General features: G+C 68.2%; 43 protein-coding genes and 6 pseudogenes (2 of these 49 cut by a window edge). 22 read left to right on the plus strand and 27 right to left on the minus strand.

From position 1 onward, the window contains the following. From OG407_RS00230 to OG407_RS00240, 3 genes are all read right to left on the minus strand, one after another. Window positions 1–273: the 5' portion of a hypothetical protein gene (locus OG407_RS00230; protein ID WP_405853823.1), read on the minus strand. Its footprint begins 249 nt before the window's first position; the window shows 273 of its 522 coding nt (coding positions 1–273); the start codon lies at window positions 271–273; its stop codon lies beyond the left edge, outside the window. Further along, complete coding sequence (locus OG407_RS00235; protein ID WP_405853825.1) at window positions 270–1,691, minus strand: sensor histidine kinase; 1,422 nt, start codon at window positions 1,689–1,691, stop codon at window positions 270–272. The genes OG407_RS00230 and OG407_RS00235 overlap by 4 nt, the downstream gene beginning before the upstream one ends. A 104-nt stretch (window positions 1,692–1,795) precedes the next feature. Continuing rightward, window positions 1,796–2,488, minus strand: coding sequence for a response regulator (locus OG407_RS00240; protein WP_405853827.1), 693 nt, complete (start codon window positions 2,486–2,488; stop codon window positions 1,796–1,798). A 570-nt stretch (window positions 2,489–3,058) separates the two neighbouring features. Between OG407_RS00240 and OG407_RS00245 the strand changes: the two genes are divergently transcribed. Next, window positions 3,059–3,973: a DUF3152 domain-containing protein gene (locus OG407_RS00245; RefSeq protein WP_405853829.1), complete on the plus strand. Its 915-nt coding sequence runs from the start codon at window positions 3,059–3,061 to the stop codon at window positions 3,971–3,973. A 711-nt stretch (window positions 3,974–4,684) separates the two neighbouring features. On the opposite strand, the gene OG407_RS00250 is transcribed toward OG407_RS00245, so the two are convergent. From OG407_RS00250 to OG407_RS00260, 3 genes are all read right to left on the minus strand, one after another. Beyond that, window positions 4,685–5,152, minus strand: coding sequence for a hypothetical protein (locus OG407_RS00250; RefSeq protein ID WP_405853831.1), 468 nt, complete (start codon window positions 5,150–5,152; stop codon window positions 4,685–4,687). 447 nt (window positions 5,153–5,599) lie between these two features. After that, entirely contained in the window at window positions 5,600–6,214 is a 615-nt protein-coding gene (locus OG407_RS00255) for a DUF2867 domain-containing protein (RefSeq protein WP_405853833.1), read from the minus strand. A gap of 329 nt (window positions 6,215–6,543) precedes the next feature. Beyond that, a complete protein-coding gene (locus tag OG407_RS00260) occupies window positions 6,544–7,851 on the minus strand; it encodes an alpha/beta fold hydrolase (RefSeq protein ID WP_405853835.1) in 1,308 nt (435 codons plus the stop codon). 53 nt (window positions 7,852–7,904) lie between these two features. Here OG407_RS00260 and OG407_RS00265 point away from each other — a divergent pair, with 53 nt between their 5' ends. The 3 genes from OG407_RS00265 (at window position 7,905) to OG407_RS00275 (ending at window position 16,285) form a co-directional block, all read left to right on the plus strand. Further along, complete coding sequence (locus tag OG407_RS00265) at window positions 7,905–8,444, plus strand: helix-turn-helix domain-containing protein (protein WP_405853837.1); 540 nt, start codon at window positions 7,905–7,907, stop codon at window positions 8,442–8,444. 841 nt (window positions 8,445–9,285) lie between these two features. Further along, window positions 9,286–15,609 carry a DNRLRE domain-containing protein gene (locus OG407_RS00270; protein WP_405853839.1) on the plus strand — a complete coding sequence of 2,108 codons (6,324 nt, stop codon included), beginning with the start codon at window positions 9,286–9,288 and terminating at the stop codon, window positions 15,607–15,609. 133 nt (window positions 15,610–15,742) lie between these two features. Continuing rightward, on the plus strand, window positions 15,743–16,285 hold the full coding sequence (locus OG407_RS00275; RefSeq protein WP_405853840.1) for a hypothetical protein: 543 nt from the start codon (window positions 15,743–15,745) through the stop codon (window positions 16,283–16,285). A gap of 128 nt (window positions 16,286–16,413) precedes the next feature. Here OG407_RS00275 and OG407_RS00280 read toward each other — a convergent pair whose 3' ends face one another. The 4 genes and pseudogenes from OG407_RS00280 to OG407_RS00295 all read right to left on the minus strand — a co-directional run bounded on the left by OG407_RS00280 (window position 16,414) and on the right by OG407_RS00295 (window position 19,459). Beyond that, window positions 16,414–17,823 (minus strand): hypothetical protein, encoded by a 1,410-nt coding sequence (locus tag OG407_RS00280; protein ID WP_405853842.1) that lies wholly within the window; start codon window positions 17,821–17,823, stop codon window positions 16,414–16,416. Between the two features lie 111 nt (window positions 17,824–17,934). Beyond that, the gene (locus tag OG407_RS00285) at window positions 17,935–18,684 is read right to left on the minus strand and encodes a hypothetical protein (RefSeq protein WP_405853844.1); all 750 of its coding nucleotides are present in this window, start codon (window positions 18,682–18,684) and stop codon (window positions 17,935–17,937) included. Between the two features lie 7 nt (window positions 18,685–18,691). After that, a pseudogene (locus OG407_RS00290) lies at window positions 18,692–18,946 on the minus strand (helix-turn-helix domain-containing protein); the annotation flags it as partial. Between the two features lie 219 nt (window positions 18,947–19,165). Next, window positions 19,166–19,459 (minus strand): DUF3040 domain-containing protein, encoded by a 294-nt coding sequence (locus OG407_RS00295; RefSeq protein WP_405853846.1) that lies wholly within the window; start codon window positions 19,457–19,459, stop codon window positions 19,166–19,168. A gap of 222 nt (window positions 19,460–19,681) precedes the next feature. Between OG407_RS00295 and OG407_RS00300 the strand changes: the two genes are divergently transcribed. After that, window positions 19,682–21,550: a protein kinase domain-containing protein gene (locus tag OG407_RS00300; RefSeq protein WP_405853848.1), complete on the plus strand. Its 1,869-nt coding sequence runs from the start codon at window positions 19,682–19,684 to the stop codon at window positions 21,548–21,550. Between the two features lie 183 nt (window positions 21,551–21,733). On the opposite strand, the gene OG407_RS00305 is transcribed toward OG407_RS00300, so the two are convergent. The 4 genes and pseudogenes from OG407_RS00305 to OG407_RS00320 form a co-directional block, all read right to left on the minus strand. Beyond that, window positions 21,734–22,153 (minus strand): LuxR C-terminal-related transcriptional regulator, encoded by a 420-nt coding sequence (locus OG407_RS00305; RefSeq protein ID WP_405868213.1) that lies wholly within the window; start codon window positions 22,151–22,153, stop codon window positions 21,734–21,736. A gap of 879 nt (window positions 22,154–23,032) precedes the next feature. Next, window positions 23,033–25,453: a SpoIIE family protein phosphatase gene (locus OG407_RS00310; protein ID WP_405853850.1), complete on the minus strand. Its 2,421-nt coding sequence runs from the start codon at window positions 25,451–25,453 to the stop codon at window positions 23,033–23,035. Between the two features lie 636 nt (window positions 25,454–26,089). Continuing rightward, window positions 26,090–26,629: a hypothetical protein gene (locus OG407_RS00315; RefSeq protein ID WP_405853852.1), complete on the minus strand. Its 540-nt coding sequence runs from the start codon at window positions 26,627–26,629 to the stop codon at window positions 26,090–26,092. Window positions 26,630–26,744: 115 nt separating this feature from the next. Next, window positions 26,745–26,936, minus strand: a pseudogene (locus OG407_RS00320) (SAM-dependent methyltransferase); the annotation flags it as partial. Between the two features lie 208 nt (window positions 26,937–27,144). Between OG407_RS00320 and OG407_RS00325 the strand changes: the two are divergent. Continuing rightward, entirely contained in the window at window positions 27,145–27,573 is a 429-nt protein-coding gene (locus OG407_RS00325) for a hypothetical protein (protein WP_405853854.1), read from the plus strand. Between the two features lie 305 nt (window positions 27,574–27,878). Here OG407_RS00325 and OG407_RS00330 read toward each other — a convergent pair whose 3' ends face one another. Next, the gene (locus OG407_RS00330; RefSeq protein ID WP_405853856.1) at window positions 27,879–28,034 is read right to left on the minus strand and encodes a hypothetical protein; all 156 of its coding nucleotides are present in this window, start codon (window positions 28,032–28,034) and stop codon (window positions 27,879–27,881) included. A 142-nt stretch (window positions 28,035–28,176) separates the two neighbouring features. On the opposite strand from OG407_RS00330, the gene OG407_RS00335 reads away from it, so the two are divergent. From OG407_RS00335 to OG407_RS00350, 4 genes are all read left to right on the plus strand, one after another. Further along, entirely contained in the window at window positions 28,177–28,569 is a 393-nt protein-coding gene (locus OG407_RS00335) for a dihydrofolate reductase family protein (protein ID WP_405853858.1), read from the plus strand. Between the two features lie 446 nt (window positions 28,570–29,015). Beyond that, window positions 29,016–29,996, plus strand: coding sequence for an ArsR/SmtB family transcription factor (locus tag OG407_RS00340; RefSeq protein WP_405853860.1), 981 nt, complete (start codon window positions 29,016–29,018; stop codon window positions 29,994–29,996). A gap of 332 nt (window positions 29,997–30,328) precedes the next feature. Then, window positions 30,329–30,796, plus strand: coding sequence for a peptidase inhibitor family I36 protein (locus OG407_RS00345; protein ID WP_405853862.1), 468 nt, complete (start codon window positions 30,329–30,331; stop codon window positions 30,794–30,796). A gap of 39 nt (window positions 30,797–30,835) precedes the next feature. Then, window positions 30,836–31,789 carry a hypothetical protein gene (locus OG407_RS00350; protein ID WP_405853864.1) on the plus strand — a complete coding sequence of 318 codons (954 nt, stop codon included), beginning with the start codon at window positions 30,836–30,838 and terminating at the stop codon, window positions 31,787–31,789. Between the two features lie 1,208 nt (window positions 31,790–32,997). Here OG407_RS00350 and OG407_RS00355 read toward each other — a convergent pair. The 5 genes and pseudogenes from OG407_RS00355 to OG407_RS00375 all read right to left on the minus strand — a co-directional run bounded on the left by OG407_RS00355 (window position 32,998) and on the right by OG407_RS00375 (window position 38,500). Then, window positions 32,998–33,274: pseudogene (locus OG407_RS00355) on the minus strand (hypothetical protein). Between the two features lie 82 nt (window positions 33,275–33,356). Beyond that, complete coding sequence (locus OG407_RS00360) at window positions 33,357–35,336, minus strand: hypothetical protein (protein WP_405853866.1); 1,980 nt, start codon at window positions 35,334–35,336, stop codon at window positions 33,357–33,359. 198 nt (window positions 35,337–35,534) lie between these two features. Next, window positions 35,535–35,669, minus strand: a pseudogene (locus OG407_RS00365) (transposase); the annotation flags it as partial. 282 nt (window positions 35,670–35,951) lie between these two features. Next, window positions 35,952–37,385, minus strand: coding sequence for a C4-dicarboxylate transporter DctA (gene dctA / locus OG407_RS00370; RefSeq protein WP_405853868.1), 1,434 nt, complete (start codon window positions 37,383–37,385; stop codon window positions 35,952–35,954). Further along, a complete protein-coding gene (locus tag OG407_RS00375) occupies window positions 37,382–38,500 on the minus strand; it encodes a PrpF domain-containing protein (protein WP_405853870.1) in 1,119 nt (372 codons plus the stop codon). The genes dctA and OG407_RS00375 overlap by 4 nt, the downstream gene beginning before the upstream one ends. A gap of 132 nt (window positions 38,501–38,632) precedes the next feature. Here OG407_RS00375 and OG407_RS00380 point away from each other — a divergent pair, with 132 nt between their 5' ends. Continuing rightward, window positions 38,633–39,541 (plus strand): LysR substrate-binding domain-containing protein, encoded by a 909-nt coding sequence (locus OG407_RS00380; protein ID WP_405853872.1) that lies wholly within the window; start codon window positions 38,633–38,635, stop codon window positions 39,539–39,541. A gap of 383 nt (window positions 39,542–39,924) precedes the next feature. Then, window positions 39,925–41,685, plus strand: a complete 1,761-nt coding sequence (locus OG407_RS00385; protein WP_405853874.1) for a PE-PGRS family protein — start codon at window positions 39,925–39,927, stop codon at window positions 41,683–41,685. A 364-nt stretch (window positions 41,686–42,049) separates the two neighbouring features. On the opposite strand, the pseudogene OG407_RS00390 reads toward OG407_RS00385, so the two are convergent. Continuing rightward, window positions 42,050–43,179: pseudogene (locus OG407_RS00390) on the minus strand (RNA-guided endonuclease InsQ/TnpB family protein). A gap of 35 nt (window positions 43,180–43,214) precedes the next feature. Between OG407_RS00390 and tnpA the strand changes: the two are divergent. Beyond that, the gene (gene tnpA / locus OG407_RS00395) at window positions 43,215–43,613 is read left to right on the plus strand and encodes an IS200/IS605 family transposase (protein WP_405868215.1); all 399 of its coding nucleotides are present in this window, start codon (window positions 43,215–43,217) and stop codon (window positions 43,611–43,613) included. 530 nt (window positions 43,614–44,143) lie between these two features. On the opposite strand, the gene OG407_RS00400 is transcribed toward tnpA, so the two are convergent. Continuing rightward, on the minus strand, window positions 44,144–45,391 hold the full coding sequence (locus tag OG407_RS00400) for a DUF4157 domain-containing protein (protein WP_405853876.1): 1,248 nt from the start codon (window positions 45,389–45,391) through the stop codon (window positions 44,144–44,146). Between the two features lie 249 nt (window positions 45,392–45,640). Here OG407_RS00400 and OG407_RS00405 point away from each other — a divergent pair, with 249 nt between their 5' ends. From OG407_RS00405 to OG407_RS00420, 4 genes and pseudogenes are all read left to right on the plus strand, one after another. Beyond that, window positions 45,641–46,081 (plus strand): hypothetical protein, encoded by a 441-nt coding sequence (locus OG407_RS00405; protein ID WP_405853878.1) that lies wholly within the window; start codon window positions 45,641–45,643, stop codon window positions 46,079–46,081. A gap of 137 nt (window positions 46,082–46,218) precedes the next feature. Further along, window positions 46,219–46,668 (plus strand): transposase, encoded by a 450-nt coding sequence (locus OG407_RS00410; RefSeq protein WP_405868217.1) that lies wholly within the window; start codon window positions 46,219–46,221, stop codon window positions 46,666–46,668. Next, window positions 46,589–48,269 (plus strand): annotated as a pseudogene (locus tag OG407_RS00415) (ISAzo13 family transposase); the annotation flags it as partial. The gene OG407_RS00410 and the pseudogene OG407_RS00415, both read left to right, overlap by 80 nt. A gap of 30 nt (window positions 48,270–48,299) precedes the next feature. Beyond that, the gene (locus tag OG407_RS00420) at window positions 48,300–49,226 is read left to right on the plus strand and encodes an IS701 family transposase (RefSeq protein WP_405868219.1); all 927 of its coding nucleotides are present in this window, start codon (window positions 48,300–48,302) and stop codon (window positions 49,224–49,226) included. A 179-nt stretch (window positions 49,227–49,405) separates the two neighbouring features. On the opposite strand, the gene OG407_RS00425 is transcribed toward OG407_RS00420, so the two are convergent. Then, on the minus strand, window positions 49,406–50,887 hold the full coding sequence (locus OG407_RS00425) for a hypothetical protein (protein ID WP_405853880.1): 1,482 nt from the start codon (window positions 50,885–50,887) through the stop codon (window positions 49,406–49,408). A gap of 128 nt (window positions 50,888–51,015) precedes the next feature. Here OG407_RS00425 and OG407_RS00430 point away from each other — a divergent pair, with 128 nt between their 5' ends. Beyond that, complete coding sequence (locus OG407_RS00430; protein WP_405853882.1) at window positions 51,016–51,696, plus strand: response regulator transcription factor; 681 nt, start codon at window positions 51,016–51,018, stop codon at window positions 51,694–51,696. Next, entirely contained in the window at window positions 51,683–53,158 is a 1,476-nt protein-coding gene (locus OG407_RS00435; RefSeq protein ID WP_405853884.1) for a sensor histidine kinase, read from the plus strand. The genes OG407_RS00430 and OG407_RS00435 overlap by 14 nt, the downstream gene beginning before the upstream one ends. Before the next feature lie 463 nt (window positions 53,159–53,621). Here the strand turns inward: OG407_RS00435 and OG407_RS00440 are convergent, their stop codons facing one another. Together OG407_RS00440 and OG407_RS00445 are read right to left on the minus strand one after the other, a co-directional pair. Beyond that, window positions 53,622–53,843, minus strand: coding sequence for an IS3 family transposase (locus OG407_RS00440; protein ID WP_405853886.1), 222 nt, complete (start codon window positions 53,841–53,843; stop codon window positions 53,622–53,624). Window positions 53,844–54,132: 289 nt separating this feature from the next. Further along, entirely contained in the window at window positions 54,133–54,474 is a 342-nt protein-coding gene (locus OG407_RS00445) for a transposase (protein WP_405853888.1), read from the minus strand. A 396-nt stretch (window positions 54,475–54,870) separates the two neighbouring features. On the opposite strand from OG407_RS00445, the gene OG407_RS00450 reads away from it, so the two are divergent. Continuing rightward, entirely contained in the window at window positions 54,871–55,296 is a 426-nt protein-coding gene (locus tag OG407_RS00450; protein ID WP_405853889.1) for a DUF6924 domain-containing protein, read from the plus strand. A gap of 20 nt (window positions 55,297–55,316) precedes the next feature. After that, window positions 55,317–56,231 (plus strand): IS5 family transposase, encoded by a 915-nt coding sequence (locus tag OG407_RS00455; RefSeq protein ID WP_405868221.1) that lies wholly within the window; start codon window positions 55,317–55,319, stop codon window positions 56,229–56,231. A 9-nt stretch (window positions 56,232–56,240) separates the two neighbouring features. Here the strand turns inward: OG407_RS00455 and OG407_RS00460 are convergent, their stop codons facing one another. After that, window positions 56,241–56,639: a hypothetical protein gene (locus OG407_RS00460; RefSeq protein ID WP_405853890.1), complete on the minus strand. Its 399-nt coding sequence runs from the start codon at window positions 56,637–56,639 to the stop codon at window positions 56,241–56,243. 248 nt (window positions 56,640–56,887) lie between these two features. Here OG407_RS00460 and OG407_RS00465 point away from each other — a divergent pair, with 248 nt between their 5' ends. Then, window positions 56,888–57,196, plus strand: a complete 309-nt coding sequence (locus OG407_RS00465; RefSeq protein ID WP_405853892.1) for a hypothetical protein — start codon at window positions 56,888–56,890, stop codon at window positions 57,194–57,196. Here OG407_RS00465 and OG407_RS00470 read toward each other — a convergent pair. Continuing rightward, window positions 57,167–57,671, minus strand: the 3' end of a protein-coding gene (locus OG407_RS00470; RefSeq protein ID WP_405853894.1) for an IS110 family transposase. It continues 722 nt past the right edge of the window; the window shows 505 of its 1,227 coding nt (coding positions 723–1,227); its start codon lies beyond the right edge, outside the window; it ends in the stop codon at window positions 57,167–57,169. The two genes, OG407_RS00465 and OG407_RS00470, sit on opposite strands and share 30 nt — an antisense overlap.

A 57,671-nucleotide genomic window follows, 5' to 3' on the forward strand; every position in this document is an offset into this window, starting at 1 on the left:
CGGAGTAGGTGTACGGGTGAGTGCAGTCGTCAGACCGAGCATCCGGTCCCGGTCGTCAGGGCCGGCGAACAGGAGCCCTATGGCTTGGCGTACATCGACCGGCTCGGCGATCTCACGGGATACGGGGACCAGGTGTCCGTCGTCGGCGATGAAGTAGAGCAGCACACCGGACCGGAGTCCGCTGGCGGGGTCGCCGGCCTGGACGATGCCGGTTGGCGGGATGCCACAGCCTGACAGCAGCAGAGCCGTGGCAAGAAACACACCCCACCTCATGGCCGATCCTCCTCTGCGGATTCCGGCAACGGGAGTTCGACGGTGAAAACGACGCCGCCGTCGGGGTGGTTGGCCGCGCGGATCGTGCCGCCGTGGAGACGCACGTTCTCGGCGGTGATGGCGAGGCCCAGGCCACTGCCCTCCGTCCGGGTGCGAGCGGTGTCGGACTTGTAGAAGCGGTCGAATATGTGCGGCAGGACGGTATCCGGGATCCCGGACCCGTTGTCCAGCACCTCGATGACTGCCCACTGCCGCACACCGTCTGCGGTGGGCCGTTGGCGACCGGATACGGAGAGCCGTACCGGAGGTGCCCCGTGGCGCAAGGCGTTCCCGATCAGATTGGCAACGATCACGTCCAGGCGGCGGGGGTCGACTTGCCCCCGCAGCACCCCTGGTGGAGGCATCACTGTGACCACAGAGTCCTGCCAGCCCCTGGACGAAAGGGTGCGCTGGACCGACTCCGCGAGATCGATCTTGTCCAGGTGCAGGGCGGCGGCGCTGGCATCAAAGCGGGTGATCTCCATGAGGTCCTCCACCAGACGTGCGAGGTTGGCGGTCTCGTCGCTGATGAGCCGGACCGCGGAGGCGGTGTCCGGGGCAAGTTGGGTGGCGTCCTCGTCGAGGATGTCGGTGACGACGGACATGGCCGCCAGCGGGGTGCGCAGTTCGTGAGAGACATCCGCGGCGAAGCGGCGGGCTTTGGTCTCCATGCGGCGTAGTTCGGCGATGGACTCCTCCAGGGCGGCGGCGGTCTCGTTGAAGGTGTGGGACAAGTCGGCCAGTTCGTCCGAGCCGTGGACGGCGAGGCGGGTGTCGAGCCGGCCCTCGGCGATATGCCGGGTGGCGCGGCGCAGTTCGCGTACGGGTCGCAGCACTCCCCGGGCGGCCAGCAGCGCGACGAGCACGGCCAGGCCCGTGGCGGGTACGGTGGCCCGCCCCATGGCAGCGACCAGAGCCTGGACGGAGCCGAGTTCGCCTGTTTGGGGAACCACCAGGAAGACCGTGAGCCCAGAGGCCCGGCGCTCGTTGGCCATGGCGGTGGACATGACCGGTATGCCCACGACCAGGGACGGGCGGCCACCGGTCGTCACCCGCTGGAAGACGGTCGGCGTCTGGGTCGTCGCCGCGGTGCGCAGGGCGGCCGTCAGCTCGTGGAACGGGTCCTGCGGTACTGACGTGGCGCTCTGCCCCCGATAGACGACCAGTACCCGCCACTTGCGCGAGGGATCACCCTGGGCGATCTTGGCCGCGAACGCCGTCAGGTCCTGTCGGCTGGGCGGCAGCACCAGTGACGGTGCGAGGGAGTCGACCCGGTCGCGCAGCAGGCGGATGACACTGTCCTGGCTCTGCTGGAGGATGCCGCTGCGGGCCTGGCGGAACGTCAGGGCCCCGGTGGACAGGGCAGCGACGACAGCCACCAGTCCGAAGGCCACCACAAGTCTGACACGCAGACCGCCCGTGGGCAGGAAGCGGAGAAGTCGTCGCCGGGCCAAGGACGTGCGCGGTGAAAGCCGTGCCGTCATCAGGTGCGGTTGAACCGGTAGCCGAAGCCCCGGACGGTCTCGACGTAACGCGGCTGCCGCGGGGGCTCGGCCAGCTTGGTCCTCAGCCGTTTGACACAGGCGTCCACCAGCCGTGCATCTCCGTGGTAGCTGTGTTCCCAGACGGTCTCCAGCAGTTGCTGGCGGCTAAACACCCGACCGGGAGAGGCGGACAGGGTCAGCAGCAGCCGTAGTTCGGACGGAGCCAGCGGGACCGTAGCGCCCCTGCAGGTGACGGCGAGCCCCGCGCGGTCGATGCGGAGCTCACCGTACGTCTCGGCCGGCGGGCTGACTCCGTCAGAGGCCGGTCCTTGCTCGACGCGGCGAAGCACGGAACGGATCCTGGCCTCCAAAACCCGTGCCTGGACGGGTTTGACCACGTAGTCGTCCGCTCCGCTTTCGAGCCCGAGCACGATGTCCACGTCGTCGCCCCTGGCGGTCACCATGATGATCGGCACCTGGCTCTCCGCGCGAATCCGGCGACACACCTCCAGCCCGCTTATGCCGGGCAGCATCAGATCGAGCACCACGACGTCCGGCAGGAAAGCCCGCAGCCGACGCAGCCCCTCCTCACCGGTCTCAGCCGCCGCAACATCGTGCCCCTGGTGGCGCAGTGCCAGACTGGTGCCTTCACGGACAGCGGGGTCGTCTTCGATGAGGAGGACACAAGGCATGCGCTCAGTATCAGCGGTGGCCCTCGGTCCGCCGCATCACTGTTACACAATGATCACATGATCGAGGCTGCTGCAGTTCAGTCACATTCCCGACTTTTCTCGATCGTATTGTTCGGCAGCTCTGATCGGACATGAGCACATCGATCAGACCTTGAGCCTCTTCCAACCTCGTTCTTGTGATGGCCAGTTGGTCTGACAGCGCAGTGTCAGCCGGTCGGAAGACCCGCTTGACGGTGTGCCGTTGCTAGCGCGGCGCATGCAGGTCATCCCGCAGGATCCCGTCGACCGTCGCCTTGAACGGATCCAGGCGAGAGATCCGGGGCGGAAGCTGCTTGCGCGGCGCCGGCCACACCGGCTCCAACGCCAGAGCCACCGTCCTGCGGGCCGCCCCTGCACTTCGCCGACAAGACCCTGCTGAACAGCTCTTCGGCCCGAGCGTCATGGCGGATCGCCGCGTACAACTCGACCTTCGAAAAGGGCACTTGAGTCACCCATCGCGAGTTCGTTCGTTGCCTACTCGTCACAACACGAGCTCATGGCCATCATCTGGAACGCCCAGCCTGAGCTGCCATGCATTCGGTACGAAACCGGGAATCCGCCCCGCGCAATGACAGCAGTACAGCGTCCGACCACTATGACGGTCTGCACCGGGCCCCTCCAGGCAGTGGCCGCCATCGCCCCTCCCGCCGTCGAGGCCGCCCGCGCAGCCGACGCCGGACGTACCTCATCGGCGCACTGGTGACCGTCGGTCTGCTCGGCTCCGTCGTGTACTACCAGGCGGGCGCACGAAGCGACGCGTTGAGCGCTACGCCGCGTCCGCGGAGCACGGTGAACACCACTCACACCCCAACGCCCAAGCCCGCCCGGACGCCGGGCCCCAAGCCGACCCCGACCTCGACCAAGATCGACGTCCCCGCGACGGGTCCTGGCACATTTGTCACTGCGAGGGCCAGCGGCTCGAAGGTCGGGCGGGGTGCAAAGCTGCTCCGGTACACGGTGCAGGTCGAGACCGGAATCGACATCTCGGCGGCCCAAGCGGCGAACGAGATCGCTGACATACTCGCCGCTCGCCGGGGCTGGACCCGGAACGGGGTTGCGTCGTTCCAGCTGGTGGGGGCGGGAGAGCCCTACGACCTCAAGGTGATGATCGCGACGCCGGGAACGGCGGATGCCCTGTGCTGGACGGGCATTCAGCAGGACACTCACGGCGAATACAACTGCGAGGTTCCCGGCGGGGTGGTGGTGAATCTCAGACGCTGGGTCGACGGCTCACCGACGTTCGATGGCTCGATCCATGATTACCGGACCCTGATCGTCAACCACGAGATGGGGCACTACCTGGGCTACACGCACGAGACATGCGCGGGCCCCGGACAACTGGCCCCCGTGATGATGCAGCAGATCAAGGGCCTGTTCGGGTGCAAGGCCAACGCCTGGCCCTACGACGAGAACGGCCACCTCATCACCGGGCCGCCCGCCCCGTAGCAGGCCCTCCGACGATGCGCACGGAGCCGTACTCGGCGCCGCACCATTCCACGTTCCCGCCGCAGTATTCTCAATCCGGCCGCGGGAGTGTGCCCGCTGCTGATGGCTTGCGGCTCCGAGTCGCTTCCCTCGGCAGGCTGTGGGACCGCCGCTGGGCCGTCGGGGCAACTCGGCATCCGGACGCCAGCAGGATGAGGTCCTCGTCCTCACCAGCGAAGAGGCAGCGATGCGTTGACCCCGCTTGCGATGCTCAGCCTCCCGTATGGTCGCGCTGGCACACGCACGCCGGGCAGTGGGACCGCCAGCCTCCAAACCCCGGCGTCGTAGCCGTCGCCCGCCAGCACGTGCCGGTTGAGCGGAACCGGTCACGGACGCGGGAACATCGGTCAGTCCCAAAAGCCGGCGCGCGTCGGTGGTCGCGACCGCGGCGAGGGCCTGAGCGAGTTCCGGCTCGATCCCGGACACCGAGGCGGCGAGAGTGTCGACGGCATCGAGCGTGTCGTCCAGGGCGCCGGCACTCCAGGTGGCCGACGTGACCGTGTCCGCGAGGTGACACGCGCTCACCACAACCCGATCGGCATGTGTCTCGGCGACGGGCGCGGACTTCAACAGCAGTTCCATACACGGCACAACGAGCCCGGCCGTCGTAAGAGCGTCACCTCGGTCACCTCTCTGCCACTGTCGGCCAACTGCCGTTGCCGAGCCGGCTGTTCACCCGCTCACGGGCTCCTGGCACAGGAGGTCCGGGCGGGCGTCGGCGAGGTCGAAGGCCCGATTGAGGCCCTCCACGAATACGGGCTCGATCCGATAGATCCGCGCTCGCTCGTCGCGCTCCAGCACGTCGGCCCGGTTGTCCGGGCCGACCCACCGTCGTACGGCGCGGATGCTGGTGAGCGTCCCGCCGATCTTCCCCTGCGCGATCGGCGTCTCGGGGTGGCCGGCGAAGTGGTCCTGGATGTCGTCGTAGGAGGCGGTGCCGCCCAGTTCGACGAGGCGGCGCAGGACAGCCCGGGCGCCGGGCACCGCGGACGCCACGGTGTCGAACAGCAGCCGTTCCGTCCATCCCTCCCACAGCTCTTCCCCGCTCAGGTCCGCCGGGCCCGGCCGCAGCGCCAGTGCGGGAGCCTCCGGCCAACCACCCGTGACGGCAGCCGGGTTGATGCCGAACGCGGACTGCACTGCCGCGATCGCCTGCTCGTACGTGTCGGTCTGCGTGTCGATGGTCAGCTGCGCACCCGTCCCCTCGGTATCCCAGTGCCTCTCGGCGCATAGGGCGGGAGGCCGGCGAGACGCCGCGATCTGCCCGGCCCGGGCCAGTGCCTGACTCCACCCTTCGGCTGCGTGCTGTATGTAGGGATCCGAAGCACTTGAGCACGCCGACCTGGGACATTGCGGCAGTTGAGCACACCCCGACAGCTCTGCGGCACCGGCACTTGAGCAGCGACCCAGGCTGACGGTTCCCGGGTTGGGGTGCTGAGCCCCAGGTCAGGCCGTGGGCTCCAGAGGGGCTGTGGCTGTCTGCTCGTCGTGTTCGCGCAGCATGCGCATGACGGTGGCCGGGGCTGGGTGCTGGCGGCCGGGACTCTCCCTTGCGAGGCCACGAATTGGCGTCGACGCTCGCAGCGACTACGGCCGAGGACCGACGTTCGCGGTGGGCGGAAGCTCGCGGTCCCGCCAGGCTCGCTCCCACTGCCGGGTGATCGCGGGGTAGACGATCAGGTAGCGGAACGGTGCGATGAGAGCCATGTACACCCGTCCGAACCGGCCGTTGGGCTTGACGAGGATCGCCATCCGCAGTTCGTATGCGCCGCCTCCGGTCGGCACCCACCCCAGGTGCATGACGGCGTGGCAGGTCTTGTTCGCCAGTTCACGGACGGACTCGTTGTGGAGCAGGTACACAGGGGTGAACGGAGCGTCGCTGGTGTCGGAGACGTCGACGGTCTCACGGAGATCGCCTGGCAGGCGGTCATACAGTGGTTGAACCCGCGTCCCGAGGCTCGTCTTGGGCTTGTCCCAACCAAGGAGGGCACCTAGCTTCGAGCGCACCACGAACAGGAACCGGACTGCACGGGGCGGCTTGGTGAATCCGCCGGCTGTCTGCATCGCGGCGAGTATGACGGGAAAGTCGTCCGGTCCGGCACCGGGGGTGCGGAGGGACCACACGTCCTCGGTCCGAAAGTCGCCGGTGAACTCGTGGATCCGCCACGGCTGGTCGGAATGGGCCGTGCGGGGAATTTTCATGGCCGCTGCCAACCTCTCCTGGGCCGCATGTCGTCCGCCACTCCCGTTACACGCGTGCGTCTATGACGAAGCTAGCCCACTGCAGGATCTGCTCGTCGTATAGGTCGTTCAGATCAGGCTGCTGCACGGCATAGCGTTGCTCTTCGGCGAGAACTACCCAGCCAACGGCTCATCTACTGCTGAGATACGGGCTCGATTGCTGATGTCCGTCGCAAAGGATCTGGTCTCCGAGACCGGCTCCGACCTGGATCGACCAGTTCAAGTGAGACGGAGAGGCATTGAAAATCTCAGATGATCTCGTCCGGGGAGAGCGGATACCTGTGTCCGTCTCAGGTGATCTGGTTCGCCTGGGGCGTTTTCGCCCGGTTGCAGGGTTCGTACTGAAGCCGGCAGTCCAGCCATGCGGTGACGTCCGTGATGACCGCCGCGTCGACGTGCTGGGGTGCCATGTACCCGGCGGGCGTCGACGGTTCCGTCCCTGGGAAGAAGAGGTGGTCGTCGGCTTCGTGGATCTGGATGGTGACGTCCGGACGCCCGGCCAGTCCCTCTCGCCAGAGGGACAAGTCATGCTCGACGGTGACCTGGTAGTCGCGGCCGCCCTGAAGGATCAGGAGCGGCTTGCCCAGGCGGGCGGCGGTGGCAACCGGGTCATAGGAGCGCAGGTCCAGCCAGTACGAGGCAGGAAGGCCGAAGGGTAGGTCCTCCCGGGGCGTACGGGGTGACAGGGCGGTCTCGACGATCGCGGCCTGACGGGTGATCTCCGCGAGGACCGCCTCGGAGTGCGGGCCTGGGTCGAGGGCGGCGAGGTGGCCCACGACCCGGACGGCCGCCCGGTGCATGGGCTCGGCGTCGCCCGCCAGGATCACGACGCCCGCGACGGACGGCTCGGTCTCGGCGACCCGTGGGGCGACCTTGCCGCCCATGCTGTGCCCGGCGACGAACACCCGGCCGGCATCGACGCGCGGCTCCTCCTGGAGCAGGCGCACGGCGGCAACGGCGTAGGGGACGTACTCGCGTGTCATCGTGAAGTCGTCCGCGGCGGCGACCTCCGCCGCGTATGTGAAGGTCACCTTGTCGTGGCGCAGCACTGCCACGCCGCGGCTGGCCAGACCCCAGGCGAGGTCCTTGAGGGGCTTGTTGGGTCCGCTGGTCGCGTCCCGGTCGAAGGGACCTCCGCCGCTCAGCAGCACGACCCCGGGCCACGGGCCGTCGCCACGCGGAACGGTGACGGTGCCGGCCACGGCGAGAGCACCGGCTCCGATTGTGACATCGTGCTCCTCGAAGGCGTCCGGATCCGCATAGGAGGGCGCCGCCCAGGGTTCGCAGGCAGGGGGCGCGAGGCGCAGCCCGTTCAGCAGGCCGGCGGAGTCGACCGACATGACGGCGGTGAACTGTCCCCGCTCGCAGACCACGGGAACGCTGACGCGGATCAGGTCCGGCCGCAGGCTCTCGCTCGACGGTTCGCCGAGGTCCGTGACCGGTCCGGTTCCCGCGGTCTCGGCGAGCCAGGCCGCTTGGAGTGTCTCGGCGGTCAGCGCGGCACGCAAGGGCGGGGCGAACAGCGCAGCGATCTCCCTGAAACGGGCATCGCGCGCCCACGCGACCACCAGCACGGCGGTCTCCTCCGCAGTCTGCATCCCTTCACCTTTCTTAGATTTGAGAAAGGTAGCATGCGTGAGAAAGTGGAGGGATGGACACCTTGGAACTCCTGGCGCATCCTGTCCGCCTCCGCGTGGTCCACACACTGCGCGGTGGGCGGGTCCTGACCACCGGGCAGCTGTGCGCTCTGATCCCGGACGTGTCCAAGGCGACCGTCTACCGGCACGTCGACCTTCTCGCCGCGGGCGGCATCCTGGACGTCGCCGACGAACGGCGGGTGCGGGGCGCCGTCGAACGCCGCTACCGGCTGCGGCAGGAACGCGCGGGCATCGACGCGGAAACCGCGCGTGCGCTCACACCGCAGCACCACGAGCGGGCGTTCGCTGCCGCCATGGCCGCCCTGGTCGCGGAGTTCGGCGCTTACCTGGAGCGCGACGGCAGCGATCCCGTAGACGACCTCGTCGGCTATCGGCAGCACGCAATCTGGCTCAGCAAGGACGAGCTCGTAGCACTGATCGGTGCGATGCAAGCCGCCATCGCGCCCCTCCTCGCCAACGAAGCGTCGGGGGAACGTACCCGCTACCTCCTCAGCCCCATCCTGTTCCCCGCCGAACAGCAAGACCCGCTGTAGCCGACACCGCCGCTCACCGTGAACCAGATCATCTGAGATGACGAGCGAATCAGACCAGATCACTTGAGACAGGGGCCAGGTCGACTGAGACGGGACAGCTGAAGTAGACCGGCCCCACACATGGGTTGTAGGTTCTCGGCGCTCGTGTCGGACGCCGCCTTCATGACCTGCGGCTTCGTCCGCAGTCTCACGACGTTTCGGACGCTGGAGTCTCACGCCCGTGTCGTCTCCTCGACGGTCGGCGCCAGGCGGCTCGGGCCGTCGGTTCTTCGACCTGGGCGGTCTCACGGCCGGTGTCGCATCCGCCATCGATCCGACATTGGCCGTGAGATTCCGACGCGGGATTTGAGACCCCACATGGGTGTAGGGGATCGCTCCAGACTGGCACGACGACCTGCAACTTTCCTGTGGTTCAGCAGACACATCAGGGCCGCTGTCGCTCCTACTTCAGCACTCTGGGACTGGCGCCAAGGCAGGACTCCGGCATTCTCGCGGCCGCCCGACGTGGCCGGCATGGTCCTGATGCCCCGCCTCGGCCGCGATGGTGATTCGTGATGGGACGGAAGACCGAGCCTGCTGCGTCACCATCGCCCGTCCCCGCCGGGCTGGGCCAACTCGCCGGTTCCGATCCGGCCCGCTCCGATGAACTGCCCGACCCGTGGCGGGTGTGACACCTCTACACACCTGGATAAACATGCACATGATCACACCATCGCTACCGTCAAGTAGCTTCCTAGATTCCCACCATCGTCCATATTTTCCATATTTTCTTTAAAGCTACCTTCAAATCGTCACACGAGTCGCATGTGGCGACTTCGGTGCGTGAGTTGAAGGAGCCACGATGTCGTCAGTCGTGAGATGGCGGGACCGGCTACGGCCTGGGAGAGGCGGTCAACTGGTTGCGAGTGTGCTGGCGTTGGCCTTGTCCGGAACGCTGCTCGCTCCTGCCGTGGCGGCCCCGCTGTCTGCAGGGGCGGACTCTGGGAAAAAGCGGCCGTCCTCAGTCGCTACCGAGGCGGCCGATGTGGCGTCGGCGCGCATAGCCGCCCGGTTGACGGGGCGCAGGATCGAGGCGCTGTCGGAGCGTACTGAGACGTCCACGACGTGGGTCAACGCGAACGGCTCCCTGACCACTGAAGTCTCCGCTGGACCCATCCGCTACAAGGAGGGCGGCACCTGGCATCCAGTCGATCTGAACCTCGTCGAGAACAAGGACGGCAGTGTCGAGCCCAAGGGCCACCCCGAGGGACTGCGGCTTGCTGCCGGCGGGGGAAGTGTCGCGAGTTCCCTGAAGGCGGCACGAGCGGCAAGCGCCCGTGACCTGGTGATACTCGGGGAAGGCGATCAGCAGATAACGCTGCGGTGGAAGGGCGGTCTGCCCGAGCCGCAGCTCAAAAACAACACGGCCACCTACGCGGATGCGCTCCCGGGCGCTGACGTGGTGGTGCAGGCGACCCGCACAGGGTTCGAACAGTTCGTCAACATCAACCAGCGGCCTGCGGAATCGGGTTACTCCTACGTCATGCCGCTGGAGACGAAAGGGCTCTCGGTCAAGCAACGCGATGACGGATCGCTGCTGTTCACCCGAGACGGCGGCCGTAAGCAGGCAGTCATGCCGTCGCCGGTCATGTGGGACGCAGCCGTGGACAAGGTGTCGGGTGAGCACACCCACCAGGCTCCGGTGAAACTGAGCGTGGTGGAGCACAAGGACTCGGTCGATCTCGTCTTCACTCCTGACGCCGCGTTCCTTGCCGACGCGGACACGGTGTATCCGGTGACCGTGGATCCGTCGACCTCGTCGCTCAGCGATGTGTTCGACACCTACGTGCAGCAGGGCGAGACGGCCGACTGGTCCACCGACACCGAACTGGACCTGGGCAATCCGGGCACAACCAACGCCGACGGCACGGCGCGCACCGCGCGTTCGTTCATCACGTGGAACACGGCGCCGTTCGCCGACGCGCTGGTCTCCAGTGCGAAGTTGTCGCTGTGGAACTTCCACTCCGCGAACACCGACTGCGCGGCGTATCCGTGGGAGGTGTGGGACGCGGGGAAGGCGTCGACGTCATCCCGGTGGACAGCCCAGCCGGCGTGGACGGCGAAGTACGCGACGTCGAGTGAGACGACAGGCAACGCGGGGTGCTCCTCGCAGCCGGATGGCTGGATCAACGCGGACGTGACCACGCTTGCCCAGACGTGGGCGTCGGCGAAGAACGCGACGTCGGGGATGGGGCTGCGAGCGTCGAGTGAGACGGTGGTCGAACAGTGGAAGCGGGTCAACTCTGCCGATGCGGCGTCGAATCCGCCGAAGCTGGTCGTGACCTACAACTACCGCCCGCGGACGGGGACGGATCAGCAGGCGGGGCCGCCGTTCTTCAAGGACGCCTCCAGCGGGGCCTGGTACGTGAACACCGTGACACCGACCCTTCGGGACACCTTCGCCGACTCCAACAACGACAAGGTCGACGGAACGTTCCAGATCTTCGACAACGCCACGGACACCCAGGTCGGCAACCTGCTGGTCTCGCCGTACGTGGCGTCGGGACAGCCGGCGTCGGTGACCGTGCCTTCAGGGGTGCTGACCAACGGCAAGACGTACAAATTCCGCACCAACCCCTACGACGGCCTGCACTACAACAACGACTGGTCGGCGTGGGCGACGTTCACCGTGGACACCTCAGCTCCTTCCGCGCCGACTGCGGTGACCTCGACGGACTATCCCACCAGCAGCTGGGTCAAGGGAGTCGGGCAGGCAGGTACGTTCACGGTCACTCCGCCATCCGGCGACCAGAACGCCGTTGAGTGGTCCACGGACGACGGCGACACCTGGACCTCCATCCCGACCAGTGGCAGCACCAGCCCGGTGGCGTTCTCGCTGACGCCGCAGAAGGCGGGCACCCGGACGCTGCAAGTGCGGGCGAGTGACAAGGCCGACAACAAGTCGGACGTCACCGAGTACACGTTCCATGTCGGGCCAGGCGGGATCACCCGCCCCGATGACGGCACCAACACGGCGGCCCGGCTGCCGCTGGAGGCCGAGGCAGACAGCTCCGCTTACAGCGGTGTCACCTTCTCCTGGCGGCGCAGCACCGCCGACGGGTGGAGCACGGTGCCGGCATCCGACGTGCTGCTGGGTGGCAGCGTCATCTCCAGCTGGCCGGTCGCCCTGACCGGCGGGAAGTCACCCGCTCTGACATGGAACGCAACCGGCACCGTCAACCCCGACGGCGCCGTACAACTGCGTGCCGACTTCACCGGCAGCGGCGGAGCCACAGCCTCCTCGGACCCGATCGATATCGTCGTCGACCGCACCGCCGACTATGCCGACAGCGAGGAGGCCGTGCCCGGATCCCTGAACTTGCTCACCGGCGACTTCACCCTGTCGGGCACCGACGCCAACGCGTTCGACATCTCCATCACCCGCACCGCATCCTCACGCCGTCCGCAAGCAGGGGGCCAGCAAGAAGGCCGAGCGGCCATCTTCGGTGACGAATGGCTGGCCGGCACCACAGCCGACAAGGTGTCCTCCGACTACACCCAGATCGTCAAAACGTCCACGACCTCCCTGGACGTGGTCCAAGCCGACGGAACCACCATCTCCTTCACTGCGAAGGCAACCGGCACCGGATGGACACCCCAGACAGGCGCGGAAAGCCTCACTCTCAACGGCGCTTTCGCCTCGGGCGACTTCACGCTGACCGACACCGACGGCACCGTCGTCACCTTCTCCAAGGCCACCAGCAATGCGGTGACCTGGACGGTCACCAGCGCACTGGCGAACGGCCTGGCCAACTCCACCACCGCAGTCATCTCCGAGACGGCCGGCACCACCACCCTGACCCGGCCCAAGCAGATCATCGCCGCGACCACCGCGACCAGCCTCGCCACCTGCACAACGGCCCCCTCCACCAAGGGCTGCCGCGTCCTGGACTTCGTCTACGCTACCTCCACGACCGCCACGGCGTCCGCCTTCGGCGACTACACCGGACAGGTGTCCTCCCTGAGACTGTGGGCCACCGCCCCCGGCGCGAGCACCGCGACAGCCACCACCGTCGCCCGCTACGCCTACGACACCGACGGCCGGTTGCGTGAGGCATGGGACCCTCGCATCAGCCCGGCGCTGAAGATCGCCTACGCCTACGACAGCGCCGGCCGCGTCAGCTCGGTCACCCCGCCGGGGCAGCTGCCGTACACCTTCACCTACGGCAACGCCGCTGCTACGCCGTCAGCGGGTGAGGGCATGCTGCTGAGCGTCTCGCGAGCCACTCTCACACCGGGCAGCGCCTCACAGACCAACGGAACCGCAACCACGAGCATCGTCTACAACGTGCCGCTCACCGGTGCCAAGGCACCCGTGAATCTCTCCGCGCAGACCATTTCCGCGTGGGGCCAGAGTGATCAGCCCACCGACGGCACGGCCATCTTCCCCGCCGACCAGGTCCCGGCCAGCCACGACGGCACCACCCTGAACGCGACGGACTACACCCGCGCGGACCTGCACTACCTCAACGCCTCCGGCCGCGAGGTCGACTCCGCGACCCCAGGCGGCAATCTCGCCGTCGCCGAGTACGACCGCTACGGCAACACCGTACGGTCCCTGTCCGCCACCAACCGCGAGCTGGCCCTGGGCTCCACCGACGCCGCCAAGAAACAACTCACCGAGCTGGGCATCATCGCCTTGCCCTCAGCCGAACGCGCCCAACTGCTCTCCCAGACCACACTCTTCAACGCCGACGGAACCCTGGAAACCGAAACATTCGGGCCGCTGCACGCTGTCGCCCTGGAGCACAACCTCACCAGCGGCTCGACCACCTACGCGAGCGCCGGCTCTCAGATCATCGCCCGCGCGCACAAGGTCAACACCTACGACCAGGGACGGCCCACCGACGGCACAGCCGTCGTGAGCGGCCAGATCACGAAGACGATCACCAGTGCGCAGCCCCGTAGCTGGCCCGGACTGACCGCCGATGCCCGCATCACCACCACCGGCTACGACTGGGCCAAGGGCCGGCCCACCAGCACCGTCCAGGACCCCGGCGGACTGGCCGTCACGACCACCGCCACCTACGACAGCCAAGGCCGCGTCACCAAGTCCACGCTGCCCGCCTCCTCCGGCACCGACGCCGGCACCACCGTCAACACCTACTACACCGCCGACGGCGGCGGCACCTGCGGCCAACACCCCGAATGGGCCGACTCACTGTGTCAGACCGGCTCCGGCGCAGCAGTCACCGGCGGCGGGAGCAACCCGTCGGCCCGCCCCGTGACCACCATCCAGTACGGCCTGTACGGCCAGCCCGCCATCACGACCGTCACCGCCGGCACCTCGACACGCACCACGACAGTCACCTACGACGACGCAGGCCGGCAGAACACCGTCACCACCACCGGAGGCCTCGGCACCGCCCTGCCGGCCGCGACCACCACCTACGACACCAGCATCGGCGTGCCCCTCACGCAAAGCACCAGCAACGGCACGATCACCAAGGCCTACGACCAGCTCGGACGGCAGATCAGCTACACAGACGCCGACGGCGCCACCACGAGCACCCGTTACGACAGTCTCGACCGGCCCACCACCCTCGCCGACAGCACACCGTCGACCACCACCTACGCCTACGACACCGCCGTCGACCCCCGCGGCACTGCCACCTCGGTCACCGACTCCGTCGCCGGCACGTTCACCGCCCGCTACAACGCCGACGGCGGCCTCACCACCGAGACCCTGCCCGGCGGCTACACGCTCACCGAGCAGTACGACACCACCGGAACCCCGGTCACCCGCACCTACACCCGCACCAGCGACAGCACGGTCGTCCTCAGCGACAGCGCCTCCTACACGATCCAGGGCCAACAGGCCGCTCACACCGGAACCCCGGGCGTCACCGCCGCACAGACCTACACCTACGACAACGTGGGACGCCTGACCCGCGTCCAGGACACGACACCGGACGCCGTGTGCACCACCCGCGCCTACACCTTCGACGCCGACTCCAACCGAACCAGCCTCGCGACCGCAACCGCGGCCGTCAACGCCGACTGCACCACGAGCGGCGCCACCACCTCCAACTACACCTACGACAGCGCCGATCGGCTCGTGAACACCGGCTACACGTACGACGCCTACGGCCGCACCACCGCCACCCCCACCACCAGCCTCGCCTACTACACCAATGACCTCGTCCAGCAGCAGACCACCGGCGCCCAGCGCCAGACCTGGACCCTGGACCCCGCCCAGCGCTCGCGCACCTACACGCGCGAGACCAGCACGGCCGGAACCTGGACCACCCAGGCAACCCGCACCAACCACTACTCCTCCGACAGCGACAGCCCCCGCTGGACCACCGAGGACGCCAGCGGCACCATCACCCGCAACGTCACCGACCTCGACAACGCGCTCGCCGCGACCACCAACCAGACCGGTGGCACCGTTCTGCAGCTGAGCAACCTGCACGGCGACATCACCATCCGGCTCCCCAGTGACACCGCCGTCGCCCCCACCGTCCTGGACACCGACGAGTACGGCAACCACCGTTCCACCACGACGACCGCCCGATACGCCTGGCACGGAGCCGACCAGCGCTCCAGCGACGCCCTCTCCGGACTCGTCCTCATGGGCGTCCGCCTCTACGACCCCACCACCGGACGCTTCCTCAGCACCGACCCCGTCGCCGGCGGCAGCTGCAACAACTACGACTACGCCTGCGGCGATCCACAGAACGCCAGCGACCTCACCGGAACAACCATCAAGAGCCGCACCCAGAAGATCTGCACCACCTACGAGTGCACCACCATCAAACGCTCCTGCGACAGCAGGCACCGCTGCGCCGTCGGCTTCTGGGTCACCTTCCGCAAAAAGATGAGGACGGCCTGGATCGAGACATTCGTCTGGACCCTCTACAGCGACGGCTGGTACGTCAAAAGCAACAGCTACTCGCACTCCGAATTCGGCAGCTACAATTTCCACGGGTACTGGTACAGCAACAAATCCACGGCCGCAGGCGACCGCGGCTGGTTCTGGTGCATCAAGAAAGTGGTCTCCTGCCTCATGGATCCCGGAGACAGAGTCACCCTCGAATACCACGGCGTCGCCTGGCTTCTGGGCGGCGTCAAGGTCTACTACACCGGCGGAGGGTCCTTCGGCGGAGGTGGCACGTACAAGTAGAAACGACCCACACCGCACCTAGCCCACCCCCGCACGCCCAGCACCACCAGGACGCCAACTAGCATGCGGGGACGGCCCCTTCCACGCTCCATGGGGCCCTCCCCGCTCCCGCGCAGACCGAACAGGACACACCGTGGACACCGAAGCCGTCCAGCCGGCACCAGGCATCGACGCCTTCAACACGTGGTGCGCATACCTCGAAGTGGAACTCTCCATCTCCGTCAACACGGCAGACGCTCGTGCCTGGCTGTGGAACCTGTTCATCCACAACGGCGAAATGCCCGCCGACATGGTCGCCCCACTGGTACTCGACCGCCGCCTCGAACTCACAAATCAGGCCATCGACTATTTTTTGCACGCGGCCGACACCGACCTGAAATCCGCAATTCCACTCACGCTCACGCCTCACATCCTCCACCCCGAACCCCGTGAGCCCGCAGGACAAGTAAACGTCTACACCAGCGAAATCCTCGCCATCGGACCTCTGGGAATCTTCCAGGAAGTCGCCGGCGCAACACAGGACTACCTCGCCCGACGCCACCAGACCGTGTGGCCCGTCTGCCCCGACCACCGCACCGGCACCCACCCCCAGCCCATCCCCGACGGCGTCGCCTGGATCTGCACCACCGGACCTCACACAGTCCGCACCATGACAGCCCCCGACCCCACCCGGTAGCAATCCACGCTCGCAAGGGCGGAGATGAGCTGGCAGCCGGTCCGAAGCCATGGGTCCACGCCTCGCGGCGGACGACACCGGCCGGTAGAGACGCCCTACGCGCCAAGCGCCACCCCAGGCGGCAGACGCTACGCGGCCATCGTTCGCGGCACGAGGCGCGGTGACAGCGCTCCATCCTTGGGATCGAAGTCGGCCAGCATCACAGGGGACGTGACCCGGGCGGGAATCCCGATCCTCTCGAAGACATGCTGCAACAGCCCATAACTGACAGGCGGTTGGGCGATGTCCAGGGCTGTCTGACTGGTGACCAGGAGGTACGGGTTGGCTGAAGTGGGCCAGGTGCGTTGCCGCTCTCGGAGCCAATCGGTCAGAAGTTCGATAGCGATCGGGTCGAGATAGACGGTCCGGCGGTGATATCGCTGACTGATGATCAGCTGGCCTCGGGCGAGGTCGGCGTCGTCAAGGCAGATCCGGGCAGCCTGGGTCGGAGTGACCGCATGGATGGCGACCAGGCCCAGAAGCAGCCTTGGCAGGGGAGTCCGGTCCTGCCCCATGAGTTCGGCCAGGCGGTCGCTCGGCACCGCGGCCGGCAGGGTGACCACGCCGGGCAGAGTGACACCGCGGGTCGGATCCCGGAAGATCGCCCGCTCCTGTTTGAGGCCCTGGAAGAGGCTGCGCATGGCGTGGTGAACGGCCCGCGCGGTTCCTGGTTTCCTGGCGTCGAGGACGGCCTTGAACTCCTTGGTGGTGATTGACTTCAAGGTCTCCATCCGCTGGGCCCACTCCTCCAGGACGGGCCAGACGATCCGCAGGTACACCAGAATCCGGTGGGACGACAGCGGAGGGTGCTCCCGCCGTCCCTCCCCCCTCAGCACCTTGATCCAGGAGCGGAGTTCGTCCTCCATCGTGGGCGGGAACCGGGCAATGATCTCCTCGGCTCTCAGGGCATCGCGGTCGATTTGCAGGGCGGGATCGCGTTCGAGTAGACCGCGTTCGGCCAGGAACCAGACCACTCGCTGCCCGCTGATATTGCGGTCCAGGGTTGCCAGAGTCCGCAGGTCACGCTCCCGGACGGGGGCCGCAGCGCCGAGCCATGCCAGGACGATCCGCAGAGCGCGAAGGGACGCCTTATGTCGGTGAGGGTCCGGATCGATCAGGCGGTTCTGCCGTCGTGAGACGCGTGTGAACTCGGCCGCGATCTGTTCGGACTCCGGTGTCAGAGAAGGCAGTTTGTCTGCGGTGAGACGCGCCACCCGGCTCCAGTCCCTGTCCGTATCGAACAGGATCAGCTGGTGCGGATCGACCAGGTGGTCCGAGACCGGGGGCCGCAGGCGCCGACCGCGTTGTCGTTCCGCCTCGCGGGACCGCATCGGGTATCGGTCGGGTGAATACCCCAACCTCCCTTCCACATTGCGGATTTGGTGGGCGAGCCGGCCGCCGAAGGCGATCTGCAGCTGGGTGAAGCCCGGGTGGTCCTCGGTCCTGTTCTCGCGAACGTGGATGAGGCATCCCCGGCAAAGTCCGTGCTCGGTCGACACGGGCAGCTTCGAACGCCGGCACCGGTCGCACTGTCCCGGCGGACAGCACAGGCCGATGTTGGGGCGCCCCCAGCCGCGGCAGCCAGGGCACAGACGGCTGGTGATGCCCCATCATCCGCAGCCCTGGCAGCTGCCGACGGGCCACCGTGTCGGCCGGTGACGCTTCCTCGGCCCTAGGAGGCCAGCTCGTCGCAGGACTTCGGCAGTGCCGCCCGGGACCCCGCGGGGAACCTCGTCGATGGTCTCCTCGGCCACGGCCGTTTCGCCGTCGGCGTCTCTGATCGACAGAACGCCCCGGAGCTGGCGGTGGACCAGCCGGCGCCATACATCGCCGACCTGCCGCTCCGCGGCCACCTCGGCGACCACGGCGGTCAGGACCTCCCACTCTGGCCAGGTGCGGTCACTGATGCGGTCGAGGTGATCGGCCGTGATCGTCCGCGGCATCGTGAACAGCGTCGTCTGCCCGCAGATCGCCGACGCGAGAACCTGCGGATCGTCCCGCCGCGGCTTGGAAGCAGGAGGCAGGAGGAGGCTCTTGCGCGGGTATTTCCGGCGCCTGCCAGCGGATCTGGTCAAGGGCTGCGCTTCGGCCGCGGGCAGGCCGGTCCACCACATGGTGAGCTGAGAGGGCTGCGGCACGAGGACGTCACCGGGAGCCGGGTCGAGCCCGCCCACCTCACGCAAGGCGATCAGGCAGGACCTGCAGAACCCGTCGGCGCCCAGGTGCTGAACATGCCGACACCGACGGCACTGCCCCCAATCGGCATACTTCTTCCGCCAGCTCTGGCACCCGTAGCAGGTGAAACCGGCGAAGGACCCCCACTTCAGGCATTCACTGCACTGTCTGGCCTGCCGATCCATCGGCTGATCAGTTCGGGGGCTGGAGGCGTCGCGGACCAGAGCGTCGGGCGATCGGCCGCGCCGGCCCGGGGCTGCCCTCCGGGGCGCCCACAGCCTTCTGATTCTCCTGGGAGCCGGTCATCGACGCCACAGGCTCCGCTTCCAGCAGATCGGAAACGCTGCAGTTCAGGGCCGCACAGATCTTGTCGAGGTCGTCCAGCCGGACGGTCACCGGCGTGTTCCCCCACAAGGCGGCGACCTTGCTGAGCGAGGGGGTATCCCCCGCCTAGTGACACGCCATCTCGACGTGCTAACAGGCGTTTCCGCAGGTCAACCCACGTTTTCGTTCCCTAGTCGACACCGCAAACTGTGGAACTCAGGTTTATGGATCAACGGGCCGTAGGCCAGACATGGTCACGGTTCGGGACGGGGTCCGCCACGGGATCACTCCGTCGGACTCGACCGGGTGACGGGGACGGCCGCCCAGGACGGGTCCCCCGGGTCACCGCCCCGCCCACTGGCTCCCGCGGCGCCTCAGGGGTGCCTCCTTCGGGTCCAGCAGTTGGGCGACGATGCCCATGAGGACCAGGCCCGCGGCGATGAGGAGTCCGTCGGACACCACGATCCCGACGATCAGCACGACCGCGCCGACGCCCAGCGCGCACCAGGAACCGGTACGCCGGTACTCCCGTGGCCGTGCCGGGCGCCTGGCACGCAGGGCGTGGGGGAAACGGGGATCGTCCTGTTCGAGTCGCGCTTCAAGATCGGCCAGTCGTTCGGCGTCGTCCCGATGCACGGCTGCGCCTTCCGGGAACCGGCGCGGCCATGGACAGGGCCTTCCCTCAGCATTTCCCGGCGCACCGTCCGGGCTCGCACAGCACACGCCCGTGACCCGGTGACAGAACTGATCGAAACGCTGACCGTACGCAACGCCTTGGGCTAGCCTCATGTTTGCCCGAAAGGCGAACTGGCGTACGTAGAAGACGATTTCGGGGGTTCCGTGGCAGAGGAGCGGCCGGTGCCGACGGGCCCGGCGACGGACGCGGCTGTCGCGCTGCGGCAGACCGGTGCCGTACCGCTGCGCGCCGGTGAGCCCGAAAGAGTGGGCCCGTACCTGCCATTGGGGCTGCTCGGCAGCGGTGGCATGGGGCGGGTCTATCTGGCGCGGCCCGCGGACGACAGCCCTGGTCTGTTCGCGGTCAAGGTGATCCGACCGGAGTACGCGGAGGATGCCAGGTTCCGGCGCCGGTTCGAACACGAGGCGTCGGTGCACGCACAGGTTCGTACGCGGCATACGGCGAGACTGTGCGGCACCGGTTTCCAGGACGAGATCCTGTGGATGGCCACCGAGTACCTTCCCGCGCTCGATCTGGCGGATGCCGTACGGGACAAGGCGGCCCTGGCACCCGCCGCGGTGTGGCGGCTGGTGGCGGAGCTGGGGCAGGCGCTCGCCGACCTGGCCGCCACCGGGATCGTGCACCGGGATCTCAAGCCGTCGAACGTGCTGCTGTCCGTCCGAGGCGCGTACGTGATCGACTTCGGCATCTCGAAGGCCGCCGACGCGAGCGCCATCACCGGCACGGGCAACCGGGTGGGAACGCCCGCCTACATGTCTCCGGAATACCTCAGGACGGGCCACGCCGGCCCTGCGTCGGACGTGTTCTCGCTCGCCGGGACTCTGGTCTACGCGGCGACCGGCCGGGCTCCGTTCGGCGACGGCACCGGGGTCGACGTGATGCACCGGGTCGCCTTCGAGGAGCCGAGCCAGGAGGTGCTCGGCGAGATCTCGGCGGTGGACCCCGACCTCGGCGAGCTGCTGTTCTCCTGCCTCGCCAAGGATCCCGAGCTGCGACCCACTCCGAAGGCTCTTACCGATGCGGCGGACGCACATGTCTTGGGGGCAGTCGAGTGGCCCGAGCCGCTGCACGCGCAGGTACTGGCACGGCAACGGGCGTACGAGGCCCTGTATCGCCTGCCCGTCGAGCGGGTGGTGGAGCTCCGGTTCCCCGACAACCGGCGGAAGGCCGTGCGGCCGGGCGCCCCGGCGGAGGCGGTGGCGGCAGGCGTGGGCGAGCAGATGGATGCGGCGGCTGGGGCGACACCTTCCGGCCCCTCCGCCCCTGCCGGTTCCTCCGGATCGTCCCTGTCCTCCAGTCCTTCGGGCCCCGCTGAAGAAACCTCGCCGGGGTCCCCCCGCCCCGGCGGAATCCTCGTCCGGATGGGCAGGAAACCGGTGCCCGCCGTCGCCGTGGGACTCGCCCTCTGTGCCGTCGCCGCCTCGGTCTTCGTGATCTCCCGGCAGGACACCCCGGCAAACTCCCTACCCCCGGGGGCCCTTGGGTCGGCCGGCGCCCCGTCGGGTGCGGGCACCTTCTCACCGGCGCCCGTGGCCTCGGGCGGAAAATCCGTCCCGGGCAGGTCCGTCAACAGTGCCGGCGGCGCCGCCGGGCCCGTTCAGATCTCCGGCTCGGCGGACCCGGGCGACGGAGTCGATCCGGCGACACCCGGCACCGTGACGAACACGAGTACCGGTGCGGCACCGACCGCGAGCGCGGATACCGGATCAGGTTCCGGCGGGGGCACGGCTACCACCCCGGCTCCGAGCGGCAGCACGGTGTCCGAGCCGACGACACCGCCCTGGATCTCCGACTGCACGTACTACGCGGGCTACGCCAAGACACGGCGAGGCGACGAGGGCGCACGCGTCCAGCAGGTGCAGTGCATGCTGACGAAGCGCGGGTACGGCATCGGCAGCGGCGAGGTGGACGGCGTGTTCGGCGCCGGGACGGAGGCCGCGGTGAGCAGGTTCCAGGCCGACGAGGGTCTTGTCCTCACGGACGGCGTCGTACGGCACCGGGTGTGGGTGTTCCTGCGGGCGACGAACTGACGCGCGCGCCGAGCACGGGAACGCCTTCCAGGGGCTGTCGTTTGACTCAGGCCGGCTGTGAGACGCGGTGCCTCTTGGCCGACCCGAGCGGGGTCTGGTGCGTGCAGCTGCAAGGCGGAGGAGGGAGTCATGGCGGTTTCCAGGCAGCTGAGGGCAGGGAGACATATGGACCTGCGCAGGAAGTCACGCCATGCCACCGACCGACTCGCAGGCCAGCTTCCCGGACATGAACGCGCCGACACGCGGTCTGGGTATTTCGAACGCGAGTACAACGTCCACAGCGCACAGCGTCTGACGCGCTCTCCGCCCAACCGCGAAGATTCCAGCGCTATCCGAGGTGGCCGGCAGGAGGAGCCAACAAGCCCAAGGACCGAGCCAGTTGCACAGCCTCAGAGCGGCTGTGGGCACCGAGCTTCTCGTAGACGTGCGCATGTGCGTGCGGACGGTATTGACTGACAACGACAGCTCCGCTGCGATCTCCGGCGCGGACAGGTTGGTCGGCAGGTATCGCAGTATGCGCGTCTCGCTGCCGCTGAGCGGATCGCGCAGGTGTGCTGACGCCGCGAGCCTCGCCGCCGCGGGGGCGTACGCACGGTGGCCCAGAGCCGGCCGAGGATCTCCTCGATCAGCGCGCGGTGTGCGGGGTCTCTGCCTGCGTGGCGTTTGAGCAAGTCACGGGCGGGGTGGAGGAGGAAGGGAAGCAGCACGTGGTCGGGCTCGGCGGTTTCGAGAGCCCGACCAAGAGCGGTTCCGGCCTCGTCCGAGTCGCCGAGTGCCTCGCATGCCGTGGCTTCCAGCAGGAATGCCGCTACGGTCCACACCGGATGTGTTCCCGCCGAAGACACGTCGGAACGTGACATGTCGGAAAGCGATTCGCCGGAACGTGACGCGTCCGACCACGATGCGTCGGAACGCGATGCGAGTACGTCTCTCGCCGCTTGCGGATTGGCTTGGGCGAGGTGCAGTACCGCCTCCGTGCTACGCATCGCCGTGCTGCCGCGCTCATCGGCCTCCATCACGGCGAAGGCCTGCTCGACCTGCGGGGTCTCACCCAGCAGGACCAGAGCGTGCAGCATATGTGCCCGCATCGTCGGCCCTAGGCGACGAGGTCGGTGCGGGTGCCGTGGCCGCCGATGGTAGCCACGTACTCGGCTTCGTCCTTGTCGGCGCCCCAGCGCACGCATGCGCCCAGAGTGGTCGGCATCTCGCTCAGTGCGTCGAACCGTTCGCCTGTGGGGAGGAATGGCGCGGGCGTCGTCGGCGGCGCGCAGGATCTGCCCGGATGGCTGCCACTGGGGGTCGGTGATCTTGGCCCACCACGGAGCTCGGCTCTCTTACCGAGTGGGCACTGGCGGATCGTCGGGCCAGCTCCTTTGGCTGGCCGCGGGGCGCGGGACGGGGTCGCCCGGGGTGCGGGCGGCCTGGCTGACCGTGTCAGCGGTCACGCTTCCCGGATCCGGCCGGCCCGGCGTGAGACTGGCGCTACGTCAAGCCGATCGTCTGGGCGCACCAGATCGTCTTGCCGTTGGTGCTGTGCCGGGTGCCCCAGGCCTGGGTGAGTTGGGCGACCAGCATCAGGCCGCGGCCGCCCTCGTCGACGTCGCGCGCCCGGCGCAGGTGCGGGCTGGTGTCGCTGGCGTCGGAGACCTCGCAGATCAGCTCGGTGTTACGGATCAGCCGCAGCCTGATGGGCGGCGCGCCGTACTTGATGGCGTTGGTGACCAGCTCGCTGACGACCAGTTCGGTGACGAACTCCGCCTCCTCCAGGCCCCAGGCGCGCAGCCGCTCGGCGGCGAACTTCCTGGCGTTCGCCACCTGCGTGGTGTCGGGCTCGATGTGGCAGTCCGCGACGTGTTCGGGGTCCAGTGCCCGGGTGCGGGCGAGCAGCAGTGCGGCGTCGTCGGTGCGGTTGGTGGGCAGCATGACGTCCATCGCTGTGTCGCAGAGGGCCTCCAGCGAAGCGGCCGGCCCGGTTAGCGTCCGGAGGAGTTCGGTGATCCCCTGGTCCACGTCGCGCTCGCGGCGCTCCACCAGTCCGTCGGTGTAGAGGGCGAGCAGGCTGCCCTCGGGCAGCTCGAGTTCGGTCGCCTCGAAGGGCAGGCCGCCGATGCCGAGCGGGGGTCCCTGCCGTGCGGGCACCGGGATGCTGGTGCCGTCCGGCGCGATGACCAGCGGCAGCGGGTGGCCGGCGCTGGCCAGCGTGCAGCGGCGGGAGACCGGGTCGTAGACGGCGTACAGGCAGGTGGCGCCGGACTCGCCGGCCGACTCGGAATCGCCCTCGGGCTGCAGGTTGCCCGGGAGGTGGAGCACCAGGTCGTCCAGGTGGGTCAGCAGCTCGTCCGGCGGGAGATCCACGTCGGCCAGGGTGCGCACCGCCGTGCGCAGCCGGCCCATGCTGGCCGAGGCGTGCAGTCCGTGGCCGACGACGTCGCCGACGACCAGGGCGACCCGGGCGCCGGAGAGCGGGATGACGTCGTACCAGTCGCCGCCGACCCCCGCGCCGGCTCCGGCGGGCAGGTAGCGGGAGGCCGCGTCGATCGCCTCGTGGCCCGGCAGCCGGCCCGGCAGCAGGCTGCGCTGCAGGGTCAGCGCGGTGGTGTGCTCCCGGGTGTACCGCCGGGCGTTGTCGATGGCGACGGCTGCCTTGGCGGCCAGTTCCTCGGCGAGGATCAGGTCGTCGGCGGTGAAGGCCTCGGGCCGGTCGCCACGGGCGAAGGTGACCACCCCGAGCAGGGCGTCACGCGCTCGGAGCGGCACGATGATCCGGCCGGTCAGCCCCGCCGCGCCGAGGGTTCCGTCGATCACCGGGTTGCCCGGCGGCCAGTGGGCCGGGTCGGCGGCGAGGCCCGGGCCGAATCCCCATTCGCCGCCCGGGCCGGGTTCGGCGGCGAGTAGCACCGTCGACCTGCCGGCGGCCATACACCGGGCCGCGACGGAGTTCGGGGAGTAGTGGATCGGCGGCGGGAGCTCGGGGCGCTGCTCCGCGTCCGCCTTCGCGCCGACCCGCCTGAGCGCGACGGTTCCCTCCAGGGTGAACGTCGCTGACGAGGGCGGTTCGTCCCCGCGCAGCACTTCCTCAAAGAGGTCGACGGTGACCTGGTCGACGAAGCCCGGCACCGAGGTATTGGCCAGTTCTTCGGCGGTGCCGATCACGTCGAGGGTCTGCCCGATGCCGCTGCTGGCCTCGCCGAGGATGAGCAGGCGCTGCCGGGCCCAGTACTCGGCGCTCATGTCGAATCCCCAGTTGGCGACCGCGCGGACCCTGCCCTCGGCGTCCCTCACCGGCCACATGCTGGTGGCCCAGGCGTTGGCGTAGTTGCTGCCGCGCGGACGGAAGACCGTGATGAGGCGCGCGGGCTCGCCGGTCCTGGCCACCTCGGAGAGCTTGTTCGTGTACGCCAGGCCATCGAGCTCCGGGAAGAGCTCGCGGTACTTCTCCCCGAGTACCTGTTCCTCCGTGTGCGCGATCACGGAGCTGGCGACGGCGTTCATCCAGAGGAACCGCAGCTCGGGGTCGTAGACCCCGAGGGCGAAGGGGCACTGTTCGAAGACCCGGTCGGCGATCACCGGACGGCGGTCCCAGCGCTGGACGGTCACCGCGCGGCCCAGGATCCGGCCCTCGGCGCCGTGCAGAGGCTGGACCGTCACCACCACGTCCACCTTGGAGCCGTTCGAGTGACGGAAGGTGATCGCCCCCAGGGGGTCGGGGCCGGTCCCGCAGCTTTCGGGGAACCCCGGCGGGGGGTCGACCAGCAGGTCGGCGGCGGGCCGCCCGACGGTCTCCCCCGCCGTCCAGCCGAGCAGCAGCCGCGCGCCTTCGCACCAGCCGCTCACGACACCGCTCGGATCCACCACGACGACAGCGGTGGGCGCATCCCGTATGCCGACCGTCTCCACGCGCACGCCTCCGTCCGGGCAGCCTGTCACGCCGGGCACGTTCCGGTGCCCGGCCTCCAGCCTAGGGCCGGGTACCGCCCCGCCGCCGGTCGAAGCGGCAGGCGGCGGGGGCGGAACCGGCTGCACGCGTGAGCGGGTGGGCGCACCCGGAGTCGGTCGGCCAGAAAGGAGGGGTGCAGCCGGCGGGCGCGGTCCACCCACCCCGCCCCGCTGACCCTGCCGGCGGAACCGCCCGCCCTGCGGCTCAACACCCTGGCCCTGGCCGCACACATCTCCCTCGGCACTGAGCACAGCACCGAGACGGACACCCTCGCCCGCATGTGCGGGCACTCCCCGCAGCAGACCGGAGAACTCCTCGACCGGCTGATGACAACGGGCACCCTGACAACCTGGCATCACAACCGGGAAACCGCACCCTGCATGACAGGTCCCGCTGTTCACGGAGGACGCAGATGCCGTGAGAAGCATGCCGAAGGACCCCGTACGGCCCATAAGACCAGGCCAGAGCCCCCGCCGACAGACAAGCCAGGCTCTACGCCCGGGAGTGTCACCGCAGGGCTATGACCTGCGCAAACGGGCAGGGAGTGGGCTTGTGCGGCTACCTTGATGGATGCATGAGGCACACCCCCGGGCCGTACGGGGTCACCAGGTGTGAGCCACGTCCACCACGAGATGGTTTGCCGTCTGGAAGACCTGGAACGGCAGCCGGGCACGGACGCCGAGTCCGGCCTGGGTGTATCCCTCGGAGCCGCCGGTGACCTTGAACTCCCGGAAGGTCCGGTACCCGGTGACGTCGACGGACGGAAGCGGCGGGTAGGGCTGTCCGGTCGCCGGGTCGTAGCGCGAGGAGAACAGCGAGATCTCCAGAATGGCTCCGCCCTTGATCGGAACCACGATGTCGCTCGGGTCCTGATGCAGTACGTCGACGTAGCGGACCGTGTAGCCGATCGGGTCGGCCGTCGTGCCCTGGGCGTCGAAGACCAGGCGGTCGAAGCACTCGTGCTGTCCGGTCCGCACGTCGGTCAGTCGCCTGGAGGCAACGGCGTCGCCGGTCTTGTCCAGGCTTCCCCACGTCACGGCACAGTCCACGGCCGTCGGCGCGGCCACCGCCGGAACCGTGCCGGCCAACAGGCCGCCGCCCGCCAGCATTGTCGCGGCCAGCGCAGTACCTATCCGTCGCATGACTACCCCCGGTAGCTCGCGTAGGTGTGTGTCCTTTCAGACCGGCGGCTCTCCGGAAAGTTGTACGCTTCCTGCTGTTCTTCCCGTCCTGCCGTTGCGGCTTACGCGGTCGTTGCGGCGTACGCGGCCGTTCACCGTGCTCGGCGATGACCTCCGGGACGCCCGAACCGGGCTCCGGACGCCACTCCGTCACCGAGACGACACCGGGCTCGACAAGCTCCAGGCCGTCGAAGAGCACGGTGTTCTCATCAAGGGAGCGCAGGCTGTAGGGAACGGCGCCGCTGTCGTTGCAGGCGTCCTGAGTGCGGATGGCGCTTCGCCTACATGTACATGCGGGCAGGGCGAAACGCATGCCACAGCAGATGGGAGCGTCGCGCGAATTGGAAGGACGGCGTGTACACACAGTGTTGAGCCAACCCCGGAAAGTACCCGTGTGGCCCTTCGCGCTGGGAGGCTCAGTATTCGTACTAGCCGTCCTCGCAGCCGTCGGCACATGGGTGTACGGCGCCTACAGCATGTCCGACCCCGTGCCCCCCGTCCTTGGCGCACGCGTCGAAGGACAGACGATCGTCGTCAAATTCCCCGTCTGCCCCACGGACGTGATCCGGCGCGTAGAAGTCACGGACTTCGACGACGACACCAGCGCGAATCCGGACGTCCTGTGGTGGGCCTCCAACCCCACGACACCATCAGCCAAGAAAGGCGTCGCCACACTCTGGTCCGGTGAAGGATTCGAGCACCACGCCCCAGAGCCGGCCCAGTCCGCCATCCCCCGCAACCTCGCGGTCGGGTACCTGGATCCGTCAGGCGACGGCCGGGACGGCGTCTTCACGCTGCGCACGATATCCGCAGCGAAACTGAAAGCCGGACAGTACTGGACCGACGACGGCCCCAAGACCGCCACGCAGATCGACGCACAGCTCAAATGCCACAGCGACGGATGAGGAGGACCTTGTAGGCAACAACTGCTGGGCGGGACAGAAACTCTAATCCGCCCGGCCTGAGAGGGTGCCGTGCCATGGTGCGGCACCCTCTGTCGGTCGCGGCTGACCTTCACGATGGCGGATCTCCGAGAAATTGACATCGCGATGAGACGGCTCTCTGCTGACACTCTGTGAGACACCGCGCGAAGTCGCAGGTCACGAGAGCGCCGTAAGACATAGCTCCTGTCTGATCGTTCGCTCGTAGTCGTGTTGATCCCGGTCGCGATCCATACAGCGGTGTGCTCTGCCGTGATCATGGAGATGTCTCAGCTGAAGTCCACTTCGCCGACCTGTGCGTCTTCGAGGTGCCGCAGCAGATTTTCGTCGAGGATTTCCCGCAGGAGCGACGAGTCCAGCAGGTGCCGCCGGTATGTACCGGTGAGTATCTGGCCGAAAGGATTCACCGTGAGCGTCTTCGTCATCGAGTTCATCACCCAGGACGAGATCCTTTACGACCCCGACGGCAGGCACGCCGCTGGACGTTCCGGTCGGCCGTGAAGCCGTTACCGGAGCCACGTTCCAGGGCGGCCGCACCCTGGGCGACGGGTCCTGCTGTTTGAACGCGTGATCCGGCAGCTCTTCTCGCGGCTGCGGCCCGGACGCGACGAGCCGTTCGCCCAGCGCATGAACGCTGTCCCCAAACTGGTCGCCTCCCGCATGCTTACCGACGCCGACGCCGACATCGCAGCGTGGGCAAACTTGCGGGTCCCTGGCGGCGATGTCATGGGCGCCGTCAAGCGCGAGCCACGCGACGTGGCCATCACCGGCAGTCTCAGCTTGATGCACCGGTTCCTGGCCGAGGACTTGATCGACGAGTACCGGCTGCTGGCCTTTCCTACCGTCCTCGGCACGGGCGACCGGTTCCCCACCGACGGCCTTCACGCGGAGTTGGAGTACCTGTCGGCGGAACTGGTCCGCGCCGCGGTCTTCACCCGTCACCGGAAGGCCGCCCGATGACGGCCCGATGACCGCCCGCTTCGTAGCCCTGTACCAGATGCCCGCCGATCCCAGGGCATTCGAATGGGCACTACCACGACGTCCACATCCCGCTCGCACGCCGGCTCCCAGGACTGCGTCGCCACACGCTCGGCCGCGACGTGCTCTCCGTCCGCCGCGGCGCACCTCCAAGAACTCGCTCCGGTCCGCAGCGTGATCTACAGGGCCGACTTCGGGTGAGCGACGGAGATCCGTCAGCGGGCAGGACATCGACGGCAGTCGCTCCAGCATCGCGCGACTACCCAGCGTGCAGTGGCAACGGGCTGTCCATAAGGGTTCCAGCCGGCCTCTGTCAGTCCGGGTGAATGTCGGGTCATTGGTCCGCAAAGCAGGCCGCCGGCGGCACATGGGCATGAGCATGCTGACTCGACCGGCTCTCGAAGACCTGGCCACCGGAGGAGATTCGGATGCTCCGTATCCATTTCACCGACGCGGACCTGGTGCGTACCCGGATGGCGGCCGAGCTGGATCCCCTGTGGGAGATCGGGCTGAGCCTGCATCGGTTCCAGACCCGGCAGGGGCGGTGGGCGCACGCCGAGTGGTACCGGGACACCAGGCAGCGGCTGACCGAGACCGAGCTGGACAGGGTCGTGCGAACCACGCTTTTGCCCCTGTTCCCCAGAGCCGCGTATTACCCGGACTTCCTCAATCCCGCCGAGGCGGCGGACGGCCTCGACGCGGGACTCGCGGCCATCGTGGCGACCCCGGTGGAGCGGATCCGGCGCGAAGTGGAGCACTTCGCGAGCATCACAGGCGCCCCTGCCTGGGCGGGGCGTCTGGTGGAACGGGAGGTACGTGAAGACCTGACCGACTGCCTGCGGCGGTACTACGACACGGCCATCGCGCCTTACCGTGAACGCGCGCAGGCGCGGATCGAGGCTGAGCGGTCGATCCGGGCCCGAGCACTTCTGCACGGCGGCGCAGAGGCACTTCTGCGCGGCCTCGGTCCGAGCATCCGATGGCAGGCCCCCGTGCTCCATGTCGTATATCCCGCCGGTGACTGCGACCTCCAACTCGGCGGACGCGGGCTGTTGCTCATGCCGTCGTACTTCTGTTGGGGATGGCCGATCGCGCTGGCGGATCCCTCGCTGCCACCCGTCCTCGTCTACCCCCTGCTCCACGAAGACCCCGCCCCCACCAACACCGCGCCGCTGACCGTGCTGTTGGGGCGGACCCGAGCCGTAGTGCTGCGGGCCACGGCGGCCGGAGCCACCACCGGGGAACTCGCACGCGCGGCCGGCGTCTCGGCGCCGGCCGCCAGCCAGCACACGACCGCCCTGCGGGACGCGGGCCTCATCAGCAGCCACCGGCACGGTCCAACGGTCCTGCACACCCTCACACCTCTTGGCGCGTCCTTACTGCGCGCTGCCACTAAACGGTCTCGGTGATTTGTCGTGAGCCACAGGACAGAAGACTGGGACGAGCGCTGCCGGACAGCCCATCGTCCCCTGTGACCTGGTCATTTAAGCCGTACTGAAAAGGCGTGGCCGGGCTCACCGGCAGGTGGCAGGTTCGGAACCGGCGCCGGCGTGCACCGCACGCCGGCGGGACAAGTCGCGAACGGTCGCGCTTGCTTGACGCGGTGCTTCCTCTGCCGCGTGGACCCCAATGACGGCGTCTTCGCCAACGGCGCCGTCCGTATCGGCGAACTGGCGACAAGACCCCATCACCGCCGCCAGAACCATCACCACCGCCGAACTCAGTGACTCCAGGAGACTCAATGAGAACTATTCGCACCACTGCCGCATTCGCGGTGGCGTCCGTGATCGCGCTGTTAGGGACGGCTGCCGCGACTGGCACTGCCGTCGCGTCGGACTCGCAGGGGATCAGCGGCCAGGCTGTGGCTGCCGTTCCGAGCGGCTGTTCGGCGGGGAACTTCTGCTTCTGGAACAACTCGTACTACGGGGACGGGCCGGGTCAGGTGTCCGGCAACAACTCCAACTACACCGTGTTCCCGCACTCCAGTTGTCCGTACCAGACGTGGAACGACTGCATCTCGTCCGTCTACAACGACGGCACCAGCGGTCTGGGCGTCGCGGTCTACCTGGACGCCGGGGATTCCCGCACCAGTGCTTCCTGGTGCGTTCCGGACAACGTCGGCTACACACTGCTCCCCCAGTACTACCCGGGAACCACGACGGTCCTGAACGACTCGATCAGCGCCAACTTCTGGACCTCGGCCTGCTGATCCGACCACCAACGGCACCTTGATCACAGGCGGTTGACGATGTTCCATCATTCGCGAGGCGGGGCTTCGCATGCTCGGGCAAGCCTTCTGATCGCGACGGCGCTGACCGCCGCCCTGGCCACGGTGACCGGGTGCTCCACCGGCCCGGCACCGCGACCGGGCGCCGCGCAATCGCAGGCGCGCCAGGAAGCGGCGGCGCTGGCCGTACTGACCGACGACGCCACCTCGCTTCGGCAGCGCTGGCAACTGTTCGGCACTCAGCAGGTGTTGGTCCAGCAGTGCATGCAACGGCTTGGTCTGCGCTACCTCGTCACGAGCACCGGCCCGGAGCCGGCGGCCGGAGTCACCACCGCGGACACGATAGGCACCGCCACCCCGCCCTCCTACGAGATCACCGGACCACCGGTCGGCGCGATCGACGGAGTGACGGCGCAGGACCGCTACGTCAGCTCCCTGGCGCCTGCGGCGCGGGAACGCTATCTGGCCGCGTACAACGGCTCCGACACCCGCATGGGGACCCTGACGCTGCCCAGCGGGGCCGTGAGCCAGTACCTGACCGGCGGTTGCGAAGGCCAGGCGCGGACCGAGTTGTACGGCAGCGTACGGGCCGCGATGGAGGACACGTTCGTCCCGCAGAACGTGAACGGGATGTTCCAGAACTACCTCACCACTGACCGGCCTTACCAGTCGGCACTCGGCACCTGGCAGCGCTGCATGGCCCAGGCCGGATGGCAGGCAGGGACCCCGGCGGCGGCCATCCAGGCGATACGGGCCCAGGCCGCCGTAGGCGCAAGTCCCGCCTCGTTGGCCGGAAAACAGCACTCCGAGGCCGCCACGGACCGGCGCTGCGACACCGCCAGCGGCCTACGCGGCACGCTCGTCGACCAGCGAAAGCTCTTCCTCAAGCGGCAGCCCGCGAGCACGCTGGCCCGGCTGAACCAGATCGAGCAGGCCCGCCAGTCGGCGCTGGCCCGCACCCCGACGGCCGCCTGAGATCCCGTGCCGATCGCCCCGCCGCCGCAAGGGAGCTTGCCGTCTCTTACGGGCAGCGCTCACGCCTCACGGCGCGACGAGCGACCGGCATGATGCCCGGCTTCACCCAGGCGGTGGCCAGGCTCGCCTCGTCGCAACGGTGACGGAGGCGCAATCGACAGCGCCCCGATCCGCGCAGGCCGGCCGTTCGCACAGCGCTCGCATCTACCCACTGTCCTGACCTCGATGCGCCAGGTGTCGCGGACGGCGACACCATCCCCGCGAACTGGGCCCGAAAGGACAAGATCGTGAGACACGATGCCGTGGCCCGTGAGTGAGACAAGCCGAAAGCACGCAGGTCACCGCAACTGAACGGGACATTCCCATGGGGGCCTACAGTGGGATCTCATTTCCCGTGTCGGAATCTCACGGTCGATGTCGGATGCAAGTCGGATCCGACATCGTGGCGAGACAGCGCAGTTGTCCTGTCGCATTGAAGGTGTCGGATTCTCCGGACGCGTTGCGTCTACGCCTGGCCTCGTGGACAACGGCGTACCGATCTGGGTCTGGCACTACTTCTCCTTGGACCACGCCCGCGCCGCGAGCTCTCTCCCGCAAGTGCGGCGAACTGGAAGCCCTGGCACCGAGCTCCGCTGAGGAAGACACCGCGCCCATCGGTACCAGGTCGGACCACCGCTCCTACGCGACATCTTCCGTGCTCGCGTCCGGAGCCTTCATCGAGGCATGCATCAACGAGTTCATCCTCGCGGCCTCAAGAGACGACCTCTCACACTGCGAAGGCGCCGAAGCCCGGACAGGACTGGAGCTGTTCGCCGACTGCTTCTTCAGCAGCGCAGGAACCACATGGATGTACGAGAACGCCCGAGACACTCTGCAGCCCTGAGTGCGACGTGGCAGGACAGCAGTTCAGCGGTCCGCGCCGTCGCCGCCGGTCCTGCAACGGTGTGGGATCTCAAGTCCGGCTGCACAATCTCACGGCTTACTTCACACCCACTGCGCTTATGAAACAGGCCGTGATATGCGGCATGTCAGTCATGCGCACTCGTCTGGTGTACCGGCAGCTTCGCACCCCCTTCGTGACCGGCCTCGGGGCTGGTGGCCGGGAGGGGTGTTGGGCGTGGGGAGTGGCAAGCCAGTTCGCCGCGGTCCTCAGCGCCTCCCACCGGACGTTGACCCGGTGGAGGGCCCTGTTGCGCTCGGCGCGGATCTCATGGCGGTTCTTCAGGCGAGAGTCTCAGCGGTGCTGTCAGGATTGCGCGGCCGAGGATGCGGCCGGCCATGGTGAAGCCAAGGGCGGCCGGGGTGGCGTCGGCGGAGACGCCGATGGTGTCGACGTCGAGGGCATGCACCACGGTGAAGTAGCGGTGCGGGCCGTGTCCGGTCGGCGGGGCGGCGCCGATGCAGCGGGCCGCGCGAGCATCGTTGGGCAGTCGGAAGGGGCCCAGGCAGGCCCGCGCCGGTGTCGTCGCCGGCGCCTTCGGACAACTCGGCGATGGTGGCGGGGATGTCGGCGACCGCCCAGTGCCAGAACCCGGACCCGGTGGGGTGAGCCAGAAATCTCCTTCCTTCACGTTCCGGGAGTACCGACGGCGTTCAGCCCTTCGCCGGTGGCGAGGCGGGCCCGGACGGTGATGCCTGGGTTGTGGGGTGCGGGTACGGCGAGGGTGCGGGCCTGCTCCGTGGCCGTCACGTCTCCGCTCACCGTGAGGCGTGTGACAGCGCGGCTGCCGGCGGCCAGTGCGTACCAATGGCCGTTCGGGGAGCGCCAGCCGGCGGCGGCCACGACGTGCTGGCCGAACCGGCTGCAGGCTGCGGTCGCGCGGGCCCGGGTGATGGTCCGGGCCGGTTCGCCGGGTGCGTATGCGCTCGTGCGGAAGGAGACCGTCACATCGCCGGGTCCGCGCCAGGTGTCGGCGCGGGTGCAGGTCCACACGGCGTGGCCGCCGCCGTCGGGCAGGTCCTGTTCGGCGAAGTCCCAGGTGTTGACGGCGCGTACGCCGGTGTCGCGCAGCGGCTCCAGGGAGCAGGCCTGGTGGGCCCAGGCCAGCAGGGCCTGGGGGCCGGTGGCCTCGCGGGGCTGACGGGCGGGTGGTGTGCCGTGTCCGGGCAAGGGGGTGTAGGTGAGGTGGACCGGGGACAGGTCGCCCAGGGGGGCGAGCAGGAACGCGTGGTGTTCGGCGATGCGTTGCGAGGAACGCAGTTGCAGGACCGGCCGGCTGTCGCAGTTCCCTGTCGCGGGCGCGGTCGCGACCGGGCCCGTGACGCCGTCCTTCGACACGTGCAGCGCGCGGGCGGGGACATCGGGGTGCAGCAGGTCGCGGGTCTGTGTCTCGGCGATCCAGGGGGCCAGCAGGTAGCGGGCGGTGCCGCCTGGCGGGGTGAGGGTGAGGGCCGCCGCCGTGGTGACGTCCGCGTCGTCGGCGCGGGCGACGCTCAGCTGTGTGTCCCGCGCCGCGGAGCGGGTCTCGCTGTAGCGGGCGAGACGCTGGCCGTCGTAGAGCAGCACCACGGCGCGGTCGTTGACGTCCCCGGCGTAGAGCAGTTGTGGTGCGTTCGCCGGTGGGGTCGTGGTCGTGGCGGGGGCGAGGTGGAGGTGTGTGCGGGCCTGCGGGTGCGTCCATGCGGACAGGGCGCGGTCGAGCAGATTCTGGTCGTGGACGCGGAGGCCGCGGGCCGGCCATGCGGTGAAGTCGACCCGCGAGGTGTTGTCCCACACTCCGGCGGCCGTGCGCACCAGGTCCGCCGAACCCTGCATGCCGTGTGCCGCGGGCGCCTGGGTGGCCGCCCGGTGTGCCGTGCCGTCACCGGCCACGGCCAGGATCACCACCGTCACGAGTCCGATCGCGGCCGTCCCCAGGACCAGGCGGGTTCGCCGGGTGCGGCGCAGGAGATCGGTGGGGCCGGCCTGGAGGGCGCAGGCGTCGAACTCCTGTGACGCGAGCAGGGCGGCGGGGGGCCTGCGCGCGTCCTCCTCCAGGAGATCTGCGGTGCGCAGGGCGGCGGCCACGTCCGGTGCGTCCGCCGACTCCAGCAGGGCGTGGACGGTGTCGGGTGGCAGGCCGTGGACGGTACGCAGCAGGAAGGCTGCGCGGGCGGCGGCGGGGGCCGCGGACAGCCGCTGCGTCAGGGCGAGTTCGTCGGCCCCGCCCGAACGCGGGAACAACCGCAGCCCCCAGACCATGGGCAGCCGGGGCCGCAGAGCTCCCGGGTGGACGAAGCGTGCAGGCCACATCCGCGGACGCCGCCCGTACGTCAGCGCGGCGCGCAGCACTTCCACCAGTAGGCGGCGCTCGACGGTCTCCCCGCTGTGGGACTCCTGGCGCGGCAGGGGGACGGCGGGTGCGGTGCGTGCCGCTCCCGCGCGGCGCAGCGTCCGCTGGACGAGGGAGTGCGCCACGAGTACCCGCCGATGCCGGCCGAGTGAGGCGGGAAGGACGAGATGTGCCAGGCGGACGAGGTCGCCGTACTGCTCGACGAGGACGGATTCGGCCTCTCGTACCCGGGACCTGACGCCCCCGGCGCGGGGCCGGAGCGAGCGAAGTTGCATGGAGCGGGACGCTTTCCGGGAGAGGACGTAGGGATGTGCCGTTGCGTCAAACGAGTGAATCCCGGGCCGGTCACTGCCGCGGGGGGTGTACGGCGGCGTTCCGCCCGGTCGCGCGGTTCGCACGCGCTTGAGCAACCGGGCCGTCTGCGTCGGCGAACTGTTGCGCGGCCTGGGTCCGCCGGCCTGATCGCAGCCTCGGCGCCGGTTGAGCTTCGTCGCGATGGCGTTGAGGTCGTCCTGGCTGAAGGTCGACAGGTTCGTCCCCTTGGGCAGGTACTGGCGGAGCAACTTGTTGGTGTTCTCGTTGGTGCCACGTTGCCAGGGGCTGCGTGGCTTCCTCCGAGGTGGTGCCGAGCCGCCGGTCGGTGTCCACCTGCGCTTTACGGACCCAGGTCCGCACCCCCTCAGCTGCGCCGAACACCGAGGGCACCCACCACCCCCACGAGCGCGACGAGCGGACGAACCACACCCATCTTCCTCCCGGACCCAGCATCCTGCCCCGGCACCGACTGCCCACCCCCTGCCACGACCTGAGGTGGTGCCAGCGGTGCCGTGCTCCTGAGCACGAGACGAACCGGTCCGGAGCCCGCGCTCCGGACCGGCTGTGTGGGTACGTCAGCCGACGGCCGGCACGGGGGCACGGTCCGTTCCGGCCGCTTCCTTGACGTCGGCGTCCCCGGCCTTCTCACCCGGCGCGGGATCGGTGTACGGCGCGGGGGTGTGATCGGCCTCGGGGCCGGAGGTGTACGGAATCTCGCCGCGCAGGACCGCCTTGGCACGGGCCATGTCGAGTTCCCCCTCCCACTTGGCCACCGCCAGGGTGGCGACGCCGTTGCCGACCACGCTGGTCAGGGCACGGGCCTCGGACATGAAACGGTCGACGCCGAAGATGAGCGCCAGGGCGGCGACGGGGACGTGCGGAACGGCGCTGAGGGTGGCGGCCAGGGCGATGAAGCCGGAGCCGGTGACCCCGGCGGCGCCCTTGGAGGTGAGCAGCATGACGGCGAGCATCGACAGTTGCTGGGTGAGGCTGAGGTCGATGCCGAGGGCCTGGGCGAGGAAGACCGAGCCCATGGTCAGGTAGATCGCGGTGCCGTCGAGGTTGAAGGAGTATCCGGCGGGCAGCGTGATGCCCACGACCGGTTTGGAGGCTCCGGCGTGCTGCAGTTTGGCCATCATGCGCGGCAGCACCGGCTCGGAGGACGAGGTACCCAGGACGATCAGCAGCTCTTCCTTGATGTAGCGGAGGAAGGGCAGCAGACGCAGGCCGTTGATGCGCATGACCGTCCCGAGGACGACCAGGACGAAGAACAGGGCGGTGAGCCAGAAGGAGCCGACCAGCAGGAAAAGGTGCCGCAGGGTGTCCAGGCCGTAGTTGCCGATGGTGAAGGCCATGGAGCCGAAAGCGCCGATCGGGGCCAGCCGCATGATCCAGCGGATGAGCGTGAACAGGACCTTGGACAGCTTCTCGATGCCCTGGGTGATCCCCGCACCCGCCTCGCCGGCGGCGTTCAGCCCGAAGCCGAACAGGACCGAGACCAGCAGCACCGGCAGGATCTCGTGGCCGGTCAACGCGCTGATGAGGGTGTCCGGAATCGTGGAGAGGACGAACGCGGCGACGCTCTCGTGGCTCTGAGTCGCCTCCGGCGGCAGGCCCTCGGTGGAGAGAGTGGAGGGATCGACGTGCAATCCGACGCCGGGCTGGACGAGGTTGACGACGACCAGGCCGATCACCATGGCGACGGTCGTCAGCACCTCGAAGTAGATCAGGGCCTTGAGACTGACGCGGCCCACGGCACGCGCGTTGCCCATGGAGGCGATGCCATGGACGACGGTACAGAAGATGACCGGCGCGATCATCATGCGTACGAGCGCGATGAAGCCGTCGCCCAAGGGTTTCAGGTCGGCTCCGAACGACGGCCACAGCCAGCCGACGGCAGCTCCGGCGAAGACACCGATGAGGCACTGGACGTAGAGCAGGGACAGCAGTCGGCGGATGCGGCCGGGTGGAGCGGTGACGGTGCCCGGGGCGGCGTCGTTGCGGCTCATGCGGGGCGTCCTTCCAGGACGGGAACGAGGAGTTCGGCTCGGGCGATGCGGCGGGCGGCGCGGTGCAGCAGCACCGTGGGGGACGCGCCCTCCGCTGCGGGGACGGCTCGGGCGGTGATGACACCGGCCGGGGTGCCCAGGCGCAGCGTGCCGTCGGCGGTCTGCCGGGCGACGCGGTGGGCGAGGGTGCCGGGGGTAGCGACTGCGGTGGCCAGCGCGACGGCCGAGGTGAGACCGATCGCCGGGTGGGGAGCGTGCATCGAGACCATGCGGACGGCCAGGTCGTACTCGTCCGGTCCGACCGGGGTGCCGTCGGTGGTGCGGTAGGCCGCGGGGCGGGCGACGACGCCGACCTTCGGCACGGCGTGGCTGACGGGATCGTTCTCCCTGGCCAGGCCCATGGCAAGGGCGGCCTGACGGCGCAGCATGGTGAGCGTGGGCACTGCCGCGGCGAACTCGGCCAGGGACTCGGTGCCCTGCAGGCCGAAGGCCTTGGCCTCGAACAACGCGGCCGGGGCGCCGGCGTCGACCAGAGACGCCTCGATCCGGCCGGCCGGGCCGGTCAGGGTGTCCACGGCGTGGCCGGTCGGCAGGGTGCGACCCGTGGTCGAACCCGCCGGGTCCTCGAAACCGAGCAGCACCGGAACCCCGAGCGCGGCGGTGCCGGGCACCGCGGCCGTGCCCTCGTCGAAGGCCGTCCGTCCGGGGGTGGGGATGGTGCCGGTGAGGCGGGCCCGGGTGTTGACATTGAGCATCCGCACCGTGGTGGAGTCCGACGTGATCGGCACCAGGCCGTTGTGGACGGCGTACAGGGCGACGGCGGTCGCGCAGTTGCCGCAGTTGCTGGCCCATTCCACGCGCTCGTCGCCGATGCCGACCTGCGCGAAGGCGTACTCGACGTCGATGCCCGGTTTCGTCGAGGTCCGGACGATCGCCGCCTTGGAGGTGGTGGAGGAGGCACCGCCGACACCGTCGATCTGGCGCGGGTCGGCGGCGTTGTAGGCGGCCAGCAGCAGGGTGTCGGCGTCCACGCCGGTCGCCACCACGTCATGGTGGTCGAAGATCCAGCACTTGCTGGTTCCTCCGCGGATCATCTCGCCCTGCAGACGCAACACAACGGTCTCCTCGTGGAAACCCCGACGGCACTTCCGTGCGGGGTGCGATCCACAGTGGGCGCGCGAAGCGTGAAGTACAATCTCGGAAATCTGCACGGGTATTAAGGTGAAGTTAACGCTGGAGGTGGCGTGATGCTCGACGTCCGGCGCATCCTGCTCTTCACCGAGGTCGCCCGCCGGGGCTCGGTCACCGCGACCGCACGAGCCCTCAACTACACTCCGTCAGCGGTGTCCCAGCAGGTCAGCCGCCTGGAAGCAGAAGCCGGGCAGCCCCTGCTGGAGCGCCATGCGCGGGGCGTCACGCTCACCGATGCGGGCCGCGCGCTGGCCGAACGGGGAGAGCGGATCGAGCGCGAACTGACGGCCGCGGCGAACGAGTTGGCCGACTTCGCGGGACTGCACGCGGGCACCCTCCGGGTCGGAACCTTCCCCACCGTCGGCGCCTCCCTCCTCCCACGGGCCGTGATCGCCTTCCGGGAGGCACACCCGGACGTACGGCTGACGGTGCGCAGCGCCCGCATTGCGGGCCTGTGGGCGATGCTGGAGAACCGGGAGATCGAGATGTCCCTGATGTGGGACTACGACTGGAACCGCATCGACCGCGAGGACATCGCCGTCACCACACTGGCCGACGACCCCCCGGCCCTCCTCGTCGGCCAGGGCCACCCCCTGGCCGACCGCCCTTCGGCCGCCCTCGCGGACTTCGCGAACGATCCATGGATCACCCGCGCCGACCGCCACCCGGTGGCCGAGGCCCTCGCCCGCAGCTGCCGCGCAGCCGGGTTCGAGCCGCAGATCGCCTACGAGGCCCACGACTACCAGGAGGCCCAGGCCATGGTCGCCGCCGGCATCGGCGTCGCCCTCGCCCCCACCCTCGCCCTGGAAGGCATCCGAGCCGGCGTCAGCATCCTGCCGCTGCAACCCCCTGCCCCGGTGCGCCGCATCCTCCTCGTCCGCATGAGCGACCACGCCCTCACCCCTGCCGCCCAGGCCTTCGCGGGCTTCCTGCGCGACAGCGCGGCGGTCGGCGCGCCGTCTTGACATGCCATGCCATGCCGCGTTGTACGGCCACCAGGGAAACGGTCCCACCCGCCGACGTGATCGCCGAGATGACCACGTTGGTGACCCGCCATGACGGCCCGCCACCCAGCGATCGGCCCCTACTTGCCCCGGTCCAGTGGGACCGGATGTCGCCACACCCCATGAAATCCAGGTCAGACACCACACACGGAGCCACGGCGGGACGGGCCCCGATGCAGGCGAGGGCGAGGAACCGCGAGCCATGGGCGTGCGCAGTCGTACGACGCTGTCACGTGGCGGGTGGGGGCAACGGAATCTGCCCGAGCGGACCTTCCGGCGCGGTGGCGGCGCGGCGTAGAACGGAGCCGACCGGGAACCGCCCCGGCCAGCGAGGAGGAATCCGCGTGCACCCTTACCAGCGGCAGCGCAGCCCGGAGACCGGTCAGTTACGGGGCGGGCCGTCCGGGACCACCCAGCCGCCCGCCCCACTCACCGGCGCCTGGTTGACCCACTTGCAGCGGGTGGCGTCGGGGGACACGGGTGCGGGACAGCATCACGAGGGCGCGAGTCAGCAGACGCAGGCCGTCGACCACGGCCGCGGCGGGGCCGGAGTGACGGTCCAGCGTGTCGGCGCCGAAGCCCCGGCGGAGTCCGCCCGGGAGCAGGAGGCGCCCGCGCCAGAGGTCGGCAGCGGCGACAAACACGGCGCGCAGCAGATCCGGCGCCTGATGAAGTCGATCCCCGACCACACGGTCCTACAGAAGATCAAGATCGGCTGGCTCGCCCCCAACACCTGGTGGCCCGAGGAGTGGATGGTCGAGGGGGAGCCCAAGCTGCGCCGCACCCTGGACCGGCGAGTGAAGCTCGGTGAGCCGTTCACCGACCAGGAGCTGGCGGACATCCAGCACCTGTCCGAGCTCAACCCGAAGTGGCTCGAAAGGGTCGGCATCGGCACGTACCAGGAGGCCGAGAAATACGTCGGAGGCCGGTTCGACAACTGGATGAAGCTTTCCTCCGGGAAACGCGTGCTCACCGCCACGCTGGCCTTCAAGAAGCAGCATCCGCACATGGTCGAGGCGATGAAGGCTCCCCCGAGCCACCCGGACTACACCCTGGGCAGGTTCATGACGACCAAGTCCCCCAACATCCCCGACGGCGTGAAGGAGGAGATGAAACGGGAGGCGTACGAACAGATCCGGCAGACGGCCGTGGACACCCTTCACCCGGCCGGTATCCCTGCCGAGCGGCGTCACCCGGACGCGCACAAGGACTCCACCCGGGCCTGGGCGCCCAAGGACAAGGACGCTCGGGAGATGCTCACCAAGGTGCTGCTGATCCTCCGCAACGGTCTGAAGCTCTACGACGCCGGCCAGAAGGCCCACGTGGACGACCACGGGCAGGACGTCATCCGGGCGCTGGCCCACGGCGGCCGAGTCGTCATCGACATCCCCGCCCTGACCGACGGTCAGTCGCCGTACGACCTCACGGACTTCCTGGGCGCCACCCAGCCGGTTCCGCACCCCCCGGACTCGGAAGGCCAGGATCCGGCCCGCCAGCTCGGCCCCTCGGTGTCCCACCGCGGCTTCGCAACTCACCGTACGAAGATCACCGAGGACAAGGACGGGAAGCCCGGAAAGTTTCAGGAGGAGGGCGAACTCCCTGCCGCCGTGAAGAACTTCTTCTCCAAAGCGGGCTCGAACCCACCGCTGCTCATGGGCATGGACATTTCGGGCGGCGGTCTCGGCGGCGCCGACTGGAACGGCGACGTGATCCTGCCCAACGGGTCCTGGGGTCACATGCTGCTGGTATTCCAGCAGCCGACTGCGAAGACGAAGGGTTCCCTCCTGGTCGGTATCGAGACTCTCGCCCCGGGCGCCACGAGCCCGGTCGGCTACGAGCACAAGGCCACCTCCAGCGAGGCCACCGCCAACGACGAGTCCGTCCTGCACGGCCACAAGGGCGACAAGGTCGGCGCGGGCAAGCTCAAGGAAAACTCCCGCCTGGTCGAACTCTCCGACTTCGCGCAGAAACGGAACGACGGCGACTGGCGCACGTTCCTCGACGAACTTAACCAGGAGTGGGTGCAGAAACTCGGGAAGACCGAGGACGGCAGCAAGGAACGAGAAGCCCTGTACAGGGAATTGGTCGGCCCCCGCCAGACGTAGCGCCCTGTTTTCCGCGGTCGTGCAAGAGCACTGCGGCCGCCGGGCCCGACGCCATCCCCGTACCGCCATCCAGCCACGGAGCGAGGAACCAGTCGATCGCCGCCAGCCGCACCGCGGCGAGCCTGCCATGGACCGGGCGATCCAGCCCGCGCCGCACACCACCCTGGCAGACGCCGCCCATACGGCCCTGAGCATGATCAGACAGGCCCTCGCACAGATATCGGAACTCATCGCTCGACGCCGCACCGAACGTGGTCAGATGCCGCCGCCGGTCACAGACGGTGTCAACTTGACTCGGCCGTAAACGACCGGGCTTGGAGGTAGCGCCCAGCTGGCTGCTGGGTGGGCTCCTCCGCCCAGACACCTAGGAAGGTGCTGGGACGCGTGACTCACGCCCCGCAATCCACACAGCCTCGCCGCGTGCGGCGATGTTGCGGGAAGCATTCCGGTCGGCGTGGGCAACGACCCCGCACTTCCGGCAGATGAAGAGGCCCTGGCCGACCCGGTTCCCCTTCTCGATGTGATGACACTCGGCGCATTCCTGACTGGTGTACGCCGGATCGACGTACACCAGCGGAACGCCTGCCCGGCGTGCCTTGTACTCGATGAACTGTCCGAGTCGATGGAAGGCCCAGGAGTGGAGCGTGACCCGTTGCGGCTTGCGGAGCCGTACCCTCTGCCGGATGCCGCCCAGGTCTTCCAGGGCGACACCGGACGAGGTGCGTTCAGCCTCGGTCACGATCCGTTTCGCGATGATGTGGTTGACATTCGCGGCATGCCGCGCTTCCTTGCGGCGCCGGTTCTTCAGCCGTCGTTTCGCGGACTTGGTGCCCTTTGACTGCAACGTGCGGCGCAGGTCGAGTTGCTGCTTGCGGTGCCGGTTCAGTCCGCGACCGGCGGCACGGTATCCGGTGGAGGTGGTGGCGATGTTGGCAATGCCCAGGTCGACGCCGATGAACCGGTCGGGCTCGTACTGCTCGGCTTCGGAGACCTCGCACACGGCGACCAGGTAGAACACGGCATCACGTTCGATCAGGTCGGATTCGCCCCTGCGGTACTCCCGCAGCGTTTTGAGGGCGTCGGCGGAGCAGGCGAAGCGGACGTTCTTCAGGCGCCCTGCCGTGGTCCAGAAGCTGACCGTCTGCGCGTCGTACTACCAGGACAAGCACCGGTCGTCGAACGAGTGCGCGGCCTCGGAACGGAAGACAACGGGCTTGGACTCGGCCTTCTTCCGGCGCTTCGAGCCAGGCTTGCCGAGATTGCCGCCCGCAGGTTCACCCGCAGCGTGGTGTAGGCGTCGCACACCTTCTTGATGGTGTGCTGCGCGGCCTGCGCCCCGAGACCGGCTGCTTTCAGCTCGGCGTAGGTGTGCTTGCGCAGTTCGTACTCACGCGGCACACCACGGGCGAATGCCACCTCCGACACCCAGTTGGCGCGGTCATTGACCGTGTGCAGGGTCGCGCCGATGGCGGGCGCCTGTACGACATCCGGCATCAGCTTGAACTGCGCGCTGGGAACCAAACCCCAACATCCGCAGGGGCCGTACGGTCGTATTCACCCTCCACACACACTTGGTCTTCACACCCGAATACCGGCGTGGACCGTTCACGGACGAGATCTTTCGACGCTGCGAGGAAGTCATGCGCGCCGTCTGCGCCGACTTCGAAACCGAGCTGGTCGAGTTCAACGGCGAACGCGACCACGTCCACCTCCTCACGCACTACCCACCGAAGGCCTCCCTCTCCAAACTGGTGGGCTCCCTCAAAGGTGTCTCCGCCCGCAGACTCCGCCAGAAGTACCCCGACCACATCCGCAAGTACCTGTGGGGCGCGCACTTCTGGTCACCCTCATATTTCGCGGCGAGCTACGGCGAAGCACCGTCGGCTGCCATCAAGGAGTACATCGAGCAGCAAAAACGTCCGTCGTGATCTACACGCCAGAACAATCCAGAGAAGCGATTCCTCCCGAGCGTGAACACCCGGGATTCCTCGCTAGATCCCGCTGAACGCAAACCGGTGAACCCCTGGAGGCACAGCGCAATCTTCCCGCCGTAGGATGAACGGCGACGCGACGACCCGTGTTGCGGGGGTGAGTTCCACGCTCGTGGCACTACACGATTGCGAGGTGTGCGATGCGTGAACTGTCACATGCCGCAAGGCCAGTTGGAGATGGGCTCGATGACGGTGGTGACTCAGGCGACGTGCAGTCACCGGGCGGGCCGGGCGAGGGCCGCAAGCCCGCGCGGGCCGCACCGGAGACCAACGTCCTCGACCGCCTGGCCGCGCTGCAACGCTTGGCGGGAAACGCCGCCGTTGTGCGTCTGCTGAGTCCTCCGAGGACGGCGGCCGATCGGGAAGCCCCTTCAGCCGACGACCAAGACGCGGGCTGAGCGGAAAGCAATAAGGGCTGGACGGCGCTGACTACCCGCCGCCGTCCAGCCGTTTCGTCAGCGCAGACTTCAGCCCGCCCCGCCCGGGTCGTCGAAGTTCTTGTATTTGTCGACCGGAAAACCGCCCGTGATGCCTGCCACCTGGCCTGCATCATCGCCTGTGGGCCTGTAGTGACCGCTGTCGTTCGTCCACTTCATCAGGACACCGTCGGTGAACACGGCAGTACCTGCCCAGTACACGTGCCCGTCGCCGGCTTTACTGGCCTTCGCGAGCGCGGAATGCCCCTCTTCGTACTCGGTGCCGACTTGCGACGCCATGATCTTGTCCGGCTTCCGCACGGGGATCACGAAGTTGTACTTGCCGTTCGCCAGCGCGGGGGTCCCGTACTGCTTGCGACCCTCGTGCGGTGACGCCGAGTACAGCATTGTCGAAAGGTCGAGGGAGAGCTTGTATCGGCTGCCGTGACGCCGCTGGACCAGCATGTCGTTCGCGAACGCGACCGTCCCCTGCATGGGAAGAGGAAGCGATTTTTCCAGCTGGTCCTCCAGCTTGGCGGCCAAATCGTCCTTGCCCTGGGCCCGCAGCATCTGCGCGTTCCGTGTCAGCGCCGAGGCGGACCGGGACACCTCCATGTCCTCCCGAGTGGCCCGCCGGGTGCGCTGTACCGCGACGGCACCAGTCGCGACACGCTGTACGCCGTGCCCGCAGGCATGGCTGTGCCGGTGCTGTTCGACGTCGTTGGTCGGCTCCCCGGAGGCGATCCTCTGGATGGGCGCGGGTCCTTGCATGACCCGGTCCGCCGTGTTGACAGCGTGCCGTTCACCGGAGTCGCCCGGATCCGAGATGCTCAGACCGGCGCCGTTGTCCACGCCTGGGACGGACCCCTTCGCCTGGTCGAGCGTGTGTGCCAGCTCGTGCGCCCAGTCCTTCTGGCTCATCCCTCCGCCGTCCACGATGTGCTGACCGGTAGTGAACGCCTTGGCCTCGACGATGGCCGCCGCCTCCCGCGCGGCAGGCCCGTCATGCACCCTCACGCGGCTGAAGTCGGCGCCGTCGAAACGCGCCTGCATCTCGGTCTGCAAGCCGGGATCCAGCTGGCGTGCCGGCGACTGAAGGGCATTGTCCACTGCGGCGCGCTGCACCTGGGCGTGGTCCGCGTTCTCCCTCTCCTGGTCGGCAGGCCCGCTTCCCTTGGCCGCGATACGTTGCAAGTGCGTCAGCCAGGCGCCCGTCAGCCCTGCGCGCGGCGTGCCGGCACGCGATGCGGGCGACGGGCGTTCGTTACTACGAGCCTGTCCATGTCCGAGGTAGTGCACGCAAGTCCTCTCCAGCAGCAAGGAAGCTTTCGTCTCGTTCTAAGTCATCGCGACGGGTGCGACAAGGTCCATCCGGACAGACTGTCTGCCCTCCTGGTGCACGTTCAGGCGCGCGCTGACGGCCTCTGGAAAGCGACCGCACGGCTTAGTACTCCAGTCTGACTTTGTGATCGCACCTGCAGCGGGGCGGTGTGAGGAGCTCTGGGAACTCCAGGGGTCCCGTTGACGGCGGCTCGGTAGGGTCAGCTCGTGCACCCTGACGAGAACACCCCTGCCGAGGTAGCACCGACCTTGAACTGGCAGGATGGCTCAACGCTGCGATGGATCGAGCAGCCCGAGGAGGTCGATTCCGCGTTTGACCGGCGCGAGCCGCTCGTCGGGGTGGGCGTGATCGCTCTGGCGCTGAACCATCCGGACGCGAACGCGATCTTGCCCCGAGTCGCCCGCGCGCTGGTGGCCGAGGAGGCGGAAGTGCGCCGCCAAGGCGTGGTAGCTCTTGCCCATGTCGCCCGGCTGCATCGAACCGTGGATAGGCGATGTCTCAATCTCCTGCGCGGCTTCCCTCGCGGCAACGAAGCCGACGACGACCTCTGGTCCTTCGTAGACCATCGCCAGCTGCCGTTGTGGCTCTGGCGGTACCACGCGGCACAGCGGTTGGCCTGGCTGGTTCGTGACAGGTGGCGGGACTGAAGCTCCACCCACGGACGGCGGGAACCAGTACGGTCACCGCGTGATCTTGGTGAGGTGTGTGGACTCTCCAAAATCGTGCGGTGGCCGCGGGCCATAGCGTAGACCCAGCCTGCTGGCGGGCGATGTTCGACCAGGCCATGGCCCGCATCGCGGGCCGGTTCCGACGGGTGGAACCGAGGGCGACGGCGCGGGCGTTCGTGCTCGGGCTGCTGTCCGGCGTCGAGCGCAAGAACTGCTGGCAGCTGGCCGAGGAAGCTGGCCATGCCCGCCCCGGCGCGATGCAGCGGCCGCTTCGAAGTGCACGCTGGGATGCCGACGAGGTGCGCGACGAAGTGCGGTCCTACGTGCTGGACCACCTCGGCGGTGACGGGGTGTTGATCGTCGACGAGACGGGGTTCTTGAAGACGGGCCTCCATTCGGCGGGCGTGCAGCGGCAATACACCGGCACCGCCGGGGCCCGTATTTCAATAAGTGCTCGGCAGAGGAGTGTTGGTGGGAGTTTGAGATATGACCCCGTGTCTGTCAGGCCGCGTTGCCGCTCGTGCTCTGCGGGCCAAGTTCGATCAGATCCTTCCGCACTTCGATGAGCGCCGCCGTCGGTTGTACCTGGCCAGCGAGGCGGCGGCCCTCGGCCGCGGCGGGATCGTCCGGGTCGCCGCCGCCTCCGGCACCAGCACTGCAACCATCGCGCGGGGTATGGCCGAGTTGGCCGGTTGCTCCTCACCGACCCTGCGGGTCCGGGCTCCAGGTGCGGGCCGCAAGCGGCAGACGGAGACCGACCCTGGTCTGCTGCCCGCGCTGGAGTCGCTGATCGAGCCGCACACCCGAGGCGACCCCGTCTCCCCGTTGCGGTGGACCACGCTGTCGTTACGGGCCCTGGCCTCGACCCTCACCACACAGGGCCACCCGATCAGCGCTTCAACCGTCGGACACCTGCTGCACACCCTGGGCTACAGCCTGCAGGGAACCGCGAAGACAACAGAGGGCATCAGCCATCCGGACCGCGATGCCCAGTTCACCCACCTGAATGCCACCGCCGCCGCGTTCCTCAACGATGCCCAGCCGGTGATCAGCGTCGACACCAAGGCCAAGGAATGGCTCGGCAACCGGGACCGGCCCGGTCGCACCTGGCGGCCGGGCAAGAACGTGATCAAGGTGGACTGCCACACGTTCACCACCAACGACCAGCCCATGGCGATCCCCTACGGGATCTACGACATCGCCCACAACAGCGGATGGGTCAACATCGGCACCGACCACGACACCGCCCAGTTCGCGGTGGAGTCCATCCGCCGCTGGTGGCAGCACCGCGGACGGGCGGACCACCCGCATGCCGGCAGGCTCCTGATCACCGCCGACTCCGGCGGCTCCAACGACCCCCGACGCTGGACCTGGAAAAGCAACCTGGCCGCCTTCGCACGGGAGAGCGGCCTGGAGATCACGGTCTGTCACCTACCGCCGGGGACTTCGAAGTGGAACAAGACAGAACACCGGATGTTCTGTCACATCACCGCGAACTGGCGGGGGCGGCCGCTGACCAGCTATCAGGTCGTCCTCGAGACCATCGCCGCCACAACAACCAGGACCGGCCTGACCATCGGGGCCGAACTGGACACAGGCAACTACGACCTCGGCATCAGCGTCACACCCGCCGAGTTCCACACCCTTCCGATCACACCCGACACCTTCCACGGTGACTGGAACTACACACTGGCTCCCGTTCCACCGCGAGCGCCAGACACGTCGGCAACGACACACCGAACCGACCCGGCCCTGACCGCGATGCTCACCGATCCGGCCCTGACCGGCACGTCACGAACCGCCTTCGAGTATCTGGTGGCGGTCTCGGAGCCCTTCTAGGACGCCTTGGCCGAGGCAGCATTCCAGCGACGCTTCCACCGCCCGCGCAGCTACCGCCACCCACAGACCAGCAGCGTGGACCACACCCACCGGCTCCTGGCAGCCGTCCTGCACCGCCGCCAAGCGGTGACCATGACGTTCCTGGCCCAACTACTGGGCGTCAACCGCACCAACCTGTCCATCCAGTACCAGGACGCAAAACGACTGCTGGACCTGCACCGGATCCTCGTCACGCCGATACCCGTACCGCCCGCCCGCACATTGGAACAGCTACACGCCCGAACAACCCCCGTGGAACCCGTCGCTGACAGTTATTGAAATACGGGCCCCCGGCAGGATTGAGAACGCCCAGGTCGGGGTGTTCCTCGCCTACGCGTCGTCAAGGGGACGGGCCCTGATCGACCGTCGGCTCTACCTTCCCGAGCACACCTGGTGCCGGGATCCCGACCGCCGCTCGGGCTCCGGCGTTCCCGCGCGGGCCGAATTCGCCACCAAGCCCCGCCTGGCCCTGCAGATGATCGAAGCGGCCCTGGACGCCGGGTGCTCCTCCTCCTGGGTGACTGGCGACGAGGTCTACGGCCAGGACCCCCAGCTTCGCTCCGCCCTGGAGGCGCGCGGGATCGGCTACGTCCTGGCGGTCGCCTGCACCTCCAGGGTGCGGATCAACCAGGACCGCACGGCGGTCCAAGTCGACGCCGTGGCCGCTTCCCTGCCCCAAGACACCTGGCACCGGCAGAGCGCCGGCGCCGGAGCGAAGGGCCCGCGCTACTACGACTGGGCGTGGGTGCAGACCGGCGCCGACAGGAACCGGTACCTTCTGATCCGCCGCAACCCCGCAACCGGCGAACTCGCCTTCTACCTGTGCTGGTCACCGGGGGAGGTGGCCCTGTCCGCGCTGGTGCGCGTCGCCGGGATCAGATGGTGCATAGAAGAGTGCTTCCAAGCCGCAAAAGGCCAGGTCGGCCTGGACCACTACCAGGTCCGCCACTGGACCTCCTGGCACCGCCACATCACCCTGGCCATGTTCGCACTGGCCTTCCTCTCCGCCGTGGCGATCAGTGCGAAGCCCGACCGATGCACCACCGACCTGACTCATCCAGTCCGCAGCAGCGACCCGATCGACCTGACCATCCCGGAGATACGCCACCTCATCAGCACACTGTTCAGTCGGCCGACTCCACCTCCGCACAGCCTTCTGGCCTGGTCAATCTGGCGCAGACTCCACCAAGCACAGGCCAGACGCTGCCACTACCGACGACGCCTCACCTGCGGCTCAGCCATGTAGATCACGAAGTCGCACTGGAGTATTAGCTTGTCGTTTATGCAGCTTCGCTGTTTGTGATGGCTACCGCGAGGTCTGGTTTGCCAACACACCCGAACCATTCACCACGCCTCTCAAAAAACCAGCAACACACCAGCCCAGCCACCACCACCACACCAACAAACCCCCCTCCGAGTGTCACGTCACTTCGGGCGCGGGTCGTGGTCTCGGACATAGACGGTGACGCGCGCCCCGTTGACATGGGTTGTTCCGGACTCGTGGAAGTGGCGCCGCAGGGTGCTTGTCTTTGCTTCCTCCTGCGGGTTGGTCGACGAGTGCACACCCACGGCGCGGACCACGACTATCCGGTCGAATTCCAGCATGCGTGCGGCTATTTCCCGGGCGGGAAGTTCGACACCTGCAAGTGTGTTCGACGAAACGGGGTCCTGTGCCAGGGCGAGATCTGTCAGGAAACGGGTGTCCTCGGGGTTGGCCGCGGTCAAGATCCGTTGCTGGCCGGATAGGTAGAGCAGCCCGTCGCCGGGACGGCCTTCCTCGCGTACGGCGGCACCGATGGCAGTGACGTCATTGCTCCGGCTCTGGGGCGTCCTCAGCGAAAGGCTCGGCTGGACGAGCGCGGCCAGTACGGCAACCGCCGCGATCCACGCGTAGCGGGAAGACCGCTGCCGCCGGAGGAAGTGATCCATCCAGGCGCCCAGCAGCAAGGCAATTCCTACATTGCTGTAGACCACATACCGGTCGACGAAAAGGGGCTTGACCAGTGAGGCGATCAGCAGGAGAAGGCCGGGAAGCACAAGAATCGGCACAGCCAGCGCGGAAAGCCGCACGGGCCCCCTCACCCTCAGGGGTGCCAGGGCACACACCACGCCCAGTACCGCCACCACCAGGAAATAACCAGGCCGTACCGGTCCACTGATCCAGGACACCTGCTCCGACTGCCCCGCACTGCAGATCGCCAGCGGCAACAGCCCGGCCACCACGCCTGCGACAACCACACCCCACGCTCTCAGCACCGGTCGTGGAACACGGGAGACCGCCAGTGTGACGCCGTGAGCAACCAGGGCGAGAACCGCGAACTCATGGAGCAGACAGGCCAGCAGCATGGTGGAGCCATAGACCGCCCACCGCCACCAGGCACGACGCGAGACGCTGACCACAAGTGCATAGGTGGCCCAGGTGACCAGGGCACAGACCATGGCATACGAACGGCCTTCCTGCGCGTACTTCTGTACCTGGGGAAGGAGCGCAAACACCAGCCCCGCCAGCAGCCCGGCACGGGGTCCCGCCAGGCGTAGCGCCAGAAGCCCGACTCCGCTCGCCGCCAGGGACATTGCCAGCACGGAAGGCAGCCGCAGTGTCAGCAGCCCTCCGCCGAAGTGACCGAAGATTTCGTGCATCACGGCGTAGTAGAGGACATGGACCAGATCAATGTGCTGGGCGGTGAGCCATATCTGCGAAAGATCGCGGTGTGCGAGCTGATAGGTGACGGACTCGTCCCCCCACATGGTGTTCTGCCTGCGGATACCCCAGAGTCCCAGAGCGATGGTCAGCGCCACGGGAGCGATGACGACAGCGGCTTCGGCCGGGCTCGGTGATGGGCGACGGGCGGGTACGGGAGGGGAAACCGTCCCGGCCATGGCGGGGGCACGTTGATCAACGGACATCGGTGGCAGGGCCCTTCAGCAGTGGCGAAGAAACTCCGCCAGCGTGCCCGGACCTCGTTGACCGGATGCTGATCCAACCTGACCGGCCGATCAGGAAGGCGGGCCGGCGCTGTGCGAGGCTGCACCGCATGCGCATCCTGGTGGTCGAAGACGAGGTGGACCTTGCCCGCACCCTGCACACCGGTCTGACCGCCGAGGGCTACAGCGTCGACCTCGCCCATGACGGGCGGCAGGGGCTGTGGATGGCCCGGACCGGTGAATACGCCCTTGTCGTGCTGGACTTGATGCTGCCCGGACTCAACGGCTACAAGGTCTGCGCCCAGTTGCGCCGGGAGGGCAACGCGACCCCCATCCTGGTTCTCACCGCCAAGGACGGGGACTGGGACCAGGCAGAGGCCCTGGACACGGGGGCCGACGACTACCTGGCCAAGCCCTTCTCCTACGTGGTGCTCGTCGCACGGCTGCGGGCGCTGGTCAGACGAACGGCCACGGTCGCCCCGCCCGTCCTGGCCGTGGGTGACCTCTCGTTGGATGTCGCCGGCCGAGTCTGCCGCCGGGCCGGGGCCCGGGTGGATCTCACGCCCAGAGAGTTCGCCGTTCTGGAGTTGCTGGCCCGCCGGGCGGGCCAGGCGGTCTCCAAAGCGGATCTGCTCTATCACGCGTGGCCGGACGAAGCCCTGGATCCCAACCTGGTGGAGGCGCGGGTCAGCGCACTGCGCAAGAAGGTGGACTCCGCGTTCGGCCGACGGTCCCTGGAGACCGTACGGGGTACCGGCTACCGGCTGGTGGACGACCGTGAACGCGACTGAGCCGCGACGCCGCTGGTGGCCGCGTTCGGTACGAGCCCGCACGGCCCTGACCGTCACCTCGGCCGCCGCCGTCATCCTGCTCGGCATCGGCTGGTGGCTGCACCACGACGTCTACCGCCAGGGCACACGGATCGCCGAAGGACAGGCCGAGCAACAGGTCTGGGCTCTCGTCGATCAGCTGAACGGGGGTGTGCTTCCCGCTCAGAAAAGCATCGTGCTGCCGTACGAGGTCGTCGCGACCGGCCGGCGCACCGCTGTCGCCTACGGCGGAGGCATGGAAGCCCTCGATCCCGGCACCCGCCATGTGCTGCCCACCCCATCGGGGGCCAGGGGGCCCGGAGTCCTGACGATCTTTCCCCTCCGCATACCGGAGCGCGGCTCCCACTCCAGGGACAGATCCGGCCTGGTCGGCAGGACCTTCACGGTCATGTACGCAGATGTCAGCGCCAATGAACTCAGCAGGGACCAAGTCGCCGCTCTGGGCGTCACCTCCGACGCCCTCCTGCGGGTCTATGTGGTGGTGCTCCCGAAAACGGCCGAGGAGATCGCCAGGACCACCGACCTCCTGCTGCTGCGGGCCGGGCTCGTCAGCCTCGTACTAATCGCCGCCGCCGTCTACTTCACCGTCCGCAGGTCGCTGCGGCCGGTCGAAGCCATCCGCGTCCTCACCGCCTCGGTCACCGCGAACGACCCCCGCGAACGCGTCACGGTCCCTGCCACGGGACACGAGATCGCCGCCCTGGCCACCACCATCAACAGCACCCTCCAGCGCCTCGACGACGCCGCCGCCCAGCAACGCCGCTTCGTCGCGGACGCCGCCCACGAACTGCGCAGCCCCCTCACCACCCTGCTCGCCAGCCTGGAAGTCGCGCTCGCCTACCCGGAACGCACCGACTGGCCCGCCGCGACCACCACCGCCGCACGACAGACCCGCCGCCTCCAGGCCCTCGCCGAAGACCTGCTGCTCCTCGCCCGCCTCGACACCCGCACCCCCACAGCCAGCCCCGAAACCGTCGACCTGACAGCCCTCGCCTCCCGACTGACCGAGCAATACCCGCTCACCGAACGACCGTTGACCCTCACCTGCGACAGCACCTCCCCCGCACACGCACACGGAAACCCCGGCGAATACGAACGACTGCTGCGCAACCTCATCGACAACGCCGCCCGCCACGCCGCACACCGCATCCAGATCACCGTCCGAAACCAGGACGACTGGATCGTCCTCACCGTGCACGACGACGGACCGGGCGTGCCCGCCGAGGACGCCGAGCGCATCTTCGAACGCTTCGTCCGCCTCGACGACGCCCGCTCCCGCGACCACGGCGGCACCGGCCTGGGCCTCGCCATCGCCCGCGACCTGGCCCACCGCCACCGCGGCACCCTCACCCTCACCCCCCGGACCCTCGGGGCGTGCTTCCAGCTACGCCTTCCCCGAGCGCCCACACCGGCCGAGAAATGACGCGCTGCACCGCGGAAGCTCTTCGGAACCGGACAACCACCAGATGACCACGCCCACCACCACTGACGCAGTAACGATCATCGACTTCACCCGCCACCTGGCTGAGCCCGACTACTGTGGACCTTCACTGAGCGACTCTGTCGGGGATCCTGGTTGCACCGTGAGGCGCTGTGGTTCGAGTGGAGGTGGAAGACCATCACCTCTGGCCTTTCGCAGCAGGTCAGCGTAGCTGACGGCAGCCTGATCCGGGTGGCGCCGAGGAAGGCGGGAGCGGCCCTGACAAAGCCGGAACGTACCAGCACTGCCAGATGGTGCGGGTCCGGCGAGCGAGACGAAGAGGAGTACGCAAGGAACCAGCGTTACTACGTCCTTCAACCCCGACACCGGCTCGAACCTGGCGGATCTGGGCCGGGCGCGGTGCGTCTCGTCGTCTGAGGTTCCCTCGTCATGCGGGAGCCGATGATCAGCTGGTCAGCAGGGGGTGACGGGTGTTCAGATTCGTTGGTTCGGCCGTCGCCTGCTCGGCGTAGTACTTCTCCTCGAACTCGATCGGGCTGAGGAAGCCGAGCCGTTCCTGGGTGCGGCGGGAGTTGTAGAAGCCGTCGATGTACTCGAAGAGCACGAGATTCACTTCGGCCCTCGTGGTGAAGGTGCGGCCGCGGAGGCCCTCGGTTTTGATGAGCATCCAGAGGTTCTCCGCGAGGGCGTTGACGCTCCTATAGCTGTCAACTCGTTGCGGGGATCGTCTGGGTAGCAGGTCGAAGTAGGTGGTAGACCTCGCGAATAACGTAGCGCTTGAGGCAGCGGATGATCTCGCGTTTGGTCTTCCCCTCGGCGGTGCGGCGCGCGACGTAGTCGATCGTGGGCTGATGGAATCGCATGCGGACGATGACGGTGCGATAGATCGCGGCGTTGAGCTGCCGGTGGCCGCCGTGGTTGATGCCCCCTGACCGCCACGGCCGGGTCTGCCTCAGCTACTTCACCCACAAGGCCACGAATCGCTTGCACACATCACGGTCCATCTCCAGCTCGCGGATGCGCTTGTCCTTCTCCCGGGCCTCGGCCCGCAGCCGCTCCAGCCCGGCCCGCTCGCCCTCCCGCAACCGGCCACCCGAGCCTGCTCCCGCGGATGCCTGGACGGGCGTGTCCGACGACGGCGAACCGTTGCGCTCGGCCCGCGACACCCAGCTGTGCAGCGTCCCCGGATGCACACCGAGTCCCTCGGCCACTTCCGGGATCGGCTTCCCGGTCCCGGTCACGATCCGTACCGCTGCCTCGCGGAACTCCGCGTCGCAGATGCTTTTCCTGGATACCACGACCCTCAACCATCCCACCGGTAACGGTCTCCACGCTACGAGAGGAGGCTCATGATGTCTCCGCAAGGTTGTTGGTGGCCCGGCCCGGGAAGGGGCGGGCTGGACGCTGGGGTGCATGGCCGCGGTGATGAGGAGAAAGGCGGCGGTGGCCAGGAGGATGTCGCCGATGCTGATCACGGCGAGCAGTGCCGGGACGGAGATGGTGCGGAACCCGGCGGCGGCTGCGGTCGACATCCGGTAGGGCATACGGCCGTTGGCGAGCTACGAGACCCGGGAACTGGGAGCGAACAGTGAGTCTTCTTGTCAGACCCAACGGATAGCGTTACCGCTGAGGGCACGCTTCCGGGCTGGACAGCCCGTTGCACCGCCGAGCACGATCACCGAAAGAGAAATCCATTGAAGAGCCTGCCGCAGACTGACGACACCCTGCTGATCCGTACCGACTTTTCCGACCAGACAGCTTGGCAAGCCCTCCACACGGCAATCACCACACCGAACGAGGACGACTTCATTGCAAATGTTCACATAGTGGATGAGGCTGCATACCGCGACCTGACGCCCGAACAGGTCATCTCGCTGGCCCCCGCCCGGGGCTTCTTGTTGATCGTGGCCGACAAGACCGCTCTCACCACGCCGGAGATGCCCCTGCTCGCTGTCCTGCCCCACGAGGAGGGCGACGACGAATTGGAGCAGGAGCACGGAAAACTGCGAGTCATAGCCGAAGAACTGTGGTCGATCGAGAACAACATCTCCCTCGCCAACATGGACTGGGAGGAATTCGTCGACGCCGCGGATGACGACGGCGTTTTCCGGGGCTTCTGATATGAGACCGTGTTTGAGATCTGTCGTTTCCTGGTGCGGCTGCGGTCGTTGGGCCGTCTGTGGGGCACGATCGGGGTGGGTATCCGTCTGATCTGAAGGACGGGCAGTGGGCGCTGGTGGAGCCGTTGCTCCCGCCAGCCAGAGTGGGTCCGAAGGGCGGCCGGCGGGAGAAGCATCCGCGACGCCGGATCGTGGACGCGATCTTGTATGTCGTACGAACTGGATGTTCTTGGCGTCAGTTGCCCAACGACTTCGCGCCCTGGCCCACTGTGTACTGGTACTTCACCTGGTGGCACGACGACGGCACGGGAGAGCGGATCCACGACGCCCTGCGCGACCAGGTCCGCGAGGCCGATGGCCGCAACCCTGAGCCGAGTGCAGGGCTGATCGACTCACAGTCGGTCCGCACCGCCGATACCGTGCCGGCCGCCACGAGAGGCTTTGACGCGGGCAAGAAGGTCAAGGGCCGCAAGCGGTTCATCGTCACCGATACCCTCGGTCTACTCTTGGCCGTCCATGTCGTCGCGGCGAATGTTCAGGACCGCGATGGGGGCAGGCGCCCGTTGCTGTGGACTCGCCTTGACCATCCGAGCATCCGGAAGATCTGGGCGGACCAGGGCTTCGCCGGCCGCCTGGTCGACTGGGCCGCGCACATCCTGGGCCGCGAGGTGGAGGTCGTTCGCAAGGATCCCGATCAGCGAGGGTTCCAGGTACAACCGAAGCGGTGGGCGGTGGAACGCACTTTTTCCTGGCTCACCGCCCACCGGCGCCTGGCCCGCGACTACGAAGCCAGCCCGGCCCACTCGGAGACCATGATTCGTTGGGCAATGATCGGCATCATGGTGCGCCGGCTCACGCGCACAGGTCCTGCCGCGCGGCCGGGTCGCCGACCGCTCACCAGGGTCTCGGCAGCGGGACAGACGCCTGGCGCGTAGGCAACCGGCTCAGTCCACATCGTCACCGAGAAGCACAGCCTGCAAGGCAAGCAGGTCCGCGTCATCGAGCTGTGGAACCGTCCAGCTGTTGGCTTCTGCGTGCGCGATGAACTGTGGTTCGAGTGTCACGTGGTAATGCTCGACGTAGTGGGCCAGGTCCGAGTACCAAAGCCAGTGCCCGTCGGTCAGCAGGTGCAGCCCTCCGATCACAGCCTTGTCAGGGCTGAGAACATCACGCGCCAGGGTGGTCGTCGCAGCGAGCAGGGCACCGGATCGCAGGTATTCGACCAGCTCATGAGCGTTCACTGACGCATCGGTCTTGATCGCGGACCACAGCGACGGCCCGTCTGGGCTGCCCTGTTCAAGTTCTCTGAAGTCGCCGACGAAGGGGACCCGCGCATCGCTCACCCGCAGAGGTTAGAACTCCCCTCCACCCACGATCGACGTAGATCTCAAACACGGTCTGAGGCGACAGGCGTTAGCGACGGATCTCCAACCCAACGTGCACATCTACTGAGGGTTTTCAGAGTGGCCCCCGGACGGGTGACGGCGGGACCGTAAGCAACGGACAGGGTCCCCGTGCCGTTGAGAGAGTCGCCAACGTCGCCGCGCGCCTGGCCAAGTGGGGACTGCGCGGACCGGACGAACTTGACGACGTGGTGCTGCTGCTCGTCTCCAGCGTGGTCGGGGACGGCTGCCGGCACATCAGCGTCCATCTCGCCGAACAGGACCACCAGGCGCTGGTCCTCGCGCTCAGCCACCAGGCCGAGCCCGGCGACCTCCATGACGTGGTCCTGCCGCGCCTGCACGAACTCGGAGCCGCCAGCTGCGGAACCGAACTCACACCGGAAGGGCGCCAGATCTGGGCTGTCCTCGACTGCGCTGCTTCACGCCCCACAAGCGCGGCAGGTCAGACACCCCATGTCGTTGGGGTGTCAAGCAGGGTGGGGGTAGGCGTGGTGTGACCACGCGGTTGCCTCGTCGTAGGGGGTGCGGGTTTTGAGGCAGCCGTGGAGGATGCCGACGAGCCGGTTGCCGAGCTGGCGGAGGGCGGGGTTGTAGCCGAGCTCGCGGGCCCGTTGCTTGTCGTAGTAGCGGCGTGCGCCGGGCGAGGCGCGCAGGGCGCTGAAGGCCTGGCTCTGGAGAGCGTCGGCGAGGCGGTTGTTGCGGACGTAGCGGGCCTTGACGGTGTGGCTCTTGCCGGAGGCCCGGGTGACGGGGCTGGTGCCGGCGTAGTTCTTCCGGGCCTTCGCGCTGGCGTATCGGTCGGGGTCGTCTCCGAACTCGGCGAGCACCCGGGCGCCGGTGATCTCCGCGATGCCGGGCATCGAGAGGTAGATCTCAGCGTCCGGGTGCTTCAGAAAATGGGCCTTCACCTGTTCTTCCAGCTCGGCGATCTGTTCATTGAGCGCGATGATCAGCCGGGCGTGGGCGGTGGCG

The sequence above is a fragment of the Streptomyces sp. NBC_01515 genome (assembly GCF_045040345.1).
Classification (GTDB): domain Bacteria; phylum Actinomycetota; class Actinomycetes; order Streptomycetales; family Streptomycetaceae; genus Streptomyces.

Bases quoted from the DNA above. Each gene is read 5' to 3' on its own strand.
- OG407_RS00380 (WP_405853872.1), top strand. From the start codon at position 38,633: ATGCTCGACGTCCGGCGCATCCTGCTCTTCACCGAGGTCGCCCGCCGG.
- OG407_RS00425 (WP_405853880.1), bottom strand. From the start codon at position 50,887: ATGTCCGTTGATCAACGTGCCCCCGCCATGGCCGGGACGGTTTCCCCT.
- OG407_RS00285 (WP_405853844.1), bottom strand. From the start codon at position 18,684: ATGGATCGGCAGGCCAGACAGTGCAGTGAATGCCTGAAGTGGGGGTCC.
- OG407_RS00325 (WP_405853854.1), top strand. From the start codon at position 27,145: ATGTCCGACCCCGTGCCCCCCGTCCTTGGCGCACGCGTCGAAGGACAG.
- OG407_RS00340 (WP_405853860.1), top strand. From the start codon at position 29,016: ATGCTCCGTATCCATTTCACCGACGCGGACCTGGTGCGTACCCGGATG.
- OG407_RS00270 (WP_405853839.1), top strand. From the start codon at position 9,286: ATGTCGTCAGTCGTGAGATGGCGGGACCGGCTACGGCCTGGGAGAGGC.
- OG407_RS00330 (WP_405853856.1), bottom strand. From the start codon at position 28,034: ATGACGAAGACGCTCACGGTGAATCCTTTCGGCCAGATACTCACCGGT.
- OG407_RS00345 (WP_405853862.1), top strand. From the start codon at position 30,329: ATGAGAACTATTCGCACCACTGCCGCATTCGCGGTGGCGTCCGTGATC.
- OG407_RS00350 (WP_405853864.1), top strand. From the start codon at position 30,836: ATGTTCCATCATTCGCGAGGCGGGGCTTCGCATGCTCGGGCAAGCCTT.
- OG407_RS00410 (WP_405868217.1), top strand. From the start codon at position 46,219: ATGGCCCGCATCGCGGGCCGGTTCCGACGGGTGGAACCGAGGGCGACG.
- OG407_RS00430 (WP_405853882.1), top strand. From the start codon at position 51,016: ATGCGCATCCTGGTGGTCGAAGACGAGGTGGACCTTGCCCGCACCCTG.
- OG407_RS00255 (WP_405853833.1), bottom strand. From the start codon at position 6,214: ATGAAAATTCCCCGCACGGCCCATTCCGACCAGCCGTGGCGGATCCAC.
- OG407_RS00360 (WP_405853866.1), bottom strand. From the start codon at position 35,336: ATGCAACTTCGCTCGCTCCGGCCCCGCGCCGGGGGCGTCAGGTCCCGG.
- OG407_RS00440 (WP_405853886.1), bottom strand. From the start codon at position 53,843: ATGCTCATCAAAACCGAGGGCCTCCGCGGCCGCACCTTCACCACGAGG.
- OG407_RS00245 (WP_405853829.1), top strand. From the start codon at position 3,059: ATGCATTCGGTACGAAACCGGGAATCCGCCCCGCGCAATGACAGCAGT.
- OG407_RS00315 (WP_405853852.1), bottom strand. From the start codon at position 26,629: ATGCGACGGATAGGTACTGCGCTGGCCGCGACAATGCTGGCGGGCGGC.
- OG407_RS00240 (WP_405853827.1), bottom strand. From the start codon at position 2,488: ATGCCTTGTGTCCTCCTCATCGAAGACGACCCCGCTGTCCGTGAAGGC.
- OG407_RS00260 (WP_405853835.1), bottom strand. From the start codon at position 7,851: ATGCAGACTGCGGAGGAGACCGCCGTGCTGGTGGTCGCGTGGGCGCGC.
- OG407_RS00265 (WP_405853837.1), top strand. From the start codon at position 7,905: ATGGACACCTTGGAACTCCTGGCGCATCCTGTCCGCCTCCGCGTGGTC.
- dctA (WP_405853868.1), bottom strand. From the start codon at position 37,385: ATGAGCCGCAACGACGCCGCCCCGGGCACCGTCACCGCTCCACCCGGC.